Origin of the sequence: Nostoc sp. FACHB-190 (genome assembly GCF_014696905.1) — a bacterium.
Classification (GTDB): Bacteria; Cyanobacteriota; Cyanobacteriia; order Cyanobacteriales; family Nostocaceae; genus Nostoc_B.
The window spans coordinates 115,344-168,263 of sequence record NZ_JACJQW010000014.1 but is presented as its reverse complement, the minus strand read 5'-3'; the positions used below and the strand labels follow the sequence as shown (position 1 = coordinate 168,263).

Below are 52,920 nucleotides of genomic sequence, written 5' to 3'. Positions count from 1 at the left end.
CTAAATGTGGTCATCAAGAAAAGAAAACTTTAGACCAGCGAGTGCATATTTGCAGTAATTGTGGATACACTCAACAGCGTGATATCGCATCATCTGAAGTCCTTTTGCTTTGGTACTCAAATCGACTACTGGGGTTTGGAACGAACCTCGCAGATGCAGATGATTCTAGCTCTACTTCATGTACCCGTAAGACTGCGGGAAGCATGAAGAACTTGGGTCAAATGAAGCGTCAAAAATCTCAGGCTACGCTAGGGGATGTAGAAACCCCTGGCTCAAACGAAGTTAGCCAGGGGTAGTTCATAATACTGTATTTCTTTTACCTTGCTAGTTTTTACTTTTGCTGAGAGCGTTTCCAAACTCGCCAACTGGTGTAAGTTAGCAATGAAGTAGCACCAAAAGCATAAGCAATACCACTAGGGATACCAGCTACGGCTAAGGCTAAACTGCCAACCCAGAGCGTGAGTGTATAAATAAATAACACAGTCCAGCGATGAGATAAACCAGCTTGTAGTAATCGGTGGTGTAAGTGACATCTATCTGCTACCCAAGGCAATTGACCACGGCGAAGGCGTGTCAAAATCACTGCTGACATATCTAAAATTGGTACTGCCAAAATTAAATAAGGCAAAATTACGGCGGTAAAGGCTGGAACTTTCACCAAACCAATTACGCCTACAGCCGCTAAGGTGAATCCCATAAAATAAGACCCGCCATCTCCCATAAAGATTTGGGCCGGGTTGAAATTATAGCGGAGAAAACCTAATGCTGCGCCAGCTAAAGCAGCTGCAATTAAGGCTGCGGCTGGTTGGTGCATAAATAAAGACACCAAAAGCATAACTATGGCTGCAATTCCCGACACACCAGCCGCTAAACCATCTAAACCGTCAATCCAGTTAATAGCGTTCACCATCCCCACCAGCCAAATCACAGTGATTGGTAAACTTAGCCAGTTTAGGTCAACTATGCCGATAGTGGGGACTGTGATAAAGTCTATACTTACACCTGCTTTCCACGCGCCAGCAGCAACGATTACTTGTAAAATCAATCTTCCCAAGGGAGACAGATTGAGTAAATCGTCTGCTAAACCAATGAGAAAAAAGCCCAAACCCCCCAAGGTAACACCCCAAATTTGCCATTCTTTGTCAGGCGGTAAATTGGCAAATCCACCTAGCCACCAAACAATGAGTAGAGAAATGAGAGTACCTGCGAAGATAGAAACTCCACCCAGACGTACCATCGGGCGTTCATGAACTTTTCGACCACCGGGTTTATCTACAGTTCCACTTTTTATACCAATGTTTTTTATATCAGGCGTAGTCCAGAGAACGACTACGGCTGCGACCAGGAAGGCAATCAGATGATAAATCTGAGCAGGCATCTGTATTTTAAATTAAGTAGTGGTTAAGACAAAACTCTACCGAGGGAGGGTTCTACTTAATATCTACTACATTTTCGGTTTTTATCAGCAGAAGATTTTTTAGTCAAAAGCTAAAAGGCAAAAGGAAAAACCAATGATTCTTTTGCCTTTTGACTTTTGACTTTTGACTTTATGCTAGTGCGGGTACGGGAATTTGCAGGTGGGGATATAGGGGGAAGCGATCGCACAATGCCCCTACTCGACGTTTACAATCAGCTGCGACTGCTTCTGATTCGGGGTTGAGCAGGCGATCGGCAATAATATCACCAATCTCGGTAAACTCTGCTACACCCAATCCTCTGGTAGTCATGGCGGGAGAACCTAGTCTCAAACCACTGGTAACAAATGGTGATTGGGGATCAAAGGGTACGGTATTTTTATTTGCAGTAATATTTACACCGCTTACCAGTTGATCGGCTTGTTTACCTGTCAAACCAATGGAGCGTAAATCTACAAGCATCAAATGGTTATCTGTACCATCAGATACCAACTTTAAACCACGGTTTTGCAGTTGTGTGGCTAAAGCTCGTGCATTTTCAATTACCTGTGCAGAATAGGTTTTAAACTCTGGCTTTAAAACTTCACCAAAAGCCACTGCTTTACCTGCAATGACGTGTTCTAAAGGCCCGCCTTGGGTTCCAGGGAAAACTGATTTATCCAGCTTTTTACCCAATTCGGCATCTTTAGTTAAGATTAACCCGCCTCTGGGGCCGCGCAAGGTTTTGTGAGTAGTCGTTGTGACCACATCACAGTAAGGAATGGGATCGGGATGTAAGCCAGAAGCCACTAAACCAGCGATGTGAGCAATATCCGCTAGTAAATAAGCACCAACTTCATCAGCAATACTACGGAATTTTTCAAAGTCAATAATCCGAGGATAGGCCGAATAACCACAAATCAACAGCTTTGGACGCTCCCTTAACGCCAGCTCTCGAATTTGGTCGTAGTCGAGTTGTTCTGTTTCTTTACTAACACCGTAGTGACTGACTTGGAACCACTTACCCGAAACGTTAACAGGCGAACCGTGAGTCAGGTGTCCACCATGAGACAAATCCATCCCCATGATTTTGTCGCCTGGTTCGAGTAAAGTCAGGAAAACTGCAAAGTTGGCTTGTGCGCCGGAATGGGGTTGGACGTTAGCATGAGCCGCACCAAACATTTGTTTAGCTCGGTCAATGGCAATTTGTTCGACTTTATCAACAAATTCACAGCCGCCATAATAACGTTTACCGGGCAGTCCTTCAGCATATTTATTAGTTAAGACTGAACCTTGAGCCGCCAGTACAGCCGCAGAGGTAAAGTTTTCACTCGCAATCAACTCTAAGTGGTCGCGTTGACGCTGGAGTTCTTCATTGATTAATCCGGCGATCGCGGGGTCAGAAGATGCAAGAAAATCTGAATTAGTCCTAGTCACTTTAACTATCCTTAGTGGAAATTTGGACAATGGTATTTTTTGGAACTGAGTTTCAAAGTAATAACTCGCAGTCAAAGGTTTACATTGCCAGATTTATTGACTGCCGACTATTCACTATTGGTAGTAACTAAAATTGATTACTTAGCTCCCAGCCCGATTAAGTCCCATTGATGTGTTAATTATTATAAAGCTCTTTCTGGAACATGAACTTAACAGTTATCTAGAGAATACAACAAACATTACTTAACATTGGGTTAAAAATTTATGTATTGAGTTATGACTTCATAACTCAATCTCCGAAAAACTCAACATAAAATAAAGTTAAGGTTCACTGAGGAATCTTTGGCGATTAACCTCATTTTTCTCAAAAACAACTTTAGAGGAGCAGCACAGCCCAACTAAGCAGCTAAACCAAAGCGTCAGAATTCAGGAGTCAGAAGGGTTAAAGAATCAGGAACAATATTTGATAAATTTATTTCCTGACTTACTACTGGACTTTATTATTCTGACTTCTGACTCCTGAGTGCTGAATTTTTACACCAAAGCAATTTGGCTTTGATGTAGAACTTGGGTAAATTCTGTCACCAGCAGTTTTTGAGCTACCAACAAAAATTTTTTTAGCTGAACCAAGATCAATAATTTGGAAATTTACAGGAGGTTGTTGGATGTTAGTCATTTTAATGGATGATCAAATCCTTGCTCCTGAGCAGGTGTGTCAGTCTTGTGTACTGGCGAATAGGAGTGGTCAACCCCGGTGGAATGGTGGACAACTGCATTGTGGTCAAGCTATTCGCAAACTCACCGAACAACAACCAGAGCAGTATGAGTGTATCATGGGCTTTCGGATTGCCGAGATTCGCTGATTCTCGCTTCTGGGAGACTAGACAACTGCGTTATCCTAGGCTCAAGTAACTCTGAAAATTCTGCCACAGGAGAACGCAAAATGGCCTGGCGTGGTTCGACAAACTTTTCCGATCGCATTTTTGCTTGTTTACCTTATTTACTACCTTTGATTGAGGTACTAAGTTTTGGTTTTGTTTTGTTACAACAGTTCCCGGCGCTGACAGTTGTGTTTGGGCCTGTACTAATTTTATGGTCATTATATAGGCGTGTCAGATTTGCTGGATTAATTATTTTCTTTGCTTTATGGCTGTTAGTAGTCAGAAACGAAAATATTTCCCACTTCATTCGTTTCAACACCATGCAAGCAATTCTGTTAGACATTATTATCTTTTTGTGTGGCATCCTGACTGATATTGTAGGGCTAATTCCTAATGGTGGCTTTGCCCTGCAAACTCTCTACAGCACTATTTTCCTTGGCATCGTAGCAGCAGTAGGATATTCAGTCATCCAGTCGCTTTTGGGACGTTACGCAGAAATTCCCGCAATTTCCGATGCTGTTTATATGCAGGTACGGTAACTGGATGTATGAATTAGAGGCTAGAGGCTAGGGGCTAGTTTTGTGACTCAGCACAGCTTAACGGGCTACGATGGTGTTTTCTAGACGACCAATGCCTTCGATTTCTACTCGGATGCGATCGCCTATGTGCAAAGGGCCAATACCCAATGGTGTACCCGTTAGTACCACATCCCCTGGTATCAGGGTCATCACTTTACTGATGTAAGATACCAAAACATCAGGAGGAAAAACCATCTGATCAATCCCCGCAGATTGTACGGGATTTGGTTCATCGTTGATGAAAGTCTGCAATCTTGCACCTGGATTTAATTCTCGGACAATCCAAGGGCCTAGGGGACAAAAGGTATCAAACCCCTTGGCTCTCGTCCATTGACCATCTTTTTGTTGTAAATCTCGCGCTGTCACATCATTAGCGATTGTATAACCCCAAATTTTGGTTTGAGCTTCTTCTGGGGTGCAGTCACAAGCGCGATCGCCAATTATCAAGGCTAATTCACCTTCATAATCAACTCTGTGAGACTGAAGGGGATATTTGATATTGGCTTCAGTCGCAATAATCGATGTTGGCGGTTTGAGAAAAATCAATGGCTCACTCGGTACAGATGTTCCCATCTCTGCTGCGTGGTCTGCATAATTTTTACCAACCGCTATAATTTTTGAGGGAGCGCAAGGAGACAGAATTTGGTAACTATCGGGTGCTAACACTAAATCTGTTGGTTGTCCCTGTAACCAAGGCGGCGCATCCAACACCTGTACATTCAGAGATAGTTGGAGCAAACCATAGTAAATTTTGCCTTCTGGATTTTGAACTCGCACATAACGCTGTGCCATAACCTTGATAATATCCTTATTGTCTGCAATTAAGAGTTTTAAGCACAAAGAATCTTCAGCAATGAAAGTCAGGAGTTAATAGCCCCCTTTGGGAAGCATACCTGTTGGTTCAGCCAATAGATCAATTAATTTGCGGTTGTTTACCGGAAGAGGCGGGGCAAAAAGAGGCGGGAGCAGGGGGGAGCAAGATTCGGTGATGGGGAGCAGAAGAGAGAATTTTACCCAGATCCCCTGCGTAGAGCAGGCAAATAGGCACAACATCCCGTCCCCCTCTGCCCTCTTTCTTCTCATTGACTCCTTCTCATCCATAAAATAACTTTTGGCTAAAGTACGAATTTCGGCAGATTTTGCTGATGATTCATATAAAAAACTGGTAAAATTATAGTTCCTTGTTGCTTCAGATGTTGAAGTGTACGAATATTCTCTAGGAATATTTGTATCATTTAACGCAAGCAGCCAACTTGTCCAAAAGGGGATTTTCAACTCATGTCCACAGTTTACGAAACAATGTATATCCTGCGTCCTGATCTCAATGACGAACAGGTAGATCAAGCGATCGCTAAATACCAAACCTTGATTCAAGAGCAAGGTGCCGAAAATATTGAAATTCAAAATCGGGGTAAGCGTCGTCTGGCTTACGAAATCAAAAAGCAACGGGATGGAATCTACATCCAACTAAACTACACCGGGCCAGGAACCATTGTTGCTCCTTTAGAACGTGCTATGCGTTTGAGTGAAGAAGTAATTCGCTACTTGACCATTAAGCAAGAAGTTGCAGCACCAGCAGCAGAAAAAGTTGCCGTAACTGCATAGTACAAAAAGGCAAACGTAAAAAGCGCAAAGTAGGCGGTGTCGGTTTCCGTCCCGCCTAACTTTGTAAGAAGGCAAACGTAAAAAGAAAGAGTGTTTTTCTTCTCAGTTTTGCACTTGTTTCAATTGCTTGCTTGATTTACGCCATACTGTACTAAGGACATAATTAAGTACCCAGTACTGAGTTTTTATACTACAAAACTCAGTACTGGATACAGTAAAACAAAAATTTTTTTTACCTTTGACTTTTTTGTGCTTCGGTTGGGAATGCTAAATTAACAAGTACTTGCCAAAGGCAGTACGATCGCCGTTATACCTAAGATGATCCAAGATTCGTCAACGGGAGCTGTAAGCCACTGTGAGCCAAACTGACATACCCAACATCCAAGCTCTCTCTCAAGAAGTCTCGCAATTGCGCCAAGAGCTGCAACTGCGAGACCAATTAGTGCAGCAGTTATCTCAAGAACTCTTTCGGCTGGTGAAGGGCAATGCTAATTTCATGCCCCAACGTTCTGAATCAGAGCGCGATTTAAGTCAGTTGCAAGCGTTACGAGAACAATTACAAGCTGTTGAGCAGCAGGTAACTTTTTATCAAGAGCAAATCGCCACTCGTGATGGCGAAATTTATCAACTGCGCCAGTCTGTCCAAGAGTTAACAGACCGCAGCCGGATGTTGGAGCAGGTAGTACAAGAATTACCTCAAATTTATCGCCGGAAGTTTGAGGAACGAATGACTCCCATCAGAGAAAAAGTTGCCGTTCTGCAAAGAGAAAACCGCAAGCTGCAAGCAGAACTGCAAAGTGTCAGCTATCGTTTGGCGCTAAAAACTCGTAACTCCAGCCACAGTGGTATTGACTTACCGAACTTTCCTCGCCCTGCTACAGGACAAGGAAATGTTTCGGCGGTACAAAATGCTTAAAAAAATAAAGCCTGCAATCACAGGCTCTCAAAGTCTTCACTGTTCGTAAGTTGAGACTTTTATTTTATTGACTTTGTGCGGGTGCAAAATTTTAGCCCTACAGCAATCTAGCGATCGCTATCAACATTACAGCATTTTTCATTTCAATGAGGTACATCAATCCAGCCTCTAGCCTCTATCCCCGATCAACTTGTACTGCACTCAATCGAAAAACGCTGTAATTTTTCTTGTTAGACACCAACCATTTTTATTGCTATAATAATAAGTTAGCTTGCTAATGACAAAGGCTGTTTATTAATCACATTGGTGATGTCTTCGTAAGTGTTAAAAATTTCAAAAACCGAATCCAACTGGGTCAGTTCTAAAATTAACCTTACAGGCGCTTTGGCATTACAAATCACTAATCGACAACCGCATTGTCGGGCTGTTGTCAGTGCTTTAACTAACGGCACTAAACCAGAACTATCCATGAAATCTACTTCTGCGAGGTCAATGACCCAAAGTTGATCAGGCTGGGGTATTACTTCTGCCATACTTTGGCTAAGAGCCATACCACCCTGCAAGTCTATGCTCCCTTGGGGTTTAAATAAAACCACTTGCAATTCTTGTGCGATAGTCATGTATTTATCTGGGTAGTTGAACTACTGGACAAAATGAAAATTGACATCAATACTGCACGGTTCCAAGAATGAAAAACTGCTAACTCGCAAGTGCTGTGAACTTGATTGAATTAGCTTACGTATTCATGCCGTAATAATTTGTACTAACTCTTCTAAATATAGGCACAAACGCCTAGTAAATTCAGTATCAATAATAGCTTTTACAAAATTTTCATAATTTAGCGAGATTTTTGTAAATTTTTCATAAAAAATTTATTGATTTGTTAGAGATACTATGCAACTGTGCTAGTACCGCTTAAAAGCATAATAGTCAATACCAAATAAGTTATAATTATCATCAAGCCTAAGCTATCAGTAAGGCAATATACTGCGGTTTCTATGCCAGTGAAGTAAATTTATCTAACCTCTAACCTCCAGCCTCTAACCTCTGCTCCCTTAAAACTAATAAGAGTTGTTAAAACAGTACTTTGATTGACACTCCAGCCACAAACACGCCAAGATAGAGTAAAGGTAAAAAATTGTAAAGGCGGCGGTGCGGGATGTCTCTTGAATTTATTTCACTAGAAAACATCCAGGAATTTGCTCACCAGTATGGTTACTGGGCAATTTTTTTGGGAATTTTACTAGAAAACTTGGGCATTCCTCTTCCTGGTGAAACCGTCACCCTTGTCGGTGGGTTTCTAGCTGGTAGTGATGAACTAAGTTACTGGTTAGTTGTGGGTGATGCTGTTGCAGGTGCTATGATTGGCGGTGCTTGCGGCTATTGGATTGGTAGACTGGGAGGCTGGCCTTTCCTGTTGCAAATCGGGAAAATATTTAGAATTTCTGAAGAAAAATTACTCAATATTAAAGAGCAATTTAGTCAAAATGCTATTAAAGCTGTATTTTTTGGTAGGTTTTTCGCTTTGTTGCGAATTTTTGCGGCTCCTTTAGCTGGAATTGCAGAAATACCGTTCCCAAAATTCTTCTTATATAACCTAGCAGGCGCAACCACTTGGGCGGCTGTGATGGTGACATTAGCTTTTTTTGCAGGCAGAGTAATTTCTTTAGAACAATTAGTTGCTTGGGTAAGCCAATTTGCGATCGCAGCCTTACTGATTTTAGTTGCTGTGATTGTCATTCCCTTGTGGTTGGAATCCCGACAAGTTAAGCGTGCAGCAGGCGAATAAATATAAGTAAACAGTAAAAAGGCAAAAGTCAAAAGAAAATTTCTTTGGCTTTTGCCTTTTTTTATTTTTATGAAAATTTCAAACTACCCAATATTTTCTGTAAACTAAATAACTACTGCTAATGCCTTCAAAGCTTCCTAACCCGGTAGGAGCCTTGATGAAAGTAGGCAAACTTCATTTAAGACAAAGATATGGCGCTTATAGTTCAGAAATTCGGTGGTACATCTGTCGGTTCAGTCGAACGCATCCAAGCTGTTGCACAGCGTGTCTCTAAAACAGTTAAAGCCGGAAACTCTTTGGTTGTCGTAGTTTCCGCAATGGGGAAAACTACAGATGGACTTGTCAAACTAGCCAACGAAATTTCTCAAAATCCTAATCGCCGGGAAATGGATATGTTGCTATCTACTGGGGAACAGGTGACGATTGCTTTACTCAGTATGGCATTGCAAGAAATTGGACAACCAGCAATTTCCATGACTGGCGCACAAGTAGGAATTGTAACAGAAGCTGAACACACCCGCGCCCGAATTTTACGCATCGAAACAGACCGCCTGTTGCGGCATATTAGAGAAGGTAAAGTAGTTGTGGTAGCTGGCTTTCAAGGCATATCCAGCACTGGAGAGTTAGAAATTACTACCTTGGGACGTGGTGGTTCGGATACTTCAGCCGTGGCATTAGCAGCAGCAATCCAAGCAGATTTTTGTGAAATTTATACAGACGTACCAGGGATTTTAACTACAGACCCCCGCTTAGTTCCCGAAGCCCAGTTGATGGATGCGATTACCTGTAATGAAATGCTCGAACTGGCAAGCTTGGGGGCAAAAGTATTACATCCGCGCTCAGTGGAAATTGCCAGGAACTATGGTGTACCTTTGGTAGTGCGGTCTAGTTGGACAGATGACCCCGGTACTTGGGTAACATCTTCCAAACCCCAAGAGCGATCGCTAATCAATCTGGAAATTGCCCGTCCTGTGGATGCGGTAGAATTTGATACCAATCAAGCCAAGGTGGCTTTGTTACGAGTCCCCGATAAGCCAGGGGTAGCAGCTAAGTTATTTGGAGAAATTGCTCGGCAAAATGTCGATGTAGACTTAATTATTCAATCCATTCACGAAGGTAATAGTAACGATATTGCCTTTACAGTCACTACACCAATATTAAAACGGGCAGAAGCAGTAGCAGCAGCGATCGCACCCGCCCTGAGAAATCCATCCAACCCCAAATCAGACGAAGCGGAAGTGATGGTAGAACAAGACATTGCTAAAGTCAGTATTGCAGGTGCAGGGATGATTGGCCGTCCTGGGGTGGCGGCGAAAATGTTCGCTACCCTTGCTGAAGCCGGGGTGAACATTCAAATGATTTCTACCAGTGAAGTCAAAGTTAGCTGTGTAGTTGATGCCGTAGACTGCGATCGCGCCGTGGCTGCACTCAGTAACGCCTTTGAAATTGTAGCTAAGGGAGAGACAGAGGAAACAACAATTAGGGAACAAGAAGTATTTCCTTGCCCTCCACTCCCTGCGCCCTGCCCCGTTTCTTCTTCCCCTGTGCGCGGTGTTGCCTTAGACTTGAACCAAGCACGTCTGGCGATTCGCCAAGTTCCTGATAAAGCAGGAATGGCAGCGAAATTGTTTGGCATATTGGCACAGCACAATATCAGCGTGGATATGATTATTCAATCGCAACGCTGTCGCATCATTGATGGTGTTCCCAAACGGGATATTGCTTTTACAGTTCCACGGATGGACGGGGAAACTGCCCAAAAACTGCTAACTCAAGTTGCAGCAGAATTAGGTTGGGGTGAAGTTGTATTAGATAGTGCGATCGCTAAAGTTAGCATTGTCGGCGCAGGGATGGTAGCACAGCCAGGTGTAGCAGCCAAAATGTTTGAAGCGTTGGCGCAACACCAAATCAATATTCAAATGATTGCTACCTCAGAAATTAAAATTAGTTGTGTTGTCGCCCAAGAACAAGGCGTGAAAGCTTTACAAGCGATTCATGCAGCCTTTGGGCTTGCTGGTAGCGAGAAATTCGTAGTGCCAGTATAAACTCAGCCAAACTCAAGGTTTGACGTAATTTTATCTGGGGATTTATTATTCCCTAGATAACTCTTCCAAGCTGGCGACGATTTCGGCAAGGCGATATTCACCACACCAAACTCTATCGAGTTTTTTGAGTTGTTCTAAGCTATTAACGTTTTCGGTTTCGCTGGTTTCCGGTTCTGTCATTGCGGCTAATAAATCTTGGAAGATAATTACTTCATCAAACTGTGGATCGGTTTCGGGATCGTTTAATATAGCTGTGGCTCGCTGCTGTGGTAAGCTTTGCAGAGTATTCAAAATAAACTTTGTGGGAAAGTCAACATCTTGCAGGGCTGGATGGCGCTTGACTAAACCAGCCAGTAAGACCCCTAAATAAGCAGCAGCTTGCTTGTTATTTAGTTGCTTGACTTTATCCGCCGCAATTTTAGTTAAATTTTGATAAAAAGGACAGCCCAATTGCTTTTCAATTGCCACAATCGGATCTGCCACTGCCGAGACTTGCAATTGTGCCGCAAACAGTTTTCGCTGTTCGTGCGGGAGGTGATCGAGTAAGATTTGCTTGGCGCGATCGCTCACAATCATCTCACCATCTAGCCCAAAACTAAAGTCCTTTCCCGGTTCTAAACCTGCGGTAACAAGTATATGAAAGACATTATTTTGAGCAGCTTGCTGCATCTGTTGATATCTAAATTGCCCTAGAAAATTAGTAAAAAACCAACTATGGCTGTCAGCATCACACTCACGCAATACTTCATCGACGATCTGGGTTAATTTTTCTTCGCCGATTATATTTTGCGATCGCATCGTTAAGCCTTGGATAGCCGCAGGATCACGCCGACGTAGCGCCTTCAGAAACTGACGCTTGGTCGCAGTTACTTGATTTTGGTTACGTTTGAATAAGTTGATGTTCAAGCTATTTGGCGTTTATAGCAATTCGATTACAACTCTTTTACCGTACTGAGCAATAGCCTGTCATGAGTGATCCCACGGCAATTACGACATTTTTTAATTATTGAGTAGTTACTCAGTAATCCTCAGATTGACAATTAAAGCTATTGAGAATGGTGGAATATCAAAGTTTTAGCTATACTGCTTTATGCCAGTTCTGAAAATTAATGAGATGAATTAAGAGTATTCTGCATCTTTGTAGATTTTTTGTAACTATTTGATCCCCATAAAAATTATACTGGTAATAATATCAGTATATAATTACTTAAATTCGTATAAAAGCTTATATATGGATGAGCAAATTCTGGGTACACGTTACCGTATCCTGCAATTATTGTACATAGAGGAGTCGGTAAATATCTATCTAGTTGAAGATATTCAAATTCCTAATCAGTTATTTATTCTTCAGCAACTACGCCCAGAAACTCATCATCTGCAAAATTTAGCTTGGTTGCGAAAGTCTTTTTTCCAGGAAGCTAAGATATTAAAACAACTAGCCCAGGAAAATGACAGAATCCAGAAAATCATTGATTATTTTGAATCCAATGAAGAATTTTATCTAGTTCAAGAATTAATTGATGGACATCAATTAGCTGAAGAAATCTTAGTAGGGTTTCCTCTGAGAGAAGACCAAGTTATTAACTTGTTATTAGAAATATTAGACATTTTACTGTTTATACATCGTCATAGTATCATTCACCAAGATATTCAGCCAGAAAATATTATTCGCCGACACTCAGATAATAAATTAGTTTTAGTTGATTTTGGCTCTCTCAAGGAAATGGTGACGACTACAGTTAGTAATTTAGAATATATACCTTTAGAGCAGTTACAAGGACAACCACACTATAACAGTGATATTTATGCTTTGGGCATGATTGCGATCGCAGCAATTATGGGCTTATCTTACGAAGAAGTATCAAGATTACAAAGTCAAAAAAACTTACTAACAGGTGAAATTATCTGGCGTGATCGAACAATAAAAGTTAGCCGAGAATTTACACGCATTATTAATCAAATGGTCAGGTTTGACTACCAGAAACGTTACCAGTCTGTAACCGATGTGATCAATGACCTGCAAGAATTAAAAAATCAACAATATCAACCACAAACATTACAGATTCAAAAGTTTAAATTTGTTATTTTCGGAATTGCTAGTTTGTTGGCTGCTATGTTTATCGGCTGGTTTAGCCACTGGTTAACACCAGTTAATAGTGAACAGTTGCTTTATCAAGAAGGTGTCAGTGAATATGAGCAAGGGAACTATCAAGAATCTGTAGATAATTTAACTCAAACCCTGGAAATCAATCCCCAGAATTCTTTGGCTTATAACCATCGGGGTGATGCGTTTTCTCGCTTAGGAGATTATGAAAAAGCCCAAGCAGATTCGAGTCAAGCAATCGCCCTGAATCCTCAAGATGCTAATGCTTATTATGACCGAGGATTTGCTTTATTCGGGTTGGGTAAATACAAAGACGCGATCGCAGACTACACAAAAGCGATTAAACTTAACTCTCAAAACTCCTACGCTTACTATGGACGGGGTTTAGCGCGGGTGAAAGTGAAAGAATATCAAAGCGCAATACTGGATTTTAATAGAGCGATCGCACTTAATTCTAACGATGGTTTAGCCTATTATCATCGGGGTTTGGTCAACGTCCAATTAGGTAAGAAAAAAGCAGCACTGAGAGATTTTGAAAAAGCTGAAAAATTATTTCAAGAACAAGGCGACCAATCAGGTTATAACAGGATAGTCCAAGAAATCAAAGCATTGCAGAAGTAGTTATTTTTGCTTGACAGAATATTTTCATTAAAAATGCTAGAGACTAAAATTATTAACTATCTCTCCCATTTAGGAGACTCAGACTATATGGCTGAGGTTGCGACATCTCCTGATGCAATTGAGACTTTAATTAAAATGCTGCAAAATCATGATCCAGATGTGGTTGGTTATGCGGGGCTATTTATTACAGATTTTGTCTTGAGTTGTTCTCGTAATGAGACTTGCAAAATATCTTGGGAAACACAATTAGAACCTGTAATTATTCCTGAGTTAGAACGTCTTGTATTTGCAGAAAATCACTTTATTCGTAGACAAGTAATTTATACCCTAGGAAAGATATGTAGTTATGAGAGTGTCCCTGTTTTACTGCAAGCATTTTATGAATATAGGGAAAGTGATCCGATTTTATTACCACGACTCCTAGGTGAATTATTCTGGCTTGGTGTAGAAAATCGTTCGGATATACTTGCAAGTATGGTGAACAGCCAATATTACACAACACGCTGGGCTGTTATAAATTTACTAGGAGAATTTATGTACAATTCAGCAAGTGAACAGGATGCAACTTTTTCTATGAAATACAATTTTTCTGATAAATTGCGGAATGACTCACATCCACTTGTACAAGCAGAGGCTGAATATGAATATCAATTATTAGTATTACAAAATCGGAAAATGCAAGAAAATATGTCTAAATCAGATTATAAAAAACAGAGAAAAGATTTGAAAAAGTTAGAACCATATTTTTGCTTTTCTGATGTTGTTAATTTATTCTCTTATTATATGTCTACTAACAATCTTTTCACGTATACTATACAAGAGTTAGAAACATTTATCGATAACAAAATTCAACAATTATAACTCAGACAATAATACTATTTTCCCTAAAGTTCGTTAAAATTACCTTAAATCGTCTAGAACATTAAGTAGGTGGACACAATTATTTAGAAGACGCATTTCGACTTCTCCCCAAGGGAGACGCTACGCGAACGCTCAATGCTCGATCCTTGAGAAGACGAGGGTTGAGCGCAGCGATGCACTGAGCTTGTCGAAGTGTCGAAACCCGGCAACTTCAAGTTAGGTTTAATTTAGTCCTTCTACTTATCCAGAAAATGTATATTTAAAGAAAAATAGTCAATATCTTCACATTGAAGATGATGATTCAGTTTGTAAAAATTTCACGGTCGATGGGTTGTGTTTGCTCTGAAATTGCGATCGCAGCATCAATATTTTCCCTGAATATCCTCTACCTATTCAGCTTTAACACGATCATCCTCTTTCTCTCGCTTTTTCAGGTGATCTGCGTGAAAATTTGCCCAAACCCAAATTACCAAGCAAGAATTTCTGGTAAAAAAACTGATCTGGTTGGGGAAGAAACCAGGATAATAAAGCATAATTAACCTTTATAGCTGGGAGCAACCACCATCAGCCAAGATGGTTCAGACTCCAAGCTTTTGATTCAACTTCAGAAATTCACTATGAGTACAGAAAATCTCAATCTTGCGCCAGCGTTACGTGTGGGAGTACTGGGTTTTGGTGGACTCGGACAAGCAGCCGCCAAAGTACTTGCTGGTAAACGAGAAATGACTTTAGTAGCAGTAGCAGATCAAAAAGGCTATGCTTACGCTGCGGAAGGGTTAAATTTTAAAGATTGCATTGCCATTTATCAATCTCAAGGTTCTGTAGGTTATTTAGAACCAGTCGGGACATTAACAAACAACAGTATTCAAGACTTAATTGATACAAATCAACCTGTAGATGGGTACTTTTTGGCATTACCTAACTTACCCAATGATTTTATTCCTTCCGTAGCGCGGCAGTTTATTCAATCTGGTTGGCGCGGTGTGTTAGTGGATGCAATTAAGCGTACCAGTGCGGTAGAACAGCTAATTGCGATGAAAGACGAACTACAAGCCGCAGGTATTACCTACATGACAGGATGTGGTGCAACACCAGGACTGTTAACTGCTGCTGCTGCTTTAGCCGCCCAAAGCTACGCCGAAATTCACAAAGTCGAGATTACCTTTGGTGTCGGTATTGCTAACTGGGAAGCTTACCGCGCCACCGTGCGAGAAGATATCGGTCATATACCCGGTTATACCGTAGAAACTGCACGGGCAATGACTGACACAGAGGTAGAAGCATTACTAGATAAAACCAATGGCGTGTTGACCTTAGAAAACATGGAACACGCCGATGATGTGATGTTAGAGTTAGCTGGGATAGTAGAGCGCGATCGCGTTACTGTTGGCGGTGTAGTGGATACCCGCAATCCCAAAAAGCCCCTCAGCACCAATGTTAAAGTTACAGGGCGCACCTTTGAAGGAAAGATTTCTACTCATACCTTTACATTAGGTGATGAAACCAGTATGGCAGCAAACGTCTGCGGCCCAGCTTTCGGTTATCTCAAAGCGGGAATGCAACTACATCAACGCGGCATTTACGGCATATTCACCGCAGCTGAAATCATGCCTCAGTTTGTGAAATAAGCTGCTGGAGGCCAGAGGCTGGAGGCTAGAAGTAGAGAAGAGATTAAGGGGCTGTTTCTTCTCCTCTTAAACCCTAGCCCCTAATCTCTAGTCCCTAGCCTCTAGCCCCTCTTCCTCTCTTCGTTCTTCTTCCAATAGCAAATATGATGTTTGCATCACAAATGGCAACTCTGCACCGATAAGACCTCGTTGAATGCGTTCTGATGTTTCACTAAACACTACAAACAACGGATATATAGTATTTGCTCCTTCACTTAATATGTGACTATGGCGAGGTGGCATTAACCATTCATAGTCTTGATCTAAGAAAATTTGGGTTTGTCGCCAACGTCCCAACAAATCAGAAAAGTCTTCATGGGGACGGTGAATAAAGATTAAGATTTCGGCTCCTGTTTTAATTTTCCATTCTGGATCGCACATTAAAATTGCCACATCACAGGGTAGACAAATTGCCTGGGGAACCTCGGAAACAGTTTTACGCAGACGAACAATAGGTAAAGGAATAGTAATTAAGCTTTCATCTGGGCGACGCAAACTAGGAATCATTTCCAGGTATGGTCGATGTTGTTTGAGGAGAGCGATCGCCGCTTGATGATTGCTATACTCTGCCAAGCTGGCTTCATAGTGAGATTTCTGTACAGGCATAATTTTATAAAGTATGAAGTATAAAGTGTGAAGGATGAAGTATGAAACTTCATCCTTTCGCTTTTTATCCCAGCTTTTCAAACACCTTGAATAACGGCAAATACATCGACATCAAAATAGTACCAACCATACTTCCCAAAACCAAAATCATAATTGGTTCCAGAACACTAGTAAGAGCTTTTACCGCTTGCTCAACTTCATCTTCATAGAAGTCAGCAACTTTCATTAACATCCCATCTAATTCTCCCGTTTCTTCCCCAATACTAATCATTTGGATTGCCATTGCCGGAAAGACATTTGCCTTTTGGAGAGCAAGACTAATCATCCCGCCTTGTTGAACTTCTAAACGAGCGCCATCTATCGCATTCGCAATAACTTGATTTCCTGATGTATCTCGGACAATTTCTAGGGAAGTCAAAATCGGCACGCCTGAACGAGTCAAAGAACCAAAAGTCCGGCTAAATCTAGCTACGGAAGATTTTTGAATCAAATCACCAAATAAAGGCATTTTTAGAGATAAACGATCAATAGTTTCTCTGCCAACACGAGTTTTATAGTACTGACGATAGGCAAATTTTGCTCCAACAAAAGCACCAATAATAATGAAAACTCTCCAACTTCTTAAAATTTCACTACATGTCATCAAAAATTGTGTTAAAGGAGGTAATTCTGTACCTATTTCCGTGAATATTTTTGCAAAAATAGGTAAGAGAAAAACTGTCATCCCAACAAAGATACTAACAGCAATAAAACCTACCACCGTTGGATAAGCTAGTGCGGATTTAATCTGGTTTTGTAGTCTCGCTACATCTTCTAGTAACTTCGCTAAACGATTGAGTACTTCATCTAAAACACCCCCAACTTCGCCAGCTTGAATCATACTGACATACAAACCATCAAAACAGTCAGGATGCTTCCGCATAGAATCGGAAAGATTGACACCACTCTGCACATCATTACTAATATCAATGAGTGCTTGTTTCATCTTTGGATTGGTACACTGCTCTGCCAGTACCCCCAAACCTCTCACAATGGCAACACCCGCATTGACTAAGGTCGCAAGTTGTCGAGAAAAAACCGCTTTTTCTTTAATTGGAACCTTAACAAATGAATTCTTAATTTTTTGGAAATCAAAACTGAGTGGCAAGCCTTGAGATTGTTTGAGTTCTTGAACTAAAAAACCTTTATCTCTAAGATTAGTCCGGGCTTCGGCTAGAGATTCAGCAACGATTTTTTCAGTTCGAGATTTTCCTTGAGGATCTCGAATTTTGGCGATGAAGGTTGGCATAGATAGATGAATTCAAAATTCAAAATTTTAAATTTGGTCAATCAGCAATAATTAATAGCCAACTAATAATTGACTATTAATTATTACTTGTCTGATTCAACATGAAATTTTAGTGAGCTTTAGCAGCACCAGGTTTTGCTCCGGCTGGGGGTGTTGATGCCCCAATCAAACGTTGAATTTCATCGGGCTTGGAAGTCTTAGACATTGCTGCTTCAAAAGAAATTGTTCCGGCTTTGTAGTAATCAGCTAAAACTTTCTCCAGAGTTTGCATTCCTAACTTACCGCCTGTCTGAATTGCTGAGTAAATCTGTGAAGTTTTACCTTCTCGAATCAAGTTAGAAATAGCTGGAGTCACAATCAAAATTTCTTGAGCCATGACTCGACCGTACTCCCCTGGTTTGGGGTTTTTCTTCGGTACTAAAGTTTGGCTAAATACGGCGACAAGGGAGTTAGATAACTGTACCCGTACTTGGGTTTGTCTTTCATGGGGGAAAACGTCGATAATCCGGTCAACTGTTTGGGCGGCGGAACTAGTGTGTAGTGTGCCGAATACCAAGTGACCTGTTTCTGCGGCGGAGATTGCCAAAGAAATTGTTTCTAAATCCCGCATTTCCCCCACCAGCATAATGTCTGGATCTTCCCGGAGGGCGGCTTTTAAGGCGTTAGCAAAGCTCTTTGTATCTTCGCCCAACTGCCGTTGGTGAACTAAGCTTTTAATTGGTTCGTAGACAAATTCAATTGGGTCTTCTACCGTCAAAATATGTTCGGCTTTAGTACGATTAATCAAGTCAATGATGGCGGCGAGAGTTGTTGTTTTGCCAGAACCTGTAGGGCCTGTCACCAAAATTAAGCCTCTGGGCTTATCTGCCATTTCTCGGACAACATCTGGTAAACCTAGTTTTTCAAAGTTAGGAATTTTGGAACTTAAGGCTCGTAAACAAGCTGCATAAGAGCCTCGTTCTTTGTAAACATTCACCCGAAAACGTGCCAAACCCTTTACGCCATAAGAACAATCTAATTCCCAGGTTTGTTCTAGAGTTTTACGCTGGGTATTATTGAGCATACTAAAGATTAATCTTTGGCATTGATCATTAGTCAAGACTTGATCGCCAATGGGTGTGAGTTTACCACTAATGCGGAAGTAGGGAGGCAAGCCAGCAGATAAGTGCATATCCGAACCACCCATTTCAATCATTTGTTCCATCAAGTCTTCAATCATCATTTCCATAGTTCTGCTTCCTTTGTGTTAGTTGTCCTTCGTCAGTTGTCAGCTGTCATTTGTCATTGGTGTTTACTAATGACTATTGGCAATTGACCAATCATTAATCTTGAAATCTGGGTGTCATACAGTAGGGACAATCCAGCCATTCGGGTTTGAGTTCAGCACTACAAGTTCGACAGGTCAGGCCTGTCTTACGTTTGGCTTTGAGTTCTGCTTCTAAGCCTGTATCGGTAAACGTCACCCGATCAACTTCTTCTAAGGTGGTGGCTCCTTGACGTACTAAATCTAAGCTGTAGGCCAATAGGGTTTTCATTCCTTCTTCTACAGCCACTTCTTTGATGCGTTCTGTAGGTGCTTCTTGGTTAATCAAGGTTTGGAGGTTTTCTGAGACACGCATCACTTCATACACACCACAGCGTCCTTTGTAACCAACACCATTACAGCTTGGACAAACATGATTTGTGGCTTTGGCATCGGCTAAAGCTTCTGCTGTCAAAGTATTCGCTTTATAGAAAGTAAGTTCCACATCTTGGGAAGCAGATAGACCATAGCGAGCTAGTTCTTCTGTTGTGGGAGTGTAGGGAATGCGACAGTCAGAACAGACTCGCCGCACCAAGCGTTGTGCTAACACACCAATTAAGGAACTAGAAACCATGAATGGTTCAATGCCCATTTCACCTAAACGAGCGATCGCACCTGGAGCATCGTTAGTGTGTAGAGTAGTTAATACTAAGTGACCTGTTAACGCCGCCTCAATCGCTGTTTTGGCAGTTTCTTTATCCCGCGTTTCCCCCACCAGCAACACATCCGGGTCTTGGCGCAAAAAAGCCCGCAGTGCTGTGGCAAAATCCAATCCTTTTTCTCGAATTACCTGTACTTGAGTAATCCCAGGCAAACTATACTCAATCGGGTCTTCAACTGTACTGATATTAATTCCCGGTGAGTTCTTTTCTGCTAATGCTGAGTACAAGGAAGTTGTTTTCCCAGAACCCGTTGGCCCAGTTACCAAAATCAGACCAAAGGGACGACTCACCATTTCCTGAACAATACTCAAGGTTTCAGGATCAGTAATTAACTTATTCAATCCCAATTGGGTAGAAGAGTTATCCAAAATCCGCAGTACAACCTTTTCCCCATAGCGACTGGGCAAGGTATTCACCCGGAAGTCTACCTTTCTCCCTTCAAACATCCGCCGGATGCGTCCGTCTTGAGGGACACGTCGTTCAGCAATGTCTAAGCTGGCAATGATTTTAAATCTGGCTGTGACTGCTGGAATAATTTTTTTCGGCAAGGGATCGAAGGCTTCACGCAATACACCATCTTTGCGAAACCGAACCCGGAGGTTTTCTTCTTGCGGCTCGACGTGAATATCCGAAACCTTCTCATGCAATGCCTTAGCTAGAATCCGGTTCACTAAGTTGATGACAGGAGCATCTTCCGCACCCTTCATTGCTGATCCCAAATCAGCTTCCATCTCGTCGGGAGCGTCATCTAAGCCTAAATTGCCGAGATTTTCTAAATCTTGATTGATATCTGTAAACTTTTCTTGTTCCAGATGTTTTTGCTTCACCGCTAAATCATCCAAATATTGGTTGATTAGCTGCTGATAATCTTCTTGAGTAATCACCATGCGCTGCAATGCCAAACCTTGGGGGCGCAAAATGCGATTCAGATCATCGGAAGCTTCTAAGTTATCTGGATCGACCATTGCCACTAAAACACTAGGTGGGTTTTGGTCTTCGTTTTTTGATAGGGGTACTAAACGATGGCGACGGCAAACATCCACTGGGATCAGAGTTTCAATCAAGCTCCCGACATTGGTATTGCCAATTGTATTGATTTCCGGATCAAGGGAATCAACGCCGTATAGTATTTTAAGTTCAAATAGCTGTTGTTTTTTATACTGTCTAAGAAATTCCGGCGATAGTTGTCGCCCAGTGATCGACTCCAGCACTTCCGTCAGGGGTCTGCCAGATTTGCGGCTTTCAATCAGTGCCTGTCTCATCTGTTCGCTATTAACATAGCCAGATTGCACTAGCTTACTGCCGAATGGCGAAAACTCTGTTCGGGTCGTGAGAGCGGTACTGCGCCGTTGTGGTGACGATTGAGTCATAGGTGAGCAATTAGTAGGGGAAAACCTCTGCTTAGAGTATTCCCAAGCTACGGCTCAGAATTTTCATTTAAACTTAATAAAATTTCTAGGAAGTCTAAAATTTATACTTCATACTTCATCCTTGGTCGTTCGGCTTCCCGTCCTGAGAGAGTATGCGCTAATATATTCACCATTTGTCACAATAGGATGACGGTGATATCACTTCCAGAACTATGTTGACAATCAAATCTCCTTCCACAGTGATTTATTGTCCACAAGAGGATCTGGAATAGACCATGATGGACGAAAATAAACAGGTAAACAATACAAGCCAGCAATTGGGTGAACCAACAGAGGTAAAGCAAGACATGATGAGCGACTCCCCAGCCCAAATCAACTCCAACGAATCTGGCAGCGAAGTTACTGAGCAAGTGGCAGCCACAAGCAATGTATCAGGAGATACGGCTGCGCTCAATCAAGAAGATGGCTTCGCTGCTACTGAGAAAACACCAGCAGACACGGCAGCTTTGACAGAATTGACTCAACAAATAGAGTCTCTCAAGGCGCAGGTAGAAGAACGTAGTGGTCAGTACATGAGGATTGCGGCAGATTTTGAAAATTACCGCAAACGTACTAGCAAAGAAAAAGAAGAGCTAGACGTACAAGCGAAGCGGAATACAATTTTAGAATTACTGCCAGTGGTCGATAATTTTGAACGGGCGCGAGCGCACCTCAAGCCACAAACTGACGGTGAGATGACAATTCACAAAAGTTATCAAGGAGTTTATAAACAATTAGTGGATTGTCTGAAACGGTTGGGAGTATCACCGATGCGTCCAGAAGGTGAACAGTTTGATCCTAACCTCCATGAAGCAGTAATGCGCGAACCTACGGATGAACATCCAGATGGAACAGTGTTAGAAGAGTTAGTACGCGGATATTATATAGGCGATCGCGTGCTACGTCATGCAATGGTCAAGGTGGCTGCTCCGAAGGAGGATACACCATCTGCACCAGAGGATCAGTCGAGTCCAGCCAACAGTTAAAATTAAAAGTTAAAAGTTAAAAGTCAAAACAAATCATACTATTAACTTTTGATTTTAATTTTCTAGAAGGAAGGATGTAAGGGTGTCCAAGTTTTCACCTACACCCTTACGCTTGATTTCTTGCCCGTAGATATCCCGTACACCACGGCAAAAGCATTCAGTACAAATACTGTAAGTATGGGAAAAGTTATAGGGATCGACTTAGGCACGACTAACAGTTGCGTCGCAGTTTTAGAAGGTGGTCAGCCGATTGTAATTGCCAATTCGGAAGGCGGACGAACTACTCCTAGTATTGTGGGATTTGGCAAGGGTGGCGATCGCTTGGTCGGTCAGCTGGCAAAACGCCAAGCCGTAACTAATGCCGAAAATACAGTCTACAGTATCAAACGATTCATCGGTCGTCGTTGGGAAGATACGGAACATGAACGCGATCGCGTTCCTTACAATTGTGTTAAAGGCCGAGATGAAACTGTTGATGTTCAAATTCGTGGCAAAAATTACACCCCTCAAGAAATTTCCGCGATGATTCTGCAAAAATTGAAGCAGGACGCGGAAAATTTTTTAGGAGAATCTGTCACCCAAGCCGTAATTACCGTACCAGCATATTTTACCGATGCCCAAAGACAAGCAACTAAAGATGCTGGGACAATCGCTGGTTTAGAAGTATTACGCATTATCAATGAACCAACGGCGGCGGCTTTAGCTTTTGGCTTGGATAAGCAAGACCAAGAGCAGCTAATTCTCGTGTTTGACTTGGGCGGTGGTACGTTTGACGTATCGATTTTGCAACTGGGAGATGGAGTTTTTGAAGTTAAAGCCACTAGCGGTAATAATCAACTAGGTGGTGATGACTTCGATAACTGTATTGTGCGCTGGATGATTGAACGCTTCCAGGAACAAGAAAAAATCAACCTAGCCCAAGACAAAATGGCTTTGCAGCGTCTACGGGAAGCCGCAGAAAAAGCCAAAATTGAACTCTCTAGTATGGGTAATACTTCGATTAACTTGCCATTTATTACCGCCGACGCATCTGGGCCAAAGCATCTAGAGACGGAACTCAGCCGTTCTAAATTTGAAGAACTCGCGGCGCATTTGATTGAGGCGACGATTGAACCCATGATTCAATCCCTCAAAGATGCTGACCTCAAACCCCAAGACATCGACAAAATTATTTTAGTTGGTGGTTCAACTAGGATTCCGGCTGTTCAAAATGCTTTAATTAAATTTTTTAACGGCAAAACGCCCGATCGCTCGATTAACCCAGATGAAGCTGTCGCATTGGGAGCCGCCATTCAAGCGGGTGTTCTCGGTGGTGAAGTTGATAATCTTTTATTATTGGATGTCACTCCCCTGTCTTTGGGGATTGAAACCCTGGGCGAAGTCTTCACCAAAATTATCGAACGTAACACCACAATTCCCACCAGCAAATCTCAAGTTTTTTCCACAGCAATTGATGGTCAAACTTCCGTAGAAATTCACGTTCTCCAAGGGGAACGGGCAATGGCACGGGATAATAAAAGTTTAGGTAAGTTTTTGTTGGCGGGGATTCCTCCGGCTCCCCGTGGTGTTCCGCAAATTGAAGTATCTTTTGAAATTGATGTTAACGGTATCCTCAAAGTTGCGGCTCAAGATAAAGGAACCGGTCGAGAGCAAAGTATTCGGATTACTAACACTGGTGGTTTGAGTGCTAACGAAGTCGAACGGATGCGCCAAGAAGCAGAAGTATTTGCTGAAGAAGACAAAAAACGCAAGGAATTTGTCGAACTGAAAAACCAAGCGGACAATTTGTTAATCAGTTACGAATCTACCTTGAAGGATAATGGCAACTTGATTGGCGAGCAGATGAAAACTTTAGCCCATGAAAAGTTTGTCCAACTGCAAGCTGTGATGAGTAATCCCAGTATTTCTGTGCAAGAATTTCAAAATTGTTTAGATGACTTCCAGCAAACTCTATTTGCGATCGGTGCTGATGTTTATAACCGCGCGAACAATCCCAATACAGAAGAAGGTGAAGCAGGTTCCGAGCCATTATTAGCATCTGGACTAGAAAATTCTGCCAGTGGAACTGTCATCCCTCAATTTAATTTCGATTTTGATGAGGAAATGACTGCACAAGCTGATTATGAGGCGATAGACTAAAGGATAAAGTTTAAAGTATGAAGTATGAAGTTTAAACCTTACATACTTTGTTCTTTAATCTGGAAATTCTGTCTTACTACAGATGCAATGTACTACAAATGGGGGGTTTTCCACACCTAATGGTGCGGTTAGCCCCTCTAGTTCATCAGCAGGGTTTTTTCCTGTCACGTAGCACAATTGTAAAAGAGACAGCCAAAGCTTCTAGCATCTGCTAACTTTGCTGTTAACTTTCGTTAGTCCTTGTCGTCTCCCACGTAACAGTAAATTTGACTCAACATTTGCTGGTGATTTTTATAAAAGGTAAAAGGTACAATCAATTATTAATAAAAGTTAATCTATGCCTTCTGCCTTACAAAAGTGCTGAGTATTGAGTGCTGAGTAAAAAAGTCTAGTCCCTAGCCTCTAATCCCTAGCCTCTAGCCTCTAGCCCCTAATCCCTAGCCTCTAGTCCCTACCTTCTATCTTTTACCTTTGCTATATGGCCCGCGACTATTACGAAATTCTGGGTGTCTCTCGTGACGCCGACAAAGAAGAAATCAAACAAGCTTACCGCCGTTTAGCCCGTAAGTATCACCCAGATGTGAACAAAGAACCGGGCGCAGAGGATCGGTTTAAAGAAATCAACCGCGCTTATGAGGTACTCTCAGAACCAGAAACCAGGGCGCGTTACGATCGCTTTGGCCCAGAAGGTGTTTCCGGTGCTGGTGTGGGCTTTCAAGACATGGGTGATATGGGTGGTTTTGCCGATATCTTTGAAAGCATTTTCAGTGGCTTTGCTGGCGGCGGTATGGGTGGACAGACAGCGCAAAGACGGCGCAGTGGCCCAGTACGGGGTGATGATTTACGACTAGACCTCAAGTTGGATTTCCGCGAAGCAGTATTTGGTGGCGAAAAGGAAATTCGCATTTCTCACCTCGAAACTTGTGAAGCTTGTAATGGTTCAGGCGCAAAGCCAGGAACCCGCCCCCGTACTTGTTCCACTTGTAGCGGTTCTGGTCAAGTACGCCGTGTTACCAGAACTCCTTTTGGTAGTTTCACACAAGTTTCCACTTGTCCGACTTGTAATGGTACTGGTTCGGTAATTGAAGACAAGTGTGATGCTTGTGACGGTCGAGGTACAAATCAAGTCACCAAAAAACTCAAAATTACAATTCCGGCTGGGGTAGATAACGGTACACGTTTACGCATAGGACAAGAAGGTGATGCAGGTCAACGTGGTGGCCCTCCCGGAGATTTATACGTTTACCTGTTTGTTAACGAAGATGAAGAATTTCAACGCGATGGCATTAATGTGCTTTCGGAAATTAAGGTGAGCTATTTACAAGCCATTTTAGGCTGTCGTTTGGAAGTGAATACAGTTGACGGGCCAGTGGAATTAATCATTCCCCCAGGAACGCAGCCAAATACAGTGATGAAGCTGGAAAATCGTGGCGTACCTCGCTTGGGTAATCCGGTGAGTCGGGGCGATCATCTCCTAACAGTGTTAATTGATATCCCCACCAAAATCATCCCAGAGGAGAGAGAATTGCTAGAAAAGCTGGCTAAAATTAAAGGCGATCGCACTGGTAAAGGTGGTTTAGAAGGATTCTTGGGGAATTTGTTTAAATAATGAGTCTATCTTCTGTGTCTACTCCCGATGCTCAACTGGATTTGCGCGGTACTCCTTGTCCGATTAATTTTGTGCGGACAAAACTCCGCCTGGAAAAAATGTCGCCAGGAGATTTGCTAGAAGTATGGCTCGACCCCGGAGAACCAATCGAGCAAGTTCCTGATAGCTTAACAATGGCTGGCTATGAGGTAGAGCAAATTACAAACTGTAGCGAGTATTTTTCTTTGTTAGTCCGTCGTCCGGCCGTTAATCAATGATGGCTGTTGCTACTGATGGACAGTTAATCGGTACAGTTTTGGCTGTACAAGCCAATTTTTACAAGGTACAGCTAGATCAAAAAGATAGGGAGATAGATCCTGCTCATCTCCCTATACTTTTGTGTACCCGCAGAACTAGGTTAAAAAAAATTGGACAGCAGGTGATGGTGGGCGATCGCGTGGTGGTGGAAGAACCAGATTGGGCTGGTGAACGTGGTGCGATCGCAGAAGTTTTACCCCGTACTGGACAATTAGACCGACCTGCGATCGCCAATGTCAACCAAATTATGTTGGTCTTTGCTGTTGCTGATCCGCCTTTAGAAGCTTATCAATTAAGTCGATTTTTAGTCAAAGCTGAGTTCACTGGTTGGGATGTGGTTTTGTGTTTGAATAAAAGCGATTTAATCTCAGCCCAGGAACAGCAAGAAATTAGCGATCGCCTTTTGGCTTGGGGTTATCAACCATTATTTATCAGTGTGCAGAAGAGTATCAATATTGACCAAGTATTAACTTATCTTAGTCATAAAACGACTGTAATTGCTGGCCCTTCTGGTGTGGGGAAATCCAGCTTAATTAATGCCTTAATTCCTGATATTAACCTGCGAGTCGGGGAAGTTTCTGGTAAACTTGCCCGTGGTCGCCATACAACGCGCCATGTAGAATTATTTGAATTACCTGATGGTGGTTTGTTAGCCGATACCCCTGGCTTTAATCAACCAGATTTGGATACTCAACCAGAAGAATTAGTTTACTATTTTCCCGAAGTCAGAAAACTCTTAGAAGTGAATCACTGTCGATTTGGAGATTGTTTGCATCGAGACGAACCTGATTGCGCCGTGCGGGGAAATTGGGAACGCTATGAACATTATCTAGAGTTTTTAGAGGAAGCGATCGCCAGACAAACTCAATTAAACCAACAAGCCGATCCTGAATCTACCTTGAAGTTAAAAACCAAAGGTAAAGGACAGAGTAAATACGAACCCAAACTAGAAAGTAAGAAATATCGTCGAGTTTCCCGCAAAACTCAACTGCAAGCATTACAAGACTTATATCAAGATAGCGAAGAGTGAAATAAACATATATTAGCTCACGCACCCATACCTGAATATCGTTTCAAGCCCGCCCGCCACAACAAACGGTTTGCGCCCAAAAATATCATTGTCCAACCAATCATACATAAAAAACCCCGCCCTATATCTACAGGTAGCCCAACCAAAATACTTGCAGGGAAATCAATTAAATAGGGAAAAGGTGTAAATAACACAATATTCCGCACAAATTCAGGAAACACATTTAAAGGTGCAACCATCCCCGATAAAAATAAAAAAAATAAGAACCAGAAATTTTCTAAAGCACTAGCACGTTCTGTCCAAAAAGCTAACACAGCAAAGGTGTACTGAATAACAAACCGCAAGATAAATGCTAACACCACTGCTAACGTAAATAGAAACACTTGCCCAAAACTGGGCAACCAAAAGGACTGGGGATACAGTGCAAAAAATAAAATTATTAGCACTATGGTAAATGGTATCCGCGTTACTCTTTCAGCCAGATGGGAGGCGACATGATGCCATACTGGATCTAGTGGTTGTAATAATCTAGGTGAAAGTTTACCTTCTACCACTTCCTTTTCAAATTCCCAAATTACCCAAGCAACGGTAATTTGTCTAACTACAAAAACTGTGAGAAAATAACGAGAAAAATCTATAGAAGACAGACCAAATTTGCCTCCTTGTGCTGCTTGCATCCAAACACCCATCAGGATTATAGGTAAAGACCCAGACAACACCCATAAAATTAGTTCTGCACGAAACTCCAACATGTAGGTGTTGTATACAGCTAAAAAAGTTAAAGCTTTTCTAATAAATTTTCTCATTTGTTATTTGTTATACAAATTTGAAAGAAGAATGCGACAGATAGAAATCAGGAAAGTTTTATTGGAGCTAGATTTCTTAATTGTGAATTGGTTAGGACTTACGCAAAAAAACTCTCAAACTCTCATTTCTCTGTGACATCTGTGCCTCTGCGGTTCGATTTTCAGTGTCTAGTGCTTAAGTCCTATTAGTAAACTATTAACCCGCAGATCCTTAAGCATCAGGGTCTTCGCCTAATTCTCGTAAACGGGCGGCTAAACGTTCAGCGCGGGCTTGAGCGGCTTGGGCTTGAGCCTGTGCCGTTTCGGCTTGAGCCTGTGCAGCCTCAGCTTGAGCTTGGGCGGCTTCTTCTGGTAAAGGGACAAGATTACCATCAGTATCATAAAACCGCAGCCAAATAGCTGTTTCTCTGTCTACTGTGCCTTCCCATGTTCCCAGCCATAAGCCTAAACGCTGACACCATAGCCAGCCGCCTTCATTTGCTGTTAGGGGCTGATAATTTTGGTTGCCATCTAAATGCCAGCCTTGTAAAGAATTTGGGTCAAAGGGGTCATAGACAAAGTAATCTGGGGTGCGGAAGGTTTGTTGATAAATTTCTTTTTTGGTCACTTTATCAACCCGCGCCGTAGATGGTGACATTAATTCAACAATGACATCTGGGTAACGGCCGTTTTCTTCCCAAACGACCCAACCTTGTCTGGGGATAGTACCATCAACATTGAGGACAGCAAAAAAATCTGGGCCGCGAAAATCATTGTTACGTGCTTGGGTACTGCTGTAGTAGATGAACATATTACCACCTGTGTAAAAGTCGTTTCGGTCAGCCCAAGCTTGCTGTAATGACCGAATTAAGACATTCATGGCAATACGGTGACGATTTGACTCCAAAGGTTCTCCATCATCAAATATTAAATCTGTGGGTGGCATGGGGGGTTGCCAGTCCGCAATATCATCTACGATATCAGTCGTTTGGGATGTGATTTCTAAATCTGGCTTACTTATTGTCATACCAACCCCTAAAGTAGACTGTCAAAACTTGTGCATACACTAATTATTACCAATTTTGCAGCCACCATCCACACAGTATGTTGACTGATAGGTAGTATCACGTTTGCCAAACAGAGTATAACGATTGTCACGGATTTGTTCGTAAAAGCGATTGCCTGCCCATTTCATCCCCGGTATAGTGCGGTAAGCATCCACAAACAAACTGCCCAGTGGTAATAACTTGCCAATTTCTTCGGCTGCATCACTACCTTGCCAACGTCGTTCAGGGGCATTAGCATCAATTAATATCATTCCTTGTTGACAATCTTGGGATGTAATGCCCCATTGTGTAAGTGTTTGTTCGTCTTGCATCGCAGCATAAAGAAACAGTTTACCTTGGTCTAAAGTTTCTAAAAATTGGACTAAGGTAACGCAGAGATTGCAATTTCCGTCATATATTACGTAATAATTCATTTAAATAGCATTTTTATTTCGGATTACGGTTTAAGTATAGCGTTACACATATATTTATTATCTCTGCGGTGAGGATGATGCTGGAAGAGACAATCCTAAAAGTTGATTTTACTCAAGAAGATGCTTGTGCAGAAGTTCTGCCGCGATCGCATATAAATTCTAGTTACAATGCCAAATGGGATGGTATTCGCCTAGACATTCATCGCCAGCCTGCCCATGAAACCCCCGAACATTCAACCCAACAACATATCATCTCGATCAACTTAGACTATCATCTCCTTCAAGCAGAACGGGTTTTAGATGGACGCTTTCAGCAAGAACATATTCTTAATGGTGATGTCGCCATTATTCCCGCCAATACCCCTCACGTCTGCCGTTGGACATCGGAAACTGATTTTCTACTCCTAAGTTTAGACCCTGTATTTTTCAATCAGATTATCTTAGAGTCGGTTGATTTACAAGGTGTGGAGTTAACACCCTACTTTGCTGCGCCAGAACCGTTAATTCAGCAAATAGCTTTAGCACTGAAGTCAGAATTAGAATCAGGTGGTGTCGGTAGCCAACTGTATATTGAGTCTCTCAAAACTACACTCTGTGTTCACCTGCTAAAACACCACTCAGCCGCCAGTAATAAAGTTTCGCAGTTGTTGAATCATAAAGGTCTTTCGCCAAGAAAGTTACGTCAAGCTGTTTCATACATCCATGACAACCTCGAACGAGATTTGACATTAACAGAAATTGCGGCAGTTGTGGGAATGAGTATGTATCATTTTTCTCGCTTATTTAAACAATCTACAGGTCTGGCACCACATCAGTATGTGATTAATTGCCGAATTGCTAAAGCAAAAAAACTTTTAACTGGAACTGAAAAAACAATCGAACAAATATCAGAACAAGTTGGTTTTCAAAGTCAAAGTCATTTTACCAATGTCTTTCGCAAGCTTATGGGGATAACACCAAAAGCATACAGAGAGCATGTAAAAATTTGATTATTTAATCAACAGAATACGGAAGTGCTGAGTTATGAGTTATGAGTAAAAAGTAAAATGAATTGCACGTCAGCTCATAGATTCTAAAGTTAACCCAGGGTGCTTCAAGTCGGGAACCATAAGCTAGTCATGGAGGTTCACTCAGCACTCAGCACTTTCAACTCAGCACTCCTAAAAGTTATGTTTTCCCGCTCACAATTCCTGACCACTGGACTTTTTTCTGTTGTTCACGACGGTAGGAAAAGAAATGTTCAGGAGTTTGGTATGTACAATAAGGAGCGATCGCAATTTGTTCTGAACTAATGCCTAAATTTTCTAACTGCAAAGTATTGACCCGCCGCACATCAACTCTCACTTTTCCTGGTTCTGGGTCGGCTAATAAGGGAGAATTGGGTAATTCATGTAACGTCTGAACAATTTTTTGGGTGTCATTATGTGATATAATACTGGCTCCAATTTCCGCAGCTACCTCAACTGAGACTTGATAAACTTCGCCAGCGATCGCCGGGCCGAGGGCAACTCTTAAGTCCTGTACTTGACTTCCTTGGGCTTGTAATCGGGCGATCGCCTGGGGGACAATCTTCGCCGCCGTCCCTCGCCAACCAGCGTGTAATGCAGCTACCTGTCCAGTTCGCACATCCCCAATTAATACAGGTGTACAGTCTGCACTGGCTACCCAAACTGCTTGTAAAGGTTGTTCGGTAATTAAACCATCCGCCAAGGCAAAAGCAGATTCCTCATCGCCTGTAATTTCCTTAACTTGGGAATCAACTTCTTGGGGCGTGAGAACAGTATTGCCATGTACCTGTTTTAAGCGATACACCGATGCTTCTGGGTGCAGAACGGGAGTTAAATCTTGGGGCGATCGCGGCCAGAACTGGTGAGTAAAAAAGCCGTGTTGCCAGTTTTCTAAAAGACTACAGGTAAGGTACGGCAGTCCTTCCCAATTGCGCCAGTGCCAAGTGTGCATCTTGAACCTAACCAAAAATAGAGGGTATTGAATATGAGGTTTTGGTATGCAGGAGGAAAAATTACAGGATTTACACAGTGAGACGAAAAATCAATGGTTTGGTAAGGGTGAAAGGGTATAGGGATGTATGTATTCAAAACCCTTACACTCCTAATCTTTCATCCCTTCACCCAATCTCCACAGATAAACTGCGTGCGTAAGTCCTGATGTTTTCCTTCCTACTCCCTATTCCCTTTTATCAAAATCAGCCAATTAATGTTAACTTGAACAACGGTATTTGCGGTTCATGTCTGTGGAATTTGATCGACAAAAGTTAGAATTAGCATTGCAATCAGGAAGAAACGGGGAAAATTCATTATTTTCGCTACATATTTTTGATCATCTTGCTTCCACTAATCAAACATTGTGGAATTTATTAGCCCAGGGTGCAGAATCTTGGTCTGTGGTGATTGCCCAACAACAAACTGCGGGTAGAGGACAATGGGGAAGACAATGGATTTCTCACCCTGGTGGGCTATACCTTTCCGTTGCGATCGCCCCTAAACTAGAAGCTAGTGCCAGTTATCAACTAACTTTAGCTAGTGCTTGGGGTATAGCTAACCAACTGCGCTGTTATGGCGTGGATGTGGGAATTAAATGGCCTAATGATCTAGTTTTAAATGGTCGTAAATTAGGTGGCATTTTAACAGAAACCAAAATCAATCATGGCTATATTCATCAAGCAGTAATTGGAGTTGGGATTAACTGGACAAACCCAGTACCCGAAACGGGAATTAACCTCGAAATGTGGCAAGCCTGCTACGCTACCAAACCGATTCCTTGTCTGGAAACTCTCACTTCCGTCGTTTTACGGGGAATAGAGTCCGGTATGGAATGCCTTGTTAAAGAAGGAATAAATATACTCTTGTCTCGCTATTTGGAATTACTCACCAATGTAGGTGACAAAGTGTACATTCATGATTTGGCAGGCACTGTAGTCGGCGTTACTTCTCAGGGTGAATTACGTGTTTCTGTGGAAACGTATGATACAACAGACATAAAAACAACAGAACTTTATATTGAACCCGGTACAATTACGCTAGGGTACCGTAAATCTTCTGTACCATTGTAGGTTTGTTATAAATTTAGCTCTTTGGGCAAGACAAACCACTGGCATCATCTCTTGAGGCAAATTTAAAATAACTGAGAGAACTAATGACGCAGCGCAATACATCTGCCCATAATCACTCCCAAGGCTCGAACCAGCAAGGTATGACCAAAAAACGTTTTGTATCTACCCTGCCAGCCCAGAGTCTCTGTTTACTAAGTAGCTTTAGCCTGCTTAGTGGTGGCTTCGTTTTTGCCCAAACAGAAACATCCATCGATAACATTGTTCCTGTAGAAAATTCCCAACCAACAGCTAAAACAAATTTCATCAAAAAAGATATTGTTATCCCAGCAGCCCCCAAGGCGCAGGCGGAATTTTCTCAAAGACGAGCTAACCTCAACCAAAGACTCCGCAAACCAGAGGTTGCACAATCCAAAGAGCCTGTTAGACAGTCGAAACCGCAAGCTGAAGCAGCCGTTGAGCCAGTTTTTACAACTCGGCAGGAACGCACCCCAACACCATCTGCACAGCCGAAACCATCCAGCGTCCGCACCGCTAAACCCAAGCTGGAAGTCACTCAACCAAGTGCCAGTGCTAGAGAAGAGGTAGTTAAACCAGTAGCGCCGCGCACCATACCAGAAAAACTTCCCGCAGTTGCTCAACCGGTGAATAACTCTAACAGCACAGTTGAAGCCACGACTGGAAAAGTTAAAGATTCTAACAACGCCTACATTGACTCCAACAATTACGGCACTGAGGCGACAAATACTTATCAAGCCCCCAATTCTGTAATCATCACAGAACGTTCTAGTGGTTGTCGCACAATTTTGCCATCAGGACAAGCTATATCCCTCGGTTTTTGTAACCAAGCTCAACCTGCTGGTAATCAGCGTGTCGCTTCTGAGAGTAAACCCGCCCCCAATTGGCTGAAAAAAAGCCAAAATGCTCAGTTAGCTACTGCGCCCTTAGCGCGGCCTATCAATAGTACGGGTAACACCCCTACAACCCGTGTTGCTTATGGTGGGGAAGTTAAGACAGCCTTTAGTCCTAATCGGTTTATTCCTAATCCCAACGATTTTGGTGCAACCAAAGTCAGCGCCACACCCGTTGCACCCAGCGCCGGTGCTTTAGCCCCACCAACAATTGAAGGGAACTTAGCACCCCGTGTTAGTACTGTGGCTTACGATATTCCTTTAGCCTCAGTTCTGCCCCAAATTCCCTTTACAAATACCATTGCCTATCGTGGTGGTACAGGTATTAGCTATCCCCTGTCTATTCCAGCCACAATTACATCGTTGTTTGGCTGGCGAATTCACCCCATTACGGGCAATCGCCGTTTCCATGCGGGTACAGATTTAGGTGCACCGATGGGTACACCAATTCTCGCCGCCGCTAAAGGTCAGGTAGAGACAGCTGGTTGGGTTGGTGGTTATGGCTTGACAGTGATTTTGAATCATAATTCCGCCCAGCAAACCCTTTACGGTCACATGTCCGAAATCTTTGTCCAACCTGGACAAGTTGTGGAATCAGGAATGGTAATTGGCAGAGTTGGTAGTACAGGCAACTCTACAGGGCCACACCTACACTTTGAAGCGCGTCAATTGACCCAGGATGGATGGGTGGCTGTTGACCCCAATGGACAATTACAAGCAGGTCTGAGTCAGTTGTTAAACTCCATTCGCACAGCCCAAGTAGGTGGCGATTCAGGAAGTTAATAAGTATGAAGGCTGAAGTATGAAGTCTGAAAAATCAATTTCATACTTCACACTTCATACTTCAGACTTTTACAAATATCCGTGTTCTGCTAAGAATGTTGGGGTAATTTCATTAAATCCAGTCTCATCGGATGATGTTGACTGTTTTTTGCCAGGGTAAAGAAATTTTTCCACGTACTTGCCGAGAATATCTCCTTCTAAATTTACCCAACTGCCAGAGACAAGATAGCGGAGATTGGTGTCAGCGTAGGTGAGGGGAATAACAGCCACAGTAAATTGCGACAGTTCTGGTTCGTAGGCAGCTACTGTGAGACTGATGCCATTGACCGCAATGCTACCTTTAGGGACAATATACCGCGCGATCGCTTCAGGTGCAGTAAATGTCATTTCCCAAGAAGTCACCGTCTGTTGGGTTGTAAGTAATCGACCTACACCGTCTACATGACCCATGACAAAATGACCGCCGACTTTACTACCCACCCGCAGCGAAGCTTCTAAATTCACATAACTTTGTTTTGTTTCTTCTAGACCTAGTGTAGTGCGACGCAGCGTTTCTGGAGAAGCTGTGGCTATAAACCCATCTTTTAAAATTTCTTCAACAGTTAAGCAAACCCCATCTACAGCCACGCTGTCACCGTAAGCTAAATCCTGCATAATTACATTAGATGACTGACTCACACAAGTAATTTGCCAAGAATCGCCCCCTAGGGGTTTGATTGTTCCTAAACTTTGGACTAATCCTGTAAACACGGCTGTTCTGTGAAACTAACTCTATTTATTGCCTAATTTTGCCGAAAATCAACTGGTATTTCTTACAAGAATGCAAGACATTTTAAGTATAATTTCTGACTGTTTTTATTATAAGGTTGATAACACATTCACCTCTTTCTCAAGGCATACTTGGTTAAGAAGGTGATTGTCTAGGTAGACTCCTTTAACTTACTCTGGTGTTCACACCAAGTTAGGAGTTTAATAGAAGCAATTATAGAAAACCTGCCTATGTTTATTTCTTCTCTTTACACACCCAGAAAAGGTATAAAATGTTACCAATATTTCAAGCTCTCCCAGAATTGTAGAGGCTTCGCCAATGATTGAAATGAAAGTCGCTGGCATAGCATTAGATGCCATAACTCGTAGCCCGATTGTACTGTTAAAAGATGCGTCAGATCGGCGTGCTTTACCAATTTATATTGGTCAAGAACAGGCTAGGGCAATTATGGGGGCGCTGGAGAATCAAAAGCCACCCAGACCGTTAACTCATGACTTAATGGTAAATATTCTAGAGACGTGGAATATGACTCTAGAAAAGGTGATTATTCATTCCTTGCAGAAGGATACATTTTATGCAGCTTTGATTGTGCAGCAAGGCGAAGTCAAAAAAGAAATTGATGCACGTCCCAGTGATGCGATCGCCATAGCCCTCCGTACAAATACGCCAATTTGGGTTATGGAAGAAGTAGTTGCTGATGCCTCAATTCCCGTAGATCGTGATGCTGATGAAGCAGAGCAAGAAGCGTTTCGTGAATTTATCTCCAATCTCCGTCCTGAAGATTTGATTAAGCGTTTCGGTAATGGCGATAGCTAAAGAAAGTGCTAATTAATGAGTGCGGAGTGCTGGAAAAGAAAGAGTTCCAGAATTAAAGAAGAATCCAGAAAGTTTGATTCTGACTCCTGAATTTTATTCTGATAATTTTCCTGCTTTCTTTTTCACACTTCATTCTCAGTGTAACTGCTCTTAATTGTATTTATACTCAGAATTTAGCACTCAAATTTGGTTACTGGAACTCATGCAATACCGACGCTTTGGCAAAACAAATCTCTACCTCTCGGTTTTTTCTTTAGGGACAATGCGCTATTTGGCTGATGCTGAAAATGCTCAGAAAACCATCGCTCAAGCCTTAGCTCTAGGAATTAATCATATAGAAACAGCCAGAGGTTATGGCAAAAGTGAGGAGTATCTTGGCCAAGCGATTCAAAATGGGTTGTCTTTACCGCGTTCCCAACTGTACATCACCACAAAAATTCCCCCAACAGCCGACGCTGATAGTATGCGGCGGTACATTGATGAATCTTTAGCGCGATTACATCTAGATTATGTAGATTGTTTAGGAATCCACGGTTTAAATACTTGGGAGCATTTACAGTGGGTGGAAGCCAAAGGTGGTTGTATGCAAGCTGTCCAAGAAGCAATTGCAGATGGTCGAGTGCGACACGTTGGCTTTTCCACCCACGCAGCTTTAGAGCTAATTCAAGCAGCAATCAATACAGATTTATTTGAATTTGTCAACCTGCATTATTACTATTTTTTTCAACGTCACGCCCCAGCAATTGAGTTAGCTGTAAAAAAAGATATGGGCGTATTTATTATTTCCCCGGCTGACAAAGGCGGAAAACTCTACACACCACCCCAAACCCTCAAAGATTTATGTCAGCCCTATTCGCCCTTAGAATTAAATTATCGATTTTTGCTGAGTGATAGACGGATTACAACTTTGAGTGTCGGCGCAGCCAAGCCAGAAGAATTAATCGCACCTTTACAAGTTGCTGATAGAAATAATGAATTAACATCAGCAGAAACTTCTATTTTTCAACGCTTAGAAAATCATCAAAATAATATTTTAGGGACTGATAAATGTAGTCAATGCTATGCTTGTTTACCTTGTCCAGAAAATATCAATATTCCAGAAGTATTGCGGTTACGTAATTTAGCCGTGGCATACAATATGACAGATTATGGGCAGTATCGTTATGGAATGTTTGAAAATGCAGGTCATTGGTTCCCAGGTATAAAAGCTAATCGGTGTACAGAATGTGGTGATTGTTTACCGAGATGTCCTGAAAACTTAGATATTCCGGCTTTATTAAATGATGCTCACGAAAAATTACAAGGTAAAACAGGTAGAAGATTATGGGGATGAACAATAATTCAGAAGTCAGAATTATGTAGTCTGGCTCATGACAGTTAAAGATACAGAATGAGAGTTTAATATTTCTTTGTCATCTTGTAACACATTTTCCCCACCGCGAATTATAATAAGGATATAAAGCAGATGGGTCCGTAACGGTTTCGACAGGTTGGCGAACGCTACTCTGTGACTCAGGTCGAGAGTGAGTCTTCTCTCGCAAATATCAGGCTCAAAAAAAAGTAAATGCGAATAACATCGTAAAATTTGCTCGTAAGGATGCTCTAGTAGCTGCCTAATAGCCTCTTATAGGTTCGAGCGTCTTTAGTCCGACTCCGTTAAGGACTAGAGACCAACCCCAACGGATGCTCCAGCAGGTGTTCTCTGGTTGGCTTGCTGGCTAAGACTTAATCAGAGCATCCTACGTTCGGGATAATGAACGATTCCCGCCTTGAGGGTCAGAAAGGCTAAACCTGTGAATGAGCGGGGGGTCAATACCCAATTTGGACAGCAGTTCGACTCTGCTCGGATCCACTTAAAGTAACCAACAAATCCACCAAACAATTGTTTAGGTGGATTTTGTTTTGCGACTATGGAATATGACTAGGAGTTATACCAATTCGCAATTCGCAACTCGCAACTCGCAACTCGCAATTAAGAAATCTAGCTCCAGTAAGACTTTCCTGATTTCTATCTGTCGCATTCTTTTCTTAAATTGGTATTACGTACAAAGATTGGGTATGAGGGTGTGAGGGTGTAAGATTGCTATAGTTAAAGCTAAAAATTACAGCAAATATCAAGTGAGTGAAGTACACAATTGAGGTTTCAAAACTAGTTAGAAAGCCTATTCTCATTTTGAATTCTTACTTCTGACTCCTGAATTCTGCTGTAGATATTGCAGGAATTTTTTATTGAGAAAATATGAGTAATAACGCCGAACAGTTTGCTAGTGATAATTACTCTGGTATTTGTCCAGAAGCACTAGAGTATATGCTTCAAGCTAATATTGGTAGTGCGCCTGCTTATGGGAATGATGAATGGACTCAAAAAGCGGCTGATTATTTTCGGGAATTATTTGAAATTGATTGTGAGATATTTTTTACCTTTAATGGCACATCTGCAAATTCTTTATCTTTAGCCGCATTATGTCAGTCATATCATAGTGTGATTTGTCATGAAACAGCCCATATAGAAACAGATGAATGTGGTGCGCCGGAATTTGCTTCTAACGGTTCTAAACTGCTTCTAGCTCCAGGAGAAAATGGTAAATTAACCGCACAAAGTATCGAAGCGATTGTCACCAAGCGTACAGATATTCATTTCCCTAAACCCAAAGTTATTAGTATTACGCAATCAACAGAATTAGGCACAGTCTATACTATTGATGAACTTTGGCAAATTAAAGAAGTTGCTCAGAAATATCAATTAAAAGTTCACATGGATGGCGCTCGCTTTGCCAATGCTGTTGCGGCAATGAATAAAAGCCCCGCAGAAATGACTTGGAAAAGTGGTGTAGATGTGTTGTGTTTTTGCGGGACAAAAAATGGTATGGCTTTGGGCGAAGCAATTATTTTCTTTAATCGAGCCTTAGCGGAAGATTTTGATTATCGTTGTAAACAAGCAGGACAATTAGCTTCTAAAATGCGGTTTATTTCTGCGCCGTGGTTGGGCTTACTCGAAACAGGTGCATGGCTCAAAAATGCACGACACGCCAACCAATGTGCAGAATATTTAGAAAATCAACTATTACAAATAGATGGTGTGGAAATTATGTTGCCGAGGGAAGCTAATGCTGTATTTGTCAAATTACCACAGCCAGTTATTCAAAAGTTAAAAGAGAGAAATTGGCAATTTTATACATTTATTGGTGTAGGTGGCGTGCGTTTGATGTGTTCTTGGAATACGACTCAAACCAGAATGGATGAATTGATCAGGGATATTCGGGAAGCGATCGCCTAAACTACTAAAAGCACACTTGCTCCCTAGAAATATAGAAAGTTTAACTAGCATCCATTGACTTTTGACTATGGACTATTAACTCTTGATTATCAACTAGCTCTGATATGTCAAAATCAAGATAAATTAGTACACAAAGGTGAGCGATCGCTTTCAAAGCTAGATAAAGGATTTACCTGAGCAATGGCAGACGAAACCAATCACAATCAAGCGGGAGAGGTAGCTCCCAGCACTGTTGACAAACAAGTACCCAGCATCAGTGAACCAGTAGCCACAAATATACCTACTGCCAACGCACCAGACCCCAAAGCAGCTAACCCAAAAGTTAACCCTAATGCTGCTCAAGCCGCCGATGGTGCAGAAAAACCAGCCGCCGCTAAAGCCGCCAAAAAAGAGAAAGCCCCAGCCGTTGAAGATAAGCCGTTTGCAGAGTTTATCCAGCAAGAATACATACCAGCTTTGCAAAAGGCGATCGCGGATGAAGGCGTACAAGATTTACAATTAGCTTTTGCTAAACAAAAACTCCCCATCGCTGGCTTACCTTCCGATGAAGAATACTGGCAAGTTATCGGCAGTTGGCAAAATGGTCAACGTCAATTTAACGTGTATTTTCCCGACGAAGATATTCAAGGGAAAAAGGGTTTTTCCTGCAACGAAGGCAAAAAGACCAGTACCCTTGAATCATTCTTAATTGACGAACGCAAAACTACACTTGATTTGTTGGTATTTGGTTTAGTGCGGCGTTTGAACAGTCAAAAATGGCTCGGCAGAAACTAGATATTGTACAAATATCCACTAAGTAAACTATTGTTAAGAACCAATACTTTGCTTTGATAAAAGAATAATTGCTCAGGTAGTAAGAGGAATAGATTGTGTTTAGCTTTCCTTATACTTCCTGAGCTTTTTTAATTAATTTTATGCCATCGAAAATTTACTATAGTTCATTTGTTTTAAATTATTTTTATGTAGATAAAATACAAAATTTAACCAGCAAATATCCTGTTTTGGCCGTAGGATAAATTCCAGCCTCAGTTCTATATAAAACCAGTTATACAGAATAACGTGAAATAAGCTAAATATCGTGGATAGTATAGCTGTCAAAATATAGAAGAATTAAATTATTTCGTAACTGATAGGCAAAATTCATTGCGGTTACTCAGGAGTTAGTTGATATGTTGCAAGTTTGGTTAAATCGGCTATGGAAATTATTTTTCATCGTCATTCTATCTATAACCATACTAGTTCCCGGAAATGCTGCATTAGCAGAGACTTTTACAAGTAAAATTCCAGTACAAATGGAAATTATCAATAAAACATTTATGCACAAACCCCTTGTCATAGCACTATTAGGTCGGAGTTATATGCGTGTAACATCCATAAAAAATTCTAGTAGTCAGGCAGGGATAGTAATTGTTGAAGTCCAAGGAGTTAGTGTTAAAAGAACTGAAATTTTATCACTTGCTCCAGGACAAGAAGTGCCACTAAATCTTAATACATGTTTCACTACTACAACAACAGTAAAATTTGCTGATGCTGCGACCAGAACTCAAGCGCAGCAAACAATTTCTGGACTGAGTATTCCACCAACTGTGAGTTCCGGTACAATGGATTTAAAAGGTTATAAGGTTAATTACCAAATTTCACCTGACTATTGCCCTTCCTAGCCAAGACAATATAGCAATCTAATTTGATTTTTGCATAAATATTCAGTAGGGGTGAAATCCCATTCACCCCTAAATTTGCACAACAAGAAGCGTAGTTGACTACAACTATATATGTAAATAATAGCTATCTGTACATTTTTTCAAAAATTTACCATATAGATAGATATTTTGAAATACATTAATAATTAACTCAAGTACAAAAAATTATGAATAATTATATTTTCAACTCTTGCTTATTTGGTGGAGTAATCTGGTGCTATCTGAATACAATAAACGTCACTCAAGCTCAAATTGTTCCTGATACGACACTACCGAAAAACTCTGTCGTTACACCCGATAATACAAGATTGAAAATTACAGAAGGTACTGTAGCAGGTAATAACTTGTTTCATAGTTTCCAGAAATTTAGTATTCCTGAAATGCACACAGCAGATTTTATAAATCATAGTGCAAATATTCAAAATATTTTAGTCCGGGTCACAGGTGGCAGTCGTTCTGATATTCTCGGAACTCTCAAAACTTCTGGTGTTGGTAGTCCAAACTTATTTTTGCTTAATCCTCATGGAATCTTATTTGGCCGTAATGCTAGTTTAGATGTTGGTGGCTCATTTGTAGCTACCACAGCAAATGCGATCGCATTTGGCAATCAAGGATTTTTTAGTGCTTCTGTCCCTAATAATCCTACATTACTCACAGTTAATCCCTCGGCTTTTTTATTCAATCAAATTAGTAATTCAGCAATTATTAATCAATCTAAATATAAAAATCCATCTACACAATCTGTAGTTGGTCTATCAGTTGATCCCGGTCAAAGCTTATTGTTATTAGGCGGTAATGTCTCTATAAATGGCGGAACTTTATCTGCACCAGGTGGAAGAATTGAGTTAGGAGCAGTAGCCGGAAAAGGAAGTGTAGAATTAAATACCAATAATCAGAATCTCAGTTTGGGATATGCTCAGAACTTAGCGCGAGGTGATATTTCGATTATGAATGGAACTGCCAATGTGAATGTGAGTGCTAATAGTGGCGGTAGTTTGAGCATCAATGGCAGAAATATAGAAATTACAGATAGTCAGCTAATAGGTGGTCTGAGCGATAATGGAACTCAGGCGGGAGATATTATTCTTGATGCAACAGAAAAAATAAATATTGCACAGACTAGCATTATCAATAGTGTGGGAGACTTTATGACTTCAACCACAGGTAATACTGGTGGCATTTATATCAAAGCTAAATTACTATTTTTGAATGATAGTTCAATTAGCAGTGATGTAGGCAATAATTTCTCTTTATTCTTTCCAGCCATAGGTAATACTGACGGGATTCATATTCAAGCTGGGTCAGTATTATTGGATAATGCAACATTGAGTGCTAGTACTTATGGAACAGGAAATACTAGTGGAATTTTGATAGAAGCAAATGGTAATATCTATGCGAATAACAGTGTCATTAATAGTGATGTTAATAGTGATGCAATAGGCAACACAGGTGGTATTCAAATCCTAGGTGATTCAGTTTATTTAAGAAGTAATAATGGTAATAGTAGATTAACTGCTATCTCTTCAGGAGAAGGTAATACAGAGGGAGTATTGATAAAAGCTAATAACTCTGTGATGTTAACTAACAGTTCCATTAGCACTACTACTACTAATGAGAGTAGGGGCAATGCTAGTAACCTCAATATCCAAGCTAAAGACATTTTTCTAGATGCTTCCTCCTTAGACTCATCTGCTTTCAATGCGGGTATTTCTGGCAACATAATCATTAATGCTCAAAATATCTTCTTAAACAACAGAAGTTTTATTGGAACGCCTGTAGATGGAACGGCTAGTCCAGGACTAATTGATATTAATACGAGAAACCTAACTGTAACAAACGGTGCAGCAATTTCATCTGCAACTACTGGCTCAAGAAATGGCGGTAACATTCAAATTAATGCTACTGAATCTGTCAAACTGCTGGGATTTTCTTCAGACCCAAGATTCAGATTTTTCTCTTCAGGATTATTTACTGACACGGTAGGTAATGCAATTGGGAAAGCAGGGAATATTGATATTAAAACTCGTAGTTTACAGATAACAGATGGAGCATTAGTAAGTGCTAGTAGTTCTAGCGGGGGTAGGGGGGGTAACATTAATATTATTGCCGATACCGTTGATTTAGTTAGTGGTGGTCAAATTTTAACCAGTGCATCCAATATTGGGAATGCAGGGAACATTACTCTAGAAGCCAAAAATAGGGTGAGTATTAGTGGTAGTGACCCGACTTTTGCAGCACGCATAGCAGAACTTGGTACTGACTCAATTGGTAATGACGGTGCTAACAGTGGTTTGTTTGCGCGTGTGCGCGGGACAGAACGCGCCAATGCTGGCGACATCACAGTTAATACTCGTTTTTTAAGGTTAAATAATCGAGGAACAATTACAACGGGGACAAATGCTGGTGAAGGGGGAAATATTAATCTCAATGTGAGAGATGTTGTATTGCTGCGAAATAATAGTAGTATTTCTGCCAATGCTGGTGTTGCGAATGCAGGGGGTAATGGTGGAAACATCAATATCAACACCCAATTTTTAATTGCTATTCCTGGTGAAAATAGCGATATTAGCGCCAATGCTTTTAATGGTAGGGGCGGGAGAGTAGATATCACCGCACAAAGCATTTTCGGGATTACGTCACGCTTCCGAGATACGCAATTTAGCGATATTACTGCTAGTTCTCAACTGGGGATTAATGGAGATGTGACTATTAATACAGTACAAGTTGATCCGATTCAGGGGTTAAGTGAATTATCTACTAGTGTTGTTGATAGTTCAACGTTACTCGCTGCTGATTGTTCACAAGAAAACGAAAATAACAATAGTCAATTTGTGGTAACGGGACGTGGTGGTTTACCTGCTAACCCCTATGAACTTTTGGGTGGTGATGTTTTGTGGTCAGATACTCGGACAAGAGAAATGACAGCTAGGCGAAATTTACCCATAAATATTAAATCACCTGCTATGGAAAAAACCGTGGCGATCGCACCTGCTAATGGTTGGCGTTTCAATGGCGCGGGTGAAGTCACCCTGATTTCTCAAGTATCTGGGGCTGAGGAAAATCTTTTAAAGTCCAATCCTTATGCTTGTCCGAAACCAACAACAATGAAGAATTGAGTCGTGTCACCTATCATCTTCTGATTATCTATCGATGCTGATTAGCATGTAGAATATGACAGTTGTATTCTGCCGCGAACGTTGATTGAGCGTTATACCTTGCCCGAAATGGGCAACCTGTGGACTGAATTTTATAAGTTCAAAACCTGGCTTCAGGTAGAGATTGCAGCTTGCGAAGCCCAAGCTGAATTAGGTTATATTCCCTCTGGTGCAGTTGAGGAAATCAAAGCCAAGGCTAATTTTGAGCCGAAACGGATTCTGGAAATTGAAGCAGAAGTCCGTCATGATGTCATCGCTTTCTTGACAAACGTCAACGAATATGTAGGTGAGGCTGGACGTTATATTCACTTAGGTCTAACTAGTTCTGATGTACTAGATACGGCTTTAGCATTGCAACTAGTCGCCAGCTTGGATGTGATATCCCAAAGACTGGCAGATTTGATTGAGGTAATTCGCCAAAAGGCGCGGGAACACAAAAATACCGTGATGATTGGCCGATCGCATGGTATCCACGCCGAACCGATTACCTTTGGTTTTAAGTTAGCTGGCTGGTTAGCAGAAGTATTGCGCCATCAAGAACGTCTCAAAATTCTGCGGGAAACTATTGCAGTGGGTAAGATTTCCGGTGCGGTGGGAACTTACGCCAACATTGAACCCCGTGTAGAAGCGATCGCCTGTGAAAAACTGGGACTCAAACCAGACACAGCTTCCACCCAAGTAATTTCCCGCGATCGCCACGCCGACTATGTACAGCAATTGGCATTACTCGCCGCATCCATTGAACGTTTTGCCGTCGAAATTCGCAACCTGCAAAAAACAGACGTTCTGGAAGTAGAAGAATTTTTCGCCAAAGGGCAGAAAGGTTCCAGTGCGATGCCCCACAAGCGCAATCCCATTCGTTCCGAACGATTAACCGGGATGGCGCGTTTAGTCAGAAGTCATGCGGGTGCAACTTTAGAAAACGTCGCTTTGTGGCATGAACGGGATATTTCCCACAGTTCTGTAGAACGGGTAGTGTTACCAGATGCGTGTATTTTAACGCACTTCATGTTGATAGAAATCACTGACTTAGTAAAAAATCTGCTGGTGTATCCAGAGAACATGGCGCGAAATCTTAACTGTTATGGCGGTGTAGTCTTCAGTCAAAGAGTACTACTCACCTTAGTAGACAAAGGTTTAAACCGCGAAGAAGCTTATGCGATCGTGCAGCAAAGCGCCCATACTGCTTGGAATAAGCCAGACGGTAATTTTCACGATTTGATTAGCCAAGATCCACGAGTCACAGCAAAACTCTCCCCCGCAGAAATTGAAAAGTGTTTTGATCCTCAACACCATCTCCAACATTTAGAAGAAATTTACCAGCGTTTGGATATTTAGTTTCTGGCAACAAATACAGGGATTTAGGGTTGTGAATTGGTGTTAGTCCGCCCAGGCGGACTTTGTTTTTATCATTCTCAGTACTGAGTGCTGAGTAAGAAGAAAGAGGAAGGAAGTACTTCTGCACTATAGTAAAAGCCCCGCCCCTTGCGATGCACTGAGCTTGTCGAAGTGTGGGCAGTCTTTTAACTCAGCACTCTTCATTTTTGCCTTGTTTTACTAGTACTAAATTATTTCTCTATGTGCTGTAATTTTGATCAACACTGGGTAGTATAAATAACAAATACTTATTTAGCAATTGCCCTCATGGTTGAAATACTTGCCATGCTTTCTGCTTCTGCGGCAGCAGGATTAAGAATAGGCATACCTCTATTAATTATCGGACTGTTGCAGGGCAGCAACTTGTGGTCGCAGACACCGATTTTATCTCACATTTCCCCCAAGATTTTGTTGTGCTTAATTACCAGTTGGTCATTACTGGAATTTTTTGGCAGCAAAAAATTGCTGGGACAAAGAGTAATACAGGTAGTTGAACTATTGTTATCTCCAATAGTGGGGGCAATTATGGGTTTAGCCGTTGCTTCGGCTACAGATACACCCGACTGGTTGATTGCTTTAACGGGTGGATTATTAGCTTTAGTATTACAACTGGTGCAGATTGGTTGGTTTTATCGCCTACGTGGCTTACCTTTGTGGGCGGCTTTTCTGCAAGATACTCTCTGCATTGCCTTAGTTTTGTTTGCCTTTGATGCACCGTGGCAAGGGGGAATAATTGCTTTAGTACTGTTGTGGTTTGCAGTGCGTAGTGCTAAACAATGGTACGACTGGCGTTATCAAAAGAACGATATTTATTAATGACGTAGACTTTCAATGTCATAATCCCCAATAATATGAGTGCTATACCAAACTTCAGATACCCGACATCTTAAAAGATGTCGCTTTGATTTTTCCACTCTTCAGATGTACGGAGCCACTTTTTACCTTACACTGATACAGCCAGAGCGATCGCATCACCAATTCTCAAAAGTCTTTTAATAACCAGAGTCGCGCTGATTTTTGGACTCTTGAATGACAATTCTTGATTCTCTGCTGGCAATTTGTTGCTGAGTAAACATTTCTCTTAGCACCAATGCAGGGTCTACATAGTTATTGGCATATTTCAAACCCCAGTGGAGGTGCGGCCCGGTGGTACGTCCTGTCATCCCTACACGACCAATTCTGACTCCGGTGGGAATGACTTGACCTTCCCAAATTAAAATTCCGCCAGCCCTATCTATTAAATAGCGACGACCATCAGCAGTTTCGACATGGCCTTCTAGATGACAGTAGGTATGTTCCCACTCACCAGATTTTATAACGATGTGAGTCCCACAAGCGGTGCGATCGCCTACTTTAACTACTTTACCTACCCACCAATTCCGAATATAACTACCCTGTGGCGCGGCTATATCTAAGCCTCCGTGAAATTCCCAATTCGCCCCACCAGTCGCAGAACGGCGATAACCAAAGGGTGATGTGTATGCTTGAAAGTTTTCTACAGGGAAAGAAGCCGCTAACCAACCATTGTTTCTGGCGGCTGTTCTTGGTTGCACTTCTCTGGCTGTAACTGTTTCGACATTTGAGCCTAAAGTGCTAACACCAACAACGCTCAAACCCAATACTAATAATGTTGCTCCAGAAAGCAATAATTTATTTGGTCTTTGACCCATTATTTGATTCCTTATTATCACAGTATTATCTATATTTTTTTGAAAATTTAGCTATTTCTAGCCTTTAGTTATTACAAGAAAATTCAATTTTTAAATTGGATTTTTTTATACTATCTATTCATGCGATAACATAATTTTGTATAATTATTTTTCTAATATTGCTGGGATATTCAAGATGTTAGCTCTTGAATTGCACTGTTTATGTTATCAGAGTTTGCGATTAAAAAAATAGTTGGAATTTATCATTTTGCAGATTTTTTAATTGATAAATATAATTTTTACAATATGCGCTTAGTTGCAGTATCATCAAAAATGGCAGTTTAGATTTATGGCAAATCTAGCCATACTTATGTATATACTTAAGTAATGCCCAAGAATCAGGAATTTTAGAGAGACACGGGAGACACGGGAGACAAGGTAGATAGAGGCTGAGTGTTTCCCCTGTGTTGTGAACGGGGACTTTCTGCCCTAGATAGTTGAAATAGTGCAAGCATTTATGCTTAAAATTGCTGAATAGGTCGATGGAGCTTGAAAAAAGGCCAAGATGACCATTCGCAGGACGCACCCAAGCCATGTTGACTGATATATTGCCTTTCTCGTTTGAAATTGATACCGTTGCGATCGCTGGCGCTAGTCTGTGGTCTTTAGCATTGTACTTAGGTTTTTTCCCCTGTAGTGAATGGGTAATTGAGCAGTTGAACCGTTGGTTTAATTTTGCCGAGCGATCGCTATACACTAGCCAGACAGAATTTGAAAAGACTCGTAAAGCCAGAGAATCCCAAAACGCTTTTTACGCCTCATTATTTAGCATTGTGCCGTTTTTGGGGATAGGTGCTTTATTTAACTGGGGTGTAGAACTCAGCTTAGGTCGCAGTTGGGCAATTAGTATGGGGATACTGGCTTGTATTGGTTCTGGGATTTATGAACTAGGGCGACGGGATGGCCAGTCAGATTAATTTTTAGCTCATTTCTTTAGTCAAGCTTAAAAATCGAACTGTTAATTTGGGAAATTTGGTATTTTCAATTGGTGCTTGAGAATTCTGACTTTGATGGGAATCTCAGGAAGTTTATCTATGTCACTCATCCGGCTTGAAGACAGAATTGGCAATTGTGCGATCGCAGCCTAATTTTGTCTCTTAACTATGCTTGTTGAGAAAATTATTCTCGACTAAAAGCAGTAAAAGCTGGATAAATTCAAATATGAGATGAGAATACTAAATGAACAAAATAACGGTCAACGATATGAAATCTATTTCATTTCCCCAGGGAGATTATGTATCACCAGGGCTGGAGACTGTTCAGCCAGATTTATGTTTCCCTAACATGGTTTTAGGAAATAAATATGATTCTTCCTGGCTATATTTACGACGAGATATTCCTCATAACTGGTATGTTGATCAGCGTCGGTCTGATGTGGGATTTGTCAGCCGCGATGAAGCGCATATTCTCTACAACACCGCTTTAAAATTTCAAGGTAAAAAGGCTTTAGAAATAGGCTGTTGGATGGGTTGGTCAGCTTGTCATTTAGCTTTAGGTGGAGTAGAACTAGATGTCATTGATCCGATGTTATCTGAACAATTATTTTGTGAAAGTGTGACAGATTCACTCAAGCAAGCAGGTGTGAAAGAATCGGTAAATCTCATCCCCGGATATAGCCCGCAAACAGTAGCAGAAACAGCTAATAAATTACAACGAAAATGGTCATTAATATTTATTGATGGTCATCATGAAGCACCAGCACCACTTGATGATGCAATCATTTGTGAACAATTTGCTGAAGCAGATGCTCTCATTTTATTTCATGATTTGACGGCTCCTGATGTCGGCAAAGGATTAGACTATTTAAAAGCTAAAGGTTGGCAGACAATGGTTTATCAAACTATGCAAATTATGGGAGTTGCATGGCGGGGAAATGTTGAGCCTGTAATCCACCAGCCAGATAATACAATTAATTGGCGCTTACCACCACATTTGCAATCTTATAATGTTAGTGGTGTAGCTCAAACTAAAACAACAGATAAATTTTCAATTTTGTTACAAATAATTCAACCATATACTTTATTGAGTGAAACAAAATTATTTTCTTTGTACAGTCAAGCTCAACAAGTATATGATTATCTTTTCTGGCTACCAAAAATATTGAAACAAACACTTTCTCGAAGAAAAATTTTTCCTAGTTAAATCATAAGAGTGCATCTAATTTCAGCACATAGCCCTCAGACTGAATTCTGGGGCTATACAAACTAAACCCGCACTTCGACAAGCTCAGTGACCTCCTGCGCGGGTTCTAATAACATTTCTAAAATCCAAAATTGTGTGACTCCTGAATTCTGGCTTCTGAATTCTTCATTCAATTTCCTCACAGACAATTTGAGCGATTTTTTCGGCTGCGCCACTTTCGCCGCGAACTTGTCTTAGTTTGTTACGCATCTCTTGTAACTTTTCGGGATAAGTTAACAATTCTAAGACCATTTCGCCAACTTCTTGTGCTTGGAGTTTCCCCACTAATTCTGGAACTATTTCTGACTGCGCCCAGATATTTGGCCAGGCTAATAAACCCTTGCGTCGTAAAAATAGCCAGTTAATTAATTTGGCAAATGTTGTCCCTACTCCTGGCAAATTTGCTAATAATCCTGGTAAACCATCCCAAGAACGCATAGCATCAAGCTGTTGAGTCGGCAATAACACAATCATTGGTACACCTAAAGAACCAAGTTCGGCTGTGTTTGCGCCGACTGTAGTTAAGCAGATACTACATTGGGACAAGATGCTGTATGCGGGATTTTCTTGGTGTAATTCAACGTTTAATCCTTGGTTGGTTTTTAGTAGTGGATACTCATAATTTTGTTCTGGAATTATTAAAGAACCGCCAGAAAATTTAAAAGTTTCCACAAAAGAATTTTTTTGAGGATCGGCAAAGCTGGCTAAGGTTTGTAAATCTAAAGTTGGTGCAACCGGAAGAATAAACTTGGTCTGGGGCTGTTTGGTGTGGATGTATTCAGCAATAGCTAACATCAAGGGGACTCCTTGGGTGAGTTTTGCAGCTTTTGAACCGGGGAGAATACCGATAATGAGGGAGTGGGGAGTGGGGAGTGGGGAGTGGGGAGTGGAGAGTGGGGAGTGGGGAGTGGGGAGTGGGGAGTGGGGAGTAGAGAGTGGGGAGTGGGGAGTGGGGAGTGGAGAGTGGGGAGTGGGAATTAGGGAGTTTTGGGCTTCTAGCATTAAGTCGCCGACGACTGTGAATTTATGGGCGTATTTGGGGGAGACTTTTTGGGCGACTTGTGATTTCATTACACCGAAGCGGTCGATTAAATTATGCCAACGGGCTTCCCATTCGGCGTAGACTACGGTGCGATATTTGAGTTTTTTGCCAATGATTACCGGGAAAATTTGATCCCCACCGAGGAAAACGACAACGCCGCGAGTTCTCCATTCCCAATTGTCAGAGGTTTTTCCCCAGAGTAAAAATTGCCAAAAATGTTCTACTCCCTGAACTCGATCAACTTCTGGGTAGGATAGTGCGATCGCTGCTTCTTTACCACTAGCATTAGGACAAGGTGATAAGACTACAGAAATTCTGACTAAAGAACGGTCATCTCCTAGTTGTTGGCGTAATGCTTTGACAACTGGACGCACCCAGGTTGTAACTTCTCCAGGGCCATTAGAAAGAATGAGAATATCTACTGGAGTCATGATTTATGGCAAAAGTCCAAAGGCAAAAGGAAAAAATATTAGTGGTATGTGTGAGTGCAATTCTCTACTTCAACTAACTAGATGGTAGGGGTTGTTGATTTTCGAGTGTTGGGCTACCAAGTGTCCGGGGTATTTGGACTGCTAAGACTGTGAGATTAATTGCCATATAAGCTACCAGCGACATCCACAGTAAGGAGTTATTGTGAATATACCAAGCTGCGATCGCTACAGGCACAAAGCCACAGCTAAAAGCAATTAAAACTGCATTACGTAAGGTTGCACCTTCTTTTAAACCAATGAAATAACCTTCTAACATAAAGGCAATGGCGGTCAATCCCAACAATGGCAGTAACCAAATTGTATAAGTACTGATATGTTTGTTGACTTCGGCGTGATTAGTTAATAGCCCAAATACTGTATCGGGAAACAGCACTGAAACAACAGCAAAACCCAAAGCAATCACTAAACTGGTCAATACAGAAACAGTCAGTAATGCTGTCATTTGTTCTTTGGCACCTTTGCTATAAAAGTTACCAGTCAAGGTTTGAGTTGTCATTCCCACACCTTGGACTGTGAACTGACTTAATAAAGCAATTTGTAATAGCAAACCGTTCTCGGCTAAGATTTCCGTTCCCATTGCTGCACTCAAGTTGGTGAAGATAGCATAAGTGGAAATCAGCACGACAAAGCGGATGAGAATATTACTTTTCAGCGCCACCGTATCTTTGAGAGCCACCCAATCAAACACTTCTTGGAAAGCGGCGGGTAATGTTTGCCAGGGAATAGTAAAGCAGGCATAGATAATGCCTGTTAATAATGCTAGATATTGACTAATGGCTGTGGCTAGTCCAGCCCCCATACTTTCCCAACCCCAAAGCGAAATCATCAAATAGTCCAACACCACATTCGAGCCATTACCAATTACCGACATGGCAAGGACAACGCTGTTCTTTTCTTGTCCCATAAACCAGCCAATAAAGACAAAATTCAGCAAGACGGCTGGCGCTCCCCAAATTCTGGCTTGGAAATAATCAGCCCCAGCAATTTCAATTTCTGGGGAACCGCTCAGAATCGTAAAGCCAATTTTTTGTAAGGGGTATTGTAACAACAGAATTAATAAGCCAATTCCCAAGGCTATTAAGCCACTGCGTATCCCTGCCAAGAGTACGGCTTTGTGGTCATCGAGTCCAACCGCTTGTGCAGTCAGCGCATTGACACTAGAACGTAGAAATTTCAACACCCGGTAAAGGTAGTCAAAAATAATTGTGGCTAAAATAACTCCCGCCAAGTGACGGATATCTGCCAAGTGTCCTAAAAAGGCAATATCCACCAAACCAGCTAAGGGAACCATCATGTTAGATAGCATACTAATGCTGGCCAGTTTGTAAAAGCGAGGCAGGAAGTTGTACTTAGTTGAGACCGCAATTGTCATAGATTGTTGTCTGTACTGGAATTTATCTTCCAGTCTGTACTATTTCATGGAGAAATGACATATCATATCGTTTCTGATGAAAGAATGTTCCTTGATTAAAGTGCCTCAGATCCCCGACTTCTCAAAGAAGTCGGGGATCTTGTTGTACGACGAGCCTGGATAAGCCCCAGCTAATTTCCTTGCAATGGTGCATTCAAGGCTTTGGTAATGCGATCGCGTGTTTCAAGAATATGAGCTTTGCTATATTCATCTTGGGAACTTACTTGAGCGAGTTTTTCATCTAATTGCTTGAGTTTGTACCAAGCTAAAGTCCGCGCATCTTCGGGGACATTATCTTTCCGCAACACCATACTAATTAAAATATCCAAGTATTCTCTCTGCAAACCTCTTCGCATACTGGAGATTTGCAAAGCTGGTTTTTTCGGTGTGATGACTTCTGTCCAAATTCCTGACTGGAGTGTGTCAAATAACTCAGGTAATGTCAGTGCTTGCCCTGATTGGGCTTTGAGTTCCAAATCCTTGAGACGGTAGAGGCGATCGCTTGAAAGTAAATCGCGCAAAACCGCGCTCTGCAAGAATAAAACCAACTCATGAATTGGATAATCTAACCGTCCGATGCGGGGATAACTGCCCCAGTGCCGCCACCGAGAAGGTGCTAATTTATTCAATAAATCTGGGGAAAATTTTAAGGCATCTTCGGCAAACACATACTTTTGCAGTGTTTTTAAAGCTTGCCGTTGTTCTTCTACGGGGACTGGTTGAAATGGTAAACGATTTT

Annotated in this window: 47 protein-coding genes, 1 other RNA gene and 1 pseudogene (1 of these 49 cut by a window edge); 30 read left to right on the top strand and 19 right to left on the bottom strand. The window is 41.6% G+C overall.

What is annotated here, in order from left to right:
* Window positions 1-296, top strand: a pseudogene (locus H6G28_RS17125) (zinc ribbon domain-containing protein); the annotation flags it as partial.
* A gap of 35 nt (window positions 297-331) precedes the next feature.
* On the opposite strand, the gene H6G28_RS17120 reads toward H6G28_RS17125, so the two are convergent.
* Entirely contained in the window at window positions 332-1,378 is a 1,047-nt protein-coding gene (locus tag H6G28_RS17120) for a glycosyltransferase family 4 protein (RefSeq protein ID WP_190591463.1), read from the bottom strand.
* A gap of 169 nt (window positions 1,379-1,547) precedes the next feature.
* Window positions 1,548-2,831 carry a serine hydroxymethyltransferase gene (gene glyA, locus H6G28_RS17115; RefSeq protein ID WP_190591464.1) on the bottom strand — a complete coding sequence of 428 codons (1,284 nt, stop codon included), beginning with the start codon at window positions 2,829-2,831 and terminating at the stop codon, window positions 1,548-1,550.
* Window positions 2,832-3,496: 665 nt separating this feature from the next.
* On the opposite strand from glyA, the gene H6G28_RS17110 reads away from it, so the two are divergent.
* Together H6G28_RS17110 and H6G28_RS17105 are read left to right on the top strand one after the other, a co-directional pair.
* Window positions 3,497-3,694, top strand: a complete 198-nt coding sequence (locus tag H6G28_RS17110; protein WP_190591465.1) for a hypothetical protein — start codon at window positions 3,497-3,499, stop codon at window positions 3,692-3,694.
* Between the two features lie 80 nt (window positions 3,695-3,774).
* Window positions 3,775-4,251, top strand: coding sequence for a Tic20 family protein (locus H6G28_RS17105; protein WP_062298079.1), 477 nt, complete (start codon window positions 3,775-3,777; stop codon window positions 4,249-4,251).
* A gap of 57 nt (window positions 4,252-4,308) precedes the next feature.
* On the opposite strand, the gene H6G28_RS17100 is transcribed toward H6G28_RS17105, so the two are convergent.
* Together H6G28_RS17100 and H6G28_RS17095 are read right to left on the bottom strand one after the other, a co-directional pair.
* On the bottom strand, window positions 4,309-5,082 hold the full coding sequence (locus tag H6G28_RS17100; RefSeq protein WP_190591467.1) for a fumarylacetoacetate hydrolase family protein: 774 nt from the start codon (window positions 5,080-5,082) through the stop codon (window positions 4,309-4,311).
* A gap of 75 nt (window positions 5,083-5,157) precedes the next feature.
* Window positions 5,158-5,565, bottom strand: a complete 408-nt coding sequence (locus tag H6G28_RS17095; protein WP_190672540.1) for a hypothetical protein — start codon at window positions 5,563-5,565, stop codon at window positions 5,158-5,160.
* A 3-nt stretch (window positions 5,566-5,568) separates the two neighbouring features.
* On the opposite strand from H6G28_RS17095, the gene rpsF reads away from it, so the two are divergent.
* Window positions 5,569-5,895: a 30S ribosomal protein S6 gene (rpsF, locus tag H6G28_RS17090; RefSeq protein WP_190591469.1), complete on the top strand. Its 327-nt coding sequence runs from the start codon at window positions 5,569-5,571 to the stop codon at window positions 5,893-5,895.
* Between the two features lie 355 nt (window positions 5,896-6,250).
* Complete coding sequence (locus tag H6G28_RS17085) at window positions 6,251-6,811, top strand: Npun_F5560 family protein (protein ID WP_190591470.1); 561 nt, start codon at window positions 6,251-6,253, stop codon at window positions 6,809-6,811.
* 266 nt (window positions 6,812-7,077) lie between these two features.
* Here the strand turns inward: H6G28_RS17085 and H6G28_RS17080 are convergent, their stop codons facing one another.
* The gene (locus H6G28_RS17080; protein ID WP_190672537.1) at window positions 7,078-7,431 is read right to left on the bottom strand and encodes an STAS domain-containing protein; all 354 of its coding nucleotides are present in this window, start codon (window positions 7,429-7,431) and stop codon (window positions 7,078-7,080) included.
* 539 nt (window positions 7,432-7,970) lie between these two features.
* Here H6G28_RS17080 and H6G28_RS17075 point away from each other — a divergent pair.
* Together H6G28_RS17075 and H6G28_RS17070 are read left to right on the top strand one after the other, a co-directional pair.
* Window positions 7,971-8,600: a DedA family protein gene (locus tag H6G28_RS17075; protein WP_190591472.1), complete on the top strand. Its 630-nt coding sequence runs from the start codon at window positions 7,971-7,973 to the stop codon at window positions 8,598-8,600.
* Window positions 8,601-8,791: 191 nt separating this feature from the next.
* A complete protein-coding gene (locus H6G28_RS17070; protein ID WP_190672535.1) occupies window positions 8,792-10,645 on the top strand; it encodes an aspartate kinase in 1,854 nt (617 codons plus the stop codon).
* Between the two features lie 45 nt (window positions 10,646-10,690).
* Here H6G28_RS17070 and H6G28_RS17065 read toward each other — a convergent pair whose 3' ends face one another.
* The gene (locus H6G28_RS17065; protein ID WP_190591474.1) at window positions 10,691-11,551 is read right to left on the bottom strand and encodes a hypothetical protein; all 861 of its coding nucleotides are present in this window, start codon (window positions 11,549-11,551) and stop codon (window positions 10,691-10,693) included.
* A 325-nt stretch (window positions 11,552-11,876) separates the two neighbouring features.
* Between H6G28_RS17065 and H6G28_RS17060 the strand changes: the two genes are divergently transcribed.
* The 3 genes from H6G28_RS17060 (at window position 11,877) to bioU (ending at window position 15,859) form a co-directional block, all read left to right on the top strand.
* Window positions 11,877-13,370, top strand: a complete 1,494-nt coding sequence (locus tag H6G28_RS17060) for a tetratricopeptide repeat protein (protein ID WP_190672532.1) — start codon at window positions 11,877-11,879, stop codon at window positions 13,368-13,370.
* Between the two features lie 33 nt (window positions 13,371-13,403).
* Window positions 13,404-14,231, top strand: coding sequence for a HEAT repeat domain-containing protein (locus H6G28_RS17055; RefSeq protein WP_190672529.1), 828 nt, complete (start codon window positions 13,404-13,406; stop codon window positions 14,229-14,231).
* Between the two features lie 617 nt (window positions 14,232-14,848).
* The gene (bioU, locus tag H6G28_RS17050; protein WP_190672526.1) at window positions 14,849-15,859 is read left to right on the top strand and encodes a (S)-8-amino-7-oxononanoate synthase BioU; all 1,011 of its coding nucleotides are present in this window, start codon (window positions 14,849-14,851) and stop codon (window positions 15,857-15,859) included.
* Between the two features lie 87 nt (window positions 15,860-15,946).
* On the opposite strand, the gene H6G28_RS17045 is transcribed toward bioU, so the two are convergent.
* From H6G28_RS17045 to H6G28_RS17030, 4 genes are all read right to left on the bottom strand, one after another.
* A complete protein-coding gene (locus tag H6G28_RS17045) occupies window positions 15,947-16,504 on the bottom strand; it encodes a hypothetical protein (RefSeq protein ID WP_190672524.1) in 558 nt (185 codons plus the stop codon).
* Between the two features lie 64 nt (window positions 16,505-16,568).
* Window positions 16,569-17,792 (bottom strand): type II secretion system F family protein, encoded by a 1,224-nt coding sequence (locus tag H6G28_RS17040; RefSeq protein WP_190591480.1) that lies wholly within the window; start codon window positions 17,790-17,792, stop codon window positions 16,569-16,571.
* Between the two features lie 109 nt (window positions 17,793-17,901).
* Window positions 17,902-19,020 (bottom strand): type IV pilus twitching motility protein PilT, encoded by a 1,119-nt coding sequence (locus H6G28_RS17035; protein ID WP_190591481.1) that lies wholly within the window; start codon window positions 19,018-19,020, stop codon window positions 17,902-17,904.
* A 94-nt stretch (window positions 19,021-19,114) separates the two neighbouring features.
* Window positions 19,115-21,127 (bottom strand): GspE/PulE family protein, encoded by a 2,013-nt coding sequence (locus H6G28_RS17030; protein WP_190591482.1) that lies wholly within the window; start codon window positions 21,125-21,127, stop codon window positions 19,115-19,117.
* Between the two features lie 275 nt (window positions 21,128-21,402).
* Between H6G28_RS17030 and grpE the strand changes: the two genes are divergently transcribed.
* The 5 genes from grpE (at window position 21,403) to rsgA (ending at window position 27,227) form a co-directional block, all read left to right on the top strand.
* Window positions 21,403-22,152: a nucleotide exchange factor GrpE gene (gene grpE, locus H6G28_RS17025; RefSeq protein ID WP_190672521.1), complete on the top strand. Its 750-nt coding sequence runs from the start codon at window positions 21,403-21,405 to the stop codon at window positions 22,150-22,152.
* Between the two features lie 177 nt (window positions 22,153-22,329).
* Complete coding sequence (gene dnaK / locus H6G28_RS17020) at window positions 22,330-24,291, top strand: molecular chaperone DnaK (RefSeq protein WP_190591484.1); 1,962 nt, start codon at window positions 22,330-22,332, stop codon at window positions 24,289-24,291.
* Window positions 24,292-24,769: 478 nt separating this feature from the next.
* Complete coding sequence (gene dnaJ / locus H6G28_RS17015; protein ID WP_190672518.1) at window positions 24,770-25,900, top strand: molecular chaperone DnaJ; 1,131 nt, start codon at window positions 24,770-24,772, stop codon at window positions 25,898-25,900.
* Window positions 25,900-26,157, top strand: a complete 258-nt coding sequence (locus tag H6G28_RS17010; protein ID WP_190672514.1) for a sulfurtransferase TusA family protein — start codon at window positions 25,900-25,902, stop codon at window positions 26,155-26,157. The genes dnaJ and H6G28_RS17010 overlap by 1 nt, the downstream gene beginning before the upstream one ends.
* Entirely contained in the window at window positions 26,157-27,227 is a 1,071-nt protein-coding gene (gene rsgA / locus H6G28_RS17005; RefSeq protein WP_190672555.1) for a small ribosomal subunit biogenesis GTPase RsgA, read from the top strand. The genes H6G28_RS17010 and rsgA overlap by 1 nt, the downstream gene beginning before the upstream one ends.
* 17 nt (window positions 27,228-27,244) lie before the next feature.
* Here the strand turns inward: rsgA and H6G28_RS17000 are convergent, their stop codons facing one another.
* From H6G28_RS17000 to H6G28_RS16990, 3 genes are all read right to left on the bottom strand, one after another.
* The gene (locus H6G28_RS17000) at window positions 27,245-28,033 is read right to left on the bottom strand and encodes an ABC transporter permease (protein ID WP_190591487.1); all 789 of its coding nucleotides are present in this window, start codon (window positions 28,031-28,033) and stop codon (window positions 27,245-27,247) included.
* A 211-nt stretch (window positions 28,034-28,244) separates the two neighbouring features.
* The gene (locus tag H6G28_RS16995) at window positions 28,245-29,039 is read right to left on the bottom strand and encodes a Uma2 family endonuclease (RefSeq protein ID WP_190591488.1); all 795 of its coding nucleotides are present in this window, start codon (window positions 29,037-29,039) and stop codon (window positions 28,245-28,247) included.
* Between the two features lie 39 nt (window positions 29,040-29,078).
* Window positions 29,079-29,492 (bottom strand): thiol-disulfide oxidoreductase DCC family protein, encoded by a 414-nt coding sequence (locus H6G28_RS16990; RefSeq protein WP_190672511.1) that lies wholly within the window; start codon window positions 29,490-29,492, stop codon window positions 29,079-29,081.
* Between the two features lie 74 nt (window positions 29,493-29,566).
* Between H6G28_RS16990 and H6G28_RS16985 the strand changes: the two genes are divergently transcribed.
* Window positions 29,567-30,481, top strand: a complete 915-nt coding sequence (locus H6G28_RS16985) for an AraC family transcriptional regulator (protein WP_397329723.1) — start codon at window positions 29,567-29,569, stop codon at window positions 30,479-30,481.
* Window positions 30,482-30,659: 178 nt separating this feature from the next.
* Here H6G28_RS16985 and pgeF read toward each other — a convergent pair whose 3' ends face one another.
* A complete protein-coding gene (gene pgeF / locus H6G28_RS16980; protein ID WP_190672508.1) occupies window positions 30,660-31,451 on the bottom strand; it encodes a peptidoglycan editing factor PgeF in 792 nt (263 codons plus the stop codon).
* Between the two features lie 286 nt (window positions 31,452-31,737).
* Between pgeF and H6G28_RS16975 the strand changes: the two genes are divergently transcribed.
* The gene (locus H6G28_RS16975) at window positions 31,738-32,562 is read left to right on the top strand and encodes a biotin--[acetyl-CoA-carboxylase] ligase (protein ID WP_190672505.1); all 825 of its coding nucleotides are present in this window, start codon (window positions 31,738-31,740) and stop codon (window positions 32,560-32,562) included.
* An 83-nt stretch (window positions 32,563-32,645) separates the two neighbouring features.
* Window positions 32,646-34,253, top strand: coding sequence for a peptidoglycan DD-metalloendopeptidase family protein (locus tag H6G28_RS16970; protein ID WP_190672502.1), 1,608 nt, complete (start codon window positions 32,646-32,648; stop codon window positions 34,251-34,253).
* Between the two features lie 69 nt (window positions 34,254-34,322).
* Here the strand turns inward: H6G28_RS16970 and H6G28_RS16965 are convergent, their stop codons facing one another.
* Window positions 34,323-35,003 carry a riboflavin synthase gene (locus tag H6G28_RS16965; RefSeq protein ID WP_190672500.1) on the bottom strand — a complete coding sequence of 227 codons (681 nt, stop codon included), beginning with the start codon at window positions 35,001-35,003 and terminating at the stop codon, window positions 34,323-34,325.
* Window positions 35,004-35,340: 337 nt separating this feature from the next.
* Between H6G28_RS16965 and H6G28_RS16960 the strand changes: the two genes are divergently transcribed.
* The 10 genes from H6G28_RS16960 to H6G28_RS16920 all read left to right on the top strand — a co-directional run bounded on the left by H6G28_RS16960 (window position 35,341) and on the right by H6G28_RS16920 (window position 46,163).
* On the top strand, window positions 35,341-35,838 hold the full coding sequence (locus tag H6G28_RS16960) for a bifunctional nuclease family protein (protein WP_062294732.1): 498 nt from the start codon (window positions 35,341-35,343) through the stop codon (window positions 35,836-35,838).
* Between the two features lie 202 nt (window positions 35,839-36,040).
* Window positions 36,041-37,171, top strand: coding sequence for an aldo/keto reductase (locus H6G28_RS16955; protein ID WP_190672495.1), 1,131 nt, complete (start codon window positions 36,041-36,043; stop codon window positions 37,169-37,171).
* 134 nt (window positions 37,172-37,305) lie between these two features.
* Window positions 37,306-37,693, top strand: a transfer-messenger RNA (tmRNA) gene (ssrA, locus tag H6G28_RS16950).
* Between the two features lie 384 nt (window positions 37,694-38,077).
* Window positions 38,078-39,115: a threonine aldolase family protein gene (locus tag H6G28_RS16945; protein WP_190672493.1), complete on the top strand. Its 1,038-nt coding sequence runs from the start codon at window positions 38,078-38,080 to the stop codon at window positions 39,113-39,115.
* A 54-nt stretch (window positions 39,116-39,169) separates the two neighbouring features.
* A complete protein-coding gene (locus H6G28_RS37385) occupies window positions 39,170-39,292 on the top strand; it encodes a hypothetical protein (RefSeq protein WP_277883231.1) in 123 nt (40 codons plus the stop codon).
* 3 nt (window positions 39,293-39,295) lie between these two features.
* Complete coding sequence (locus H6G28_RS16940) at window positions 39,296-39,889, top strand: DUF2996 domain-containing protein (protein ID WP_190591496.1); 594 nt, start codon at window positions 39,296-39,298, stop codon at window positions 39,887-39,889.
* Between the two features lie 395 nt (window positions 39,890-40,284).
* Window positions 40,285-40,776 (top strand): hypothetical protein, encoded by a 492-nt coding sequence (locus H6G28_RS16935; RefSeq protein WP_190672489.1) that lies wholly within the window; start codon window positions 40,285-40,287, stop codon window positions 40,774-40,776.
* A 206-nt stretch (window positions 40,777-40,982) separates the two neighbouring features.
* Window positions 40,983-43,931: a two-partner secretion domain-containing protein gene (locus tag H6G28_RS16930; protein ID WP_190672487.1), complete on the top strand. Its 2,949-nt coding sequence runs from the start codon at window positions 40,983-40,985 to the stop codon at window positions 43,929-43,931.
* Between the two features lie 81 nt (window positions 43,932-44,012).
* Window positions 44,013-45,308 carry an adenylosuccinate lyase gene (gene purB / locus H6G28_RS16925; RefSeq protein ID WP_190591499.1) on the top strand — a complete coding sequence of 432 codons (1,296 nt, stop codon included), beginning with the start codon at window positions 44,013-44,015 and terminating at the stop codon, window positions 45,306-45,308.
* Window positions 45,309-45,614: 306 nt separating this feature from the next.
* Window positions 45,615-46,163: a DUF4126 domain-containing protein gene (locus H6G28_RS16920; protein ID WP_190591500.1), complete on the top strand. Its 549-nt coding sequence runs from the start codon at window positions 45,615-45,617 to the stop codon at window positions 46,161-46,163.
* A gap of 176 nt (window positions 46,164-46,339) precedes the next feature.
* Here H6G28_RS16920 and H6G28_RS16915 read toward each other — a convergent pair whose 3' ends face one another.
* Window positions 46,340-47,017 (bottom strand): M23 family metallopeptidase, encoded by a 678-nt coding sequence (locus H6G28_RS16915; protein WP_190672484.1) that lies wholly within the window; start codon window positions 47,015-47,017, stop codon window positions 46,340-46,342.
* Window positions 47,018-47,589: 572 nt separating this feature from the next.
* Here H6G28_RS16915 and H6G28_RS16910 point away from each other — a divergent pair.
* Both H6G28_RS16910 and H6G28_RS16905 read left to right on the top strand, forming a co-directional pair.
* Complete coding sequence (locus H6G28_RS16910) at window positions 47,590-47,973, top strand: hypothetical protein (protein WP_190591502.1); 384 nt, start codon at window positions 47,590-47,592, stop codon at window positions 47,971-47,973.
* A gap of 286 nt (window positions 47,974-48,259) precedes the next feature.
* The gene (locus H6G28_RS16905; protein ID WP_242054603.1) at window positions 48,260-49,198 is read left to right on the top strand and encodes a class I SAM-dependent methyltransferase; all 939 of its coding nucleotides are present in this window, start codon (window positions 48,260-48,262) and stop codon (window positions 49,196-49,198) included.
* Window positions 49,199-49,363: 165 nt separating this feature from the next.
* On the opposite strand, the gene H6G28_RS16900 is transcribed toward H6G28_RS16905, so the two are convergent.
* From H6G28_RS16900 to H6G28_RS16890, 3 genes are all read right to left on the bottom strand, one after another.
* Complete coding sequence (locus H6G28_RS16900; protein ID WP_190672477.1) at window positions 49,364-50,710, bottom strand: glycosyltransferase family protein; 1,347 nt, start codon at window positions 50,708-50,710, stop codon at window positions 49,364-49,366.
* A 73-nt stretch (window positions 50,711-50,783) separates the two neighbouring features.
* Complete coding sequence (gene gntT / locus H6G28_RS16895; RefSeq protein ID WP_190672473.1) at window positions 50,784-52,142, bottom strand: guanitoxin biosynthesis MATE family efflux transporter GntT; 1,359 nt, start codon at window positions 52,140-52,142, stop codon at window positions 50,784-50,786.
* Between the two features lie 170 nt (window positions 52,143-52,312).
* On the bottom strand, window positions 52,313-52,920 hold the 3' portion of the coding sequence (locus H6G28_RS16890) for a zinc-dependent metalloprotease (RefSeq protein ID WP_190672470.1). Its footprint extends 2,311 nt past the window's final position; 608 of the gene's 2,919 nt are visible here — the last part of the coding sequence; its start codon lies off the right edge, out of view — the gene reads right to left on this strand; it ends in the stop codon at window positions 52,313-52,315.

Excerpts from the sequence above, each read along its gene's own strand:
- H6G28_RS16935 (WP_190672489.1), top strand. The coding sequence starts at position 40,285 with ATGTTGCAAGTTTGGTTAAATCGGCTATGGAAATTATTTTTCATCGTC.
- H6G28_RS17100 (WP_190591467.1), bottom strand. The coding sequence starts at position 5,082 with ATGGCACAGCGTTATGTGCGAGTTCAAAATCCAGAAGGCAAAATTTAC.
- pgeF (WP_190672508.1), bottom strand. The coding sequence starts at position 31,451 with ATGCACACTTGGCACTGGCGCAATTGGGAAGGACTGCCGTACCTTACC.
- H6G28_RS16930 (WP_190672487.1), top strand. The coding sequence starts at position 40,983 with ATGAATAATTATATTTTCAACTCTTGCTTATTTGGTGGAGTAATCTGG.
- H6G28_RS17035 (WP_190591481.1), bottom strand. The coding sequence starts at position 19,020 with ATGGAAATGATGATTGAAGACTTGATGGAACAAATGATTGAAATGGGT.
- dnaJ (WP_190672518.1), top strand. The coding sequence starts at position 24,770 with ATGGCCCGCGACTATTACGAAATTCTGGGTGTCTCTCGTGACGCCGAC.
- H6G28_RS17080 (WP_190672537.1), bottom strand. The coding sequence starts at position 7,431 with ATGACTATCGCACAAGAATTGCAAGTGGTTTTATTTAAACCCCAAGGG.
- H6G28_RS16990 (WP_190672511.1), bottom strand. The coding sequence starts at position 29,492 with ATGAATTATTACGTAATATATGACGGAAATTGCAATCTCTGCGTTACC.
- H6G28_RS16920 (WP_190591500.1), top strand. The coding sequence starts at position 45,615 with ATGGTTGAAATACTTGCCATGCTTTCTGCTTCTGCGGCAGCAGGATTA.
- H6G28_RS16975 (WP_190672505.1), top strand. The coding sequence starts at position 31,738 with ATGTCTGTGGAATTTGATCGACAAAAGTTAGAATTAGCATTGCAATCA.
- H6G28_RS16960 (WP_062294732.1), top strand. The coding sequence starts at position 35,341 with ATGATTGAAATGAAAGTCGCTGGCATAGCATTAGATGCCATAACTCGT.
- H6G28_RS17055 (WP_190672529.1), top strand. The coding sequence starts at position 13,404 with ATGCTAGAGACTAAAATTATTAACTATCTCTCCCATTTAGGAGACTCA.
- H6G28_RS16945 (WP_190672493.1), top strand. The coding sequence starts at position 38,078 with ATGAGTAATAACGCCGAACAGTTTGCTAGTGATAATTACTCTGGTATT.
- H6G28_RS16900 (WP_190672477.1), bottom strand. The coding sequence starts at position 50,710 with ATGACTCCAGTAGATATTCTCATTCTTTCTAATGGCCCTGGAGAAGTT.
- rpsF (WP_190591469.1), top strand. The coding sequence starts at position 5,569 with ATGTCCACAGTTTACGAAACAATGTATATCCTGCGTCCTGATCTCAAT.
- H6G28_RS17060 (WP_190672532.1), top strand. The coding sequence starts at position 11,877 with ATGGATGAGCAAATTCTGGGTACACGTTACCGTATCCTGCAATTATTG.
- H6G28_RS16905 (WP_242054603.1), top strand. The coding sequence starts at position 48,260 with ATGAAATCTATTTCATTTCCCCAGGGAGATTATGTATCACCAGGGCTG.
- H6G28_RS16955 (WP_190672495.1), top strand. The coding sequence starts at position 36,041 with ATGCAATACCGACGCTTTGGCAAAACAAATCTCTACCTCTCGGTTTTT.
- H6G28_RS17075 (WP_190591472.1), top strand. The coding sequence starts at position 7,971 with ATGTCTCTTGAATTTATTTCACTAGAAAACATCCAGGAATTTGCTCAC.
- H6G28_RS17030 (WP_190591482.1), bottom strand. The coding sequence starts at position 21,127 with ATGACTCAATCGTCACCACAACGGCGCAGTACCGCTCTCACGACCCGA.
- H6G28_RS17110 (WP_190591465.1), top strand. The coding sequence starts at position 3,497 with ATGTTAGTCATTTTAATGGATGATCAAATCCTTGCTCCTGAGCAGGTG.
- H6G28_RS17010 (WP_190672514.1), top strand. The coding sequence starts at position 25,900 with ATGAGTCTATCTTCTGTGTCTACTCCCGATGCTCAACTGGATTTGCGC.
- H6G28_RS16985 (WP_397329723.1), top strand. The coding sequence starts at position 29,567 with ATGATGCTGGAAGAGACAATCCTAAAAGTTGATTTTACTCAAGAAGAT.
- H6G28_RS17105 (WP_062298079.1), top strand. The coding sequence starts at position 3,775 with ATGGCCTGGCGTGGTTCGACAAACTTTTCCGATCGCATTTTTGCTTGT.
- H6G28_RS16915 (WP_190672484.1), bottom strand. The coding sequence starts at position 47,017 with ATGGGTCAAAGACCAAATAAATTATTGCTTTCTGGAGCAACATTATTA.
- H6G28_RS17000 (WP_190591487.1), bottom strand. The coding sequence starts at position 28,033 with ATGAGAAAATTTATTAGAAAAGCTTTAACTTTTTTAGCTGTATACAAC.
- H6G28_RS17120 (WP_190591463.1), bottom strand. The coding sequence starts at position 1,378 with ATGCCTGCTCAGATTTATCATCTGATTGCCTTCCTGGTCGCAGCCGTA.
- H6G28_RS16995 (WP_190591488.1), bottom strand. The coding sequence starts at position 29,039 with ATGACAATAAGTAAGCCAGATTTAGAAATCACATCCCAAACGACTGAT.
- H6G28_RS16940 (WP_190591496.1), top strand. The coding sequence starts at position 39,296 with ATGGCAGACGAAACCAATCACAATCAAGCGGGAGAGGTAGCTCCCAGC.
- H6G28_RS16970 (WP_190672502.1), top strand. The coding sequence starts at position 32,646 with ATGACGCAGCGCAATACATCTGCCCATAATCACTCCCAAGGCTCGAAC.
- H6G28_RS17070 (WP_190672535.1), top strand. The coding sequence starts at position 8,792 with ATGGCGCTTATAGTTCAGAAATTCGGTGGTACATCTGTCGGTTCAGTC.
- H6G28_RS17040 (WP_190591480.1), bottom strand. The coding sequence starts at position 17,792 with ATGCCAACCTTCATCGCCAAAATTCGAGATCCTCAAGGAAAATCTCGA.
- bioU (WP_190672526.1), top strand. The coding sequence starts at position 14,849 with ATGAGTACAGAAAATCTCAATCTTGCGCCAGCGTTACGTGTGGGAGTA.
- H6G28_RS17045 (WP_190672524.1), bottom strand. The coding sequence starts at position 16,504 with ATGCCTGTACAGAAATCTCACTATGAAGCCAGCTTGGCAGAGTATAGC.
- dnaK (WP_190591484.1), top strand. The coding sequence starts at position 22,330 with ATGGGAAAAGTTATAGGGATCGACTTAGGCACGACTAACAGTTGCGTC.
- gntT (WP_190672473.1), bottom strand. The coding sequence starts at position 52,142 with ATGACAATTGCGGTCTCAACTAAGTACAACTTCCTGCCTCGCTTTTAC.
- grpE (WP_190672521.1), top strand. The coding sequence starts at position 21,403 with ATGATGGACGAAAATAAACAGGTAAACAATACAAGCCAGCAATTGGGT.
- rsgA (WP_190672555.1), top strand. The coding sequence starts at position 26,157 with ATGGCTGTTGCTACTGATGGACAGTTAATCGGTACAGTTTTGGCTGTA.
- H6G28_RS16910 (WP_190591502.1), top strand. The coding sequence starts at position 47,590 with ATGTTGACTGATATATTGCCTTTCTCGTTTGAAATTGATACCGTTGCG.